Below are 55,991 nucleotides of genomic sequence, written 5' to 3' on the forward strand. Positions count from 1 at the left end.
ACACCGCATCTTCCTGGCTGATGCCACGCGCGCGGCAATAGAACAGCTGGTCGTCGCTGATCTTGGAGGTGGTGGCCTCGTGCTCGACGGTGGCGCCAGGATTCTTCACCTCGATATAGGGGAAGGTGTGCGCGCCGCATTGCTTGCCGATCAACAGCGAATCGCACTGGGTGTAATTGCGCGCGCCATCGGCGTTGCGGTCCACCTTGACCAGGCCGCGATAGGTGTTCTGCCCACGCCCGGCGCTGATGCCCTTGCTGACGATCTTGCTCTTGGTGCGTTTGCCGATGTGGATCATCTTGGTGCCGGTGTCGGCCTGCTGACGATGGTGGGTGAGTGCCACCGAGTGGAACTCGCCCACCGAATCGTCGCCGAGCAGCACGCACGACGGATACTTCCAGGTGATCGCCGAGCCGGTTTCGACCTGGGTCCAGGTCACCTTGCTGCGGTCGCCACGGCATTCGGCACGCTTGGTGACGAAGTTGTAGATGCCGCCAACGCCGTTTTCATCGCCCGGGTACCAGTTCTGCACCGTCGAGTACTTGATCTCTGCGTCTTCCAGGGTCACCAGTTCCACCACCGCGGCGTGCAGCTGGTTTTCATCGCGCATCGGCGCGGTGCAGCCTTCCAGATACGACACGTAGGACTTGTCTTCGCACACGATCAAGGTGCGCTCGAACTGGCCGGTATGACCGGCATTGATGCGGAAATAGGTGCTCAGTTCCATCGGGCAACGCACGCCCTTGGGGATGAACACGAAGCTGCCGTCGGAGAACACCGCCGAGTTGAGCGCGGCGAAGTAGTTGTCGCCCACCGGCACCACGCTGCCCAGGTATTGCTTGACGATCTCCGGATGCTCTTTGATCGCCTCGGACATCGAGCAGAAGATCACGCCCTTTTCGGCCAGTTCCTTGCGGAAGGTGGTACCGACCGAGACCGAATCGAACACCGCATCCACCGCAACGCCGGCCAGCCGGGCGCGCTCGTGCAACGGCACGCCGAGCTTGTCGTAGGTGTCGAGCAGTTCCTTGGGCACATCGTCCAGCGTGGCGTACTTGGGGCCTTTGGGCGCGGAGTAGTAGCTCAATGCCTGGAAATCGATCGGCGCGATCTTGAGCTTGGCCCATTCGGGCATCGGCATTTTCAGCCAATGGCGGTAGGCCTCAAGACGCCAGTCGGTCATCCATTGCGGCTCGTCTTTCTTGGCCGACAACGCACGGATGGTGTCTTCGTCCAGACCGGGTGGGAGCGAATCGGATTCGATCTCGGTGATGAAGCCGGCGTCGTAGCGTCGGCCCAGCCGTTCGAGGATCTGCGCATTCTGCGGGGGAGCAAGTTCGGTGGCCATCGGGCTGCCTACAGGTCAGGTGGTCGCGACGCGTGCGGCGATGGAACGCCGACGGCTGTCGCCAGGGAGAGAGAGGGGCTGCAACATCTGCGCAAGCGTGACCCGACGCAATGCATCGCCGACCACGTCGTTGATCAGGCGCCAGTTGGAGCGCACGCCGCATGTCTGCGCGATGCCGCACTGGCTGTGGTCCTGGCTGCATTCGGTGATCGCCAACGGGCCTTCCATTGCCTCGACGATCTCCACCAGGGTGATCTGGCCGGCATCGCGCGCGAGCCGGTAACCGCCGTGCACACCGCGCAGGCCTTCCACCAGCCCGGCTTGCGACAACGGCTTGAGGATCTTGCTCACGGTCGGCGCTTCCAGGCCCGCCTGTTCGGCCAGTTCGCTGGCGCTGAGCACTTCACCGCTGCGCGCGGCAAGCACGGTCAGCACGACGGTGGCGTAATCGGTGAGTTTGGTGACGCGCAACATGAGCGAGCAGGAAACCTTAAAGCGGACCGAAATTGTACTCTTTCCGGACGGACAGGGCCAACCGCCCGGTTCAGCCGCCGGCAAGCGCAGGCCGTTGCGAGTGGCGCAGCGCTTGTGCTTGGCGCATGGGCGCGCTGCGGTCACAATGAGCGGCCCCATCACTGGACCCTTACATGTCGCGCAAAGTTGCCGCCCGCAAGTCACGTATCCACGGCAATGGCATGTTCGCCCTCGCCCCGCTCCGCAAGGGCGAGCGCATCATCCAGTACAAGGGGCGCCTGCGCACGCACGCCGAAGTGGATGCCGACGACACCGGTGACGTGGAAAGCGGCCATACCTTCCTGTTTACGCTCAGCGACGATTACGTGCTGGATGCCAACTACGAAGGCAATGTCGCGCGCTGGATCAACCACAGCTGCAATCCCAATTGCGAAGCGGTGATCGAGGAAGCCGAAGGCGACGACCGCAGCAAGGACAAGATCTTCATCGAGGCCAAACGCGCCATCAAGGCCGGCGAAGAGCTGACCTATAACTACGGCATCACCCTGAGCGAGCGCCACACGCCGCGTCTGAAGAAGATCTGGGAATGCCGTTGCGGCTCCAAGAACTGCACCGGTACGATGCTGCAGCCCAAACGCTAAGCATGTGCAAGCGCGTTGTGCGCTGACGCGACGCACACATCGGTTCACGGCTGCGCAACAGCGCGCTGCCTAGGGTGCGGGCTTCTTTCATCGAGGAGCCCTCACATGCCGTATTCGCTTTCCGGCAAGACCATCGCGGTTCTGGCCACCGATGGCTTCGAGCAATCCGAACTGACAGAACCCAAGCGCCTGCTGGAATCGTGGGGTGCCAAGGTCGATGTGATCGCGCCTGGCGATAGCGCAAAAATCCGCGCCTGGAATCACACCGATTGGGGCGATTCGGTTGCGGTCGACCAGCATCTTGAGCAGGCAACGCCTGAGGGCTACGACGCACTGGTGTTGCCCGGTGGCGTGCTCAATCCCGATACGCTGCGCACGGACAAACAGGCGATCGCCTTCATCCGCGCGTTCGCCACAGCGCAGAAGCCGGTGGCTGCCATCTGCCACGGGCCATGGTTGTTGCTGGAAAGCGACTTGGTGCGCGACCGTAACGTCACCTCGTGGCCGTCGGTCAAAACCGATCTGACCAATGCCGGCGCGCGCTGGCGAGATGCCGAAGTGGTGGTCGATGGTCAGTTGATCACCAGCCGCAAGCCGGATGATATTCCAGCGTTCAGTGCGGCGGTGGCCAAGGCGTTGGCTGCATAAGCGCACCGGTTCCACCCAGCACCAATCAAAAAGGCCCGGCGCTATTGCGTCGGGCCTTTTTATTCTGGCGTTGTGCGTGGTGTGCAGAGGATGAGGACTGCAGTTGCGCAGGCTGCCGACAAGCGTGCAGGACCTACTTCCCCGACAGCGCCGCCGCCGGCACCATCTGCTCGATGTTTTGATTGAAGTTGACCGCCACGCGACCGTTCTGGATGCCGACCGACTCCACCTGCACGGCGCCCATCACTGCGGCAATCGACGGGTCGATGCGATAGATGGGTTCCTTGCGCGCGTAGTCGGCCAGCCAGGTATTGAGCAGCTGCCGGGTGCTGTGGTCGAGCTTTGCGCCGGAATTGGCCGGGCGGAAATCGTCGATGCTGGGCTGGTCGAGATAGAAGCCTTGCTTGGCGACGTCGTAACGCAGCGCGCTGGTCAGCGTCACATTGCCCACCGGAGCGGGCGCACCACCGGCAGTTGCCACCGCCAGATCGAAGGCCATCTTGATCCGGTCGCCGGGCGGCAGCGACAACGCCGGGTTGCTGACCGTCATTGCGATCAAGCCACCGAGCGTGTTGTGCGTTTGCGGGAAGCGGCCTCCCAAAAACTGCTGCAGGTCGCTGGCTTGCACGCTGATCTGATGGCCCTGGATCTGCGGCGCCGCCCAGGCGCTGGTCATGGGGAGCGCCAAGGCGAGGGCAAGCACGGATCCGGCAAGCGAACGCAGTTTCATCGGGTGACTCCGGCAACAGGTGACACAACCTTAGTCAGTGCCGGTGAACCACGGGTTAGCGCAGCACTGGTTGCAGGGTGGCCGAGTAGATTTCCCAGCGGCTGCTGCCGGCGCGCGGTTGCAGACGATAGGCGCCGACCAGTTGCTGCGTGCCCGAGCCCGTTCGCACGGTGATACGTACCGGTACCTCGATGCGCCGCGGCGGATGTTCCTGATCCAGCGACACCGGCGGGTCGTTGTTGATGCGCATCGAGCGGATATCGCCGATGCCTCGCAGTACCGCATCGTCCGGCACCGGCGATGGCCGACCGCCGGTCCACATCGCATCGGCATCGGCGCGTGCGCCGCCGGGCAGTGCACCCAGATACCGCTGCACGGTTGCGCTTGCTTCGGCAAAGCTGGCGCGCGCTTGCGCATCGCTGGGGTCGTCGGCGACAGGCAGCGTGGATGCTTGGTTGGCAGTTGCTGCAGCGGATGCTGCCGGCGCCGGTGCTGTGGGCAAGCGGGTTGTCGCAGCCGTGTCTTGATCTGCACTGCGATGACAGCTGCAGCCTGCGAGTGCGGCTAGCGATATGGCAATTGCGATCCAGCGCATGGCGCGTCTCCGTCCCCCGAGGCGCGCAGTGTAGCCGGCGGGTGCGCCGCGAGGTGGCTCAGGCGGCAGGGTGTACGCGTTGCAGGCGGTCGAGCAGCAACTGCAGCTTTGGCCGTAATGCATCCAGCGCATCGCTGGGTTGCGCGCGTGGACGGGCGGCCAGGTCTTCCAGCAATTGCGAGCCGACGGTGAGTGCGGCGCATTCGTCGCTGCTCAGATCGCGGCGCAGATGCAACTCTTCGAGCAGGCGCATCCAGTCGGCGCGGGAGCGCTGTTCGAACTCGATGGTGCAGCGGTTGTCGCATGGGCGCCCGTCGTTCTCGATGGGGGTGACCGTAATGCGATAGCGTTTTCGGGACATGGTGGTCGCGTCACTCCTGGACTGCATCCACCATAGGCGCAGGCTGCCGCGCGCTCGATAGCGCAGGCCATGACGCAGTGTTCCAACGTGCTCAGTCGGGTTGCTTTGGCGTGGTTTTACGCAGGAGCGGCAGCGGATCGTACGCACCGTTGCGCCCATAGACACCGTAATGCAGGTGCGGCGGCGTGCCGCGCGCGTTGCCGGTGGTCCCCACCATGCCCAGCGCGGTGCCTGGTTCGACAACATCGCCAACGGCCAGCCCGGGTGCCCAGTCGTCCAGGTGCGCATAGTAATGCCGCTCCATCGCTGGTCCGAGCACCCAGACCTGTTTCCCACCCAGCCCGGCATCGCGAATGGCGCTGACCACGCCGCGGGTGGTGGCGATCACAGGGGTGCCGCGCGGCGCGAAAATATCCACGCCGGCATGGCTGCGGTCGCGTCCGCGTGGCGCACCGAAGGTGTCGGCGATCTGGCGGGCGCGGACGTTTTTCACCGGAATCTGCAGGGTCTGCGGCGGCGGCATCCGCGACAGCTCCCAGGTTGTGCGCAGGCGTTCGGCCATCGGCGACTGCCAGGCCCAGCGCGCGGCCACGCCCAACGCGCACAGCAGGGCAATCGAAACCAGCAGGCGACGCACACGTCGGGCGGGGCTGCGGGTTGATGGCGCGGTCATGGGCACACTCAGTTGCGAACTCACCACCAGGGTAGGCTGGCGGCGATGAGTACGACGTGGTGTGTCGACACGCATCGCCCACAAGACGCGGGAAAAGCGTAAAAAAAGACGGCCCGCAGGCCGTCTCGATAACACAGGATGCAGGCGAGATTACAGCGCTGCGTCTTTCAGCCGCTTCATCGCGCGCACCTTGATCTTGCAGGTTGCCGGCTTGGCGGCAAACATCTGCTCTTCCTTGGTGAAGGGATTGATGCCCTTACGCTTCGGCTTGGCCGGAACGTTGACCGAGGTGATCTTCAGCATGCCCGGCAGGGTGAAGGTGCCGGCGCCCTTCTTGCTCAGCGAGGCGTGTGCGGTGGCTTCCAGCGACGCCAGCACGGCGCGGACGTCCTTCGGAGCCAGCTGGGTGGATTCGGCGATGTGCGCGACCAGGCCGGTCTTGCTCAGGGCTTCCTTGATCGGCTTCGGTGCGGCGGTCTTGGTGGCGGCCTTGGCCGGCTTCGCGGTCTTGGTAGCGGCGACTTTTTTCACTGCCTTCTTGGGGGCAGCCTTCTTAGCGGCGGTTTTTGCCATGAGGTATTCGTTCCGTATTCGTTGGTGGTGTTGGGTCTGCCGACCCAGTCGGCAACGCGAAATGTAGGGCAACTGCTGCGCGCCGCCAATAGGCAAACGATGAAACAACACAAAAAAGCGTCTTTCGACGGGGATTCGTTCACCAGCAGCGCAAAACGCGCGTAAAAACCAGTGCGGAACGCGTGCAGCGCGCAGACATGTGCCGTATCTGACGCAGAGCAGCAGGTCGTTGCGCAAGGCTGCGGTCGGAATGCGCATGCCAAAAGACTCTGCATTACGCAATCCGCTCTGCTGCCAACGGCGCATGCATCGCCGCGCGATGTCGAAGAAGTCGCGCGCGATCGTCCGATTGGCGCGTATTGGCATCGATTGCAACGCGCGCGACGTTGCGCGGAAGGTCGCTTGACGTCTGAAACTGGATGCCGTGCGGCGAGCGGCAACTGCTTGCGAGGCGGGTCATCGATCATCGCTACACGTCGCTGATTGCCCCACGCAGCCAGCAACGCGTTTGGGCGAGCCGCGGCGCGCTAATCGTTGGCCGCCGACAAACTGCGGCCGCGCTCGGTCGCCGCAGCGATTGCTTGCGCTGTCAGCGCTTCGAATCCGCCCGCCTGGAATGTTTCGATGGCCGCTTGCGTTGTGCCATTGGGCGAGGTTACGCGACCGCGCAGGACCTGCGGTGCTTCGCCCGATTCGGTGAGCATGCGGGATGCGCCCAGCAGGGTTTGCAGGACCAGCGTGCGCGCGGTATCGGCCGGCAGTCCCTGGGCCTGTGCCGCCGCTTCCATCGCTTCGGCCAGTAAAAACAGGTACGCCGGCCCGCTACCGGAAACGGCAGTCACCGCGTCCATCTGCGCTTCGTCGTCGATCCACACCGTCACCCCGGCGCTTTCCAGCAATTGGGTTGCCTGAATGCGCTGTGCATCGGAGACGCGTGCAGTGGCATACAGCCCGGTGACGCCGGCGCCGAGCAGCGCGGGGGTGTTGGGCATTGCGCGGACCACCGCCATGTCGCCACCGCACCAACGCTGTAACTGTGTGGCAGTGATGCCGGCTGCAATCGACAGCACTAGCGGCTGCTGCACGTGTGCGAGCCCGGTCAGTTGCGCGCACACGCTTGGCATGACCTGCGGTTTGACCGCCAGCACCCAGGTGGCCGCGCCATCGGCCGCGTCACGTGCGCCTTCGACCACATGCACGCCAAAGTCGCGCGACAATCCGCTGCGCAACTCGGCCACCGGCTCGGCGACGCGCAGGCTGGCAGCCGGCACGCCTTGCCGGATCAGCCCGGCGATCAGGCTGCGCGCCATGTTGCCCCCACCAATAAAGGCGATCAGCCCGGTATGGGCGGACGATGGCGCAGGCGGCGTGGGCAGGGTCATTGCGGCACCTCTAGTAACTAAGTAGGAGTGGTTCGGAGCGATGCGCCAGGCAGATCAGGCGGAAGCGGCAGGCGAGGGCGCACGCGCACCGAACAGCGCCGTGCCCACGCGCACCATGGTGGCACCGGCCGCGATCGCTTCGGCAAAGTCCGCGCTCATGCCCATCGACAAGGTGTCCACCTGCCGATGGCGCTGCTGCAGCTGCGCGAACAGGTCCTGCATGCGCGCGAACGCCGCAGCCCGACGCGCCTGGTCCGGGAACGGCGCCGGGATCGCCATCAGCCCGCGCAATTGCAGCCGCGGTTGCAGTGCGATGGCGTCGGCCAGGCGGTCGATGGCGTCGGGCGCGCAACCGTACTTGCTGTCCTCATCATCGATATTGACCTGGATCAGCACATTCAACGGCGCGCGGTCGTCCGGGCGGTGGCGCGCCAGCAGCGGAATCAACTTGGCGCGGTCCACCGTCTGCACCCAGTCGAAGCATTGGCTGGCGATATCGGCCTTGTTGGACTGCAGGTGGCCGATCAGGTGCCATTCCAGCCCCAGCTCGTGCAGCGCGGCAATCTTGGCCTGCGCCTCTTGTACGTAGTTTTCGCCGAAGGCACGCTGGCCCTGCGCCGCCAATGCGGCGACGGCATCGGCCGGTTTGGTCTTGGACACCGCCAGTAACCGGACGTCGGTACGCGCATGCTCGGCTGCTGCGGCATGGATGGCATCGAGAATCTGCTGCAGCGACGAAGCCGGCACGTGGCGATCCAGAAAGAGACAGGAGCGCTAGTGTGCCGCCGCCGCTGGCTTCCTTCCAGCGCGCCGTGACCGCGCTGACGGCGGTAGCGCTTGAAGGCAGTAGCGCTGCGGTGAGGTGGAAGGGGCAGCTGCTGCATGCGCAAGCCAGCCTGGCTGTAGCCGAGACAGGCAAGCGCCGTGCCCGGCCACGCCCGAAAACAACGCCTTCAGCCCCGCGCGGCGCTGCCGACCTGAACCGGCGCAACGCCGCTTCCCGCCAGCAGCCAGAACGCTATACTGCCGGTCGGGGAGTACCTTCCAATCGCAGCCTAGGGGAAAAGCAGCGCATGGATATCGCTGAACTATTGGCGTTTTCTGTCAAGAACAAGGCATCGGACCTGCACCTGTCTGCAGGGCTGCCGCCGATGATCCGTGTCGATGGCGATGTCCGTCGCATCAATATTCCGGCGTTGGACCATAAGCAGGTGCACGCGCTGGTGTACGACATCATGTCGGACAAGCAGCGGCGCGATTACGAAGAATTCCTCGAGGTCGACTTCTCGTTCGAGATTCCCTCGCTGGCGCGCTTCCGCGTCAACGCATTCAACCAGAACCGTGGCGCCGGTGCGGTGTTCCGCACCATTCCCTCCGAAGTGCTGACGCTGGAAGACCTGGGCTGCCCGCCGATCTTCCGCCAGCTGATCGACCAGCCGCAGGGTCTGATCCTGGTCACCGGCCCGACCGGTTCGGGCAAGTCGACCACGCTGGCCGGCATGATCGACTACATCAACAAGAACGAATACGGCCACATTCTCACCGTCGAGGATCCGATCGAATTCGTGCACACCTCGCAGAAGTGCCTGATCAATCAGCGCGAAGTGCACCGCGATACGCACGGTTTCAACGAAGCGCTGCGCTCGGCCTTGCGCGAAGACCCGGACATCATCCTGGTCGGCGAGTTGCGCGACCTGGAAACCATCCGCCTGGCGCTCACCGCCGCAGAAACCGGCCACCTGGTGTTCGGCACCCTGCACACCAGCTCGGCGGCCAAGACCATCGACCGCATCATCGACGTGTTCCCGGCTGGCGAAAAGCCCATGGTGCGCTCGATGCTGTCCGAATCCCTGCGCGCGGTGATTTCGCAGGCATTGCTCAAGAAAGTGGGCGGCGGGCGCACCGCGGCCTGGGAAATCATGGTCGGCACCCCGGCGATCCGTAACCTGATCCGCGAAGACAAGGTGGCGCAGATGTATTCGTCGATCCAGACCGGCCAGCAGTACGGCATGCAGACGCTGGATCAGCATCTGCAGGACCTGGTCAAGCGCAGCCTGATCACGCGCAATCAGGCCCGCGATTACGCCAAGGACAAGCGGGTATTTGAGTGATTCGGGAATCGGGAATCGGGAATGGGGAATCGCAAGAGCGCGCCCCTGACTGGTTCCGGCTCCTGGCTTGCAGATTTTCCAATTCCCGATTCTCGATTCCCAATTCCCGGCTCCAAGGGAGCACGCCATGAGCACCATCGACTTCACCTCCTTCCTCAAGCTGATGGCGCATCAGAAGGCGTCGGATCTGTTCATCACCTCCGGCATGCCGCCGGCGATCAAGGTAAACGGCAAGATCAGCCCGATCACGCAGACGCCGTTGACCGCGCAGCAGAGCCGCGATCTGGTGTTGAACGTGATGACGCCGTCGCAGCGCGAAGAGTTCGAAAAGACCCACGAGTGCAACTTCGCCATCGGCGTGTCCGGGGTCGGGCGTTTCCGTGTGAGCTGCTTCTATCAGCGCAATCAGGTGGGCATGGTGCTGCGTCGGATCGAGACGCGCATTCCCACCGTGGAAGAGCTGAGCCTGCCGCCGGTGATCAAGACGCTGGCGATGACCAAGCGCGGCATCATCATTTTCGTGGGCGCCACCGGTACCGGTAAGTCGACCTCGCTGGCGGCGATGATCGGTTACCGCAACCAGAATTCCACCGGGCACATCATCACCATCGAAGACCCGATCGAATTCGTGCACAAGCACGAAGGCTGCATCATCACCCAGCGCGAAGTCGGCATCGATACCGATAGCTGGGAAAACGCGCTGAAAAACACCCTGCGCCAGGCGCCGGACGTGATCATGATTGGCGAGGTGCGCACCCGCGAGGGCATGGACCACGCGATCGCCTTCGCCGAAACCGGCCACCTGGTGCTGTGCACGCTGCACGCCAACAATGCCAACCAGGCGATGGACCGCATCATCAACTTCTTCCCGGAAGACCGCCGCAATCAGCTGCTGATGGATCTGTCGCTGAACCTCAAGGGTGTGGTGGCGCAGCAACTGATTCCGACCCCGGATGGGCGCAGCCGCCGCGTGGCGATGGAGATCATGCTCGGCACACCGCTGGTGCAGGACTACATCCGCGACGGCGAGATCCACAAGCTCAAGGAGATCATGAAGGAGTCCACCAACCTGGGCATGCGCACCTTCGACCAGAGCCTGTTCGAGCTGTATCAGGCCGGCGAAATCAGCTACGAAGACGCGCTGCGCTATGCCGACTCGCAGAACGAAGTGCGCCTGCGCATCAAGCTCTCGCAGGGCGGCGATGCCAAGACCCTGTCGCAGGGGATGGATGGCGTGGAGATTGCCGAAGTTCGGTAATGCGTCGTCTGTTGCCGCAGCGCTTGCACCGGCTGCGGCCAGCGCCTGGCGCGGTGGTCTGCAGTGCTTGATCAAAACGGCGCCCCGCATCGGGCGCTTTTTTTGTAGACGCGATTCCCCTGTGGTAACGCACGCGTCCCGCACTGGAGAGGCGGTATCGCTGCTGTTTCAGATGTAACCAGGGTGGCCGATAGTGTCTAATATCGCACCTCATTGCACCCCCAAACCCGTGAGCCTTCCCGATTCCGATCTCCGTCCGGAGCAAGAACCGTTGCCCGACGACGGCACCGTGGTCACCTCCGGGCCGTTGACGCCACCGCCGGATTCGGCGGGAACCACGGCCGACGACCACGCGCATCATCATTCGGTGGCCGAGGACGTGCAGGGCATGGTGCTCGCCACGCTGGTGGCCTCGCTCGGCCTGGCGATCTTCGCCAAGGGCGGGCTGATGATCGGCGGCATGGCCGGTGTCGCCTTCCTGCTGCACTACGCGTTGCATTGGAATTTTGGCCTGGTGTTCGTGCTGGTCAACCTGCCGTTCTACTGGTTGAGCGTGCGCCGCATGGGCTGGGAATTCACCCTGAAGACCTTCGCCGCGGTCGGTGCCTGCGGCGCCTTGACCGACCTGCTGCCGCGCTGGGCCGAATACGCGCACATGCGCACCGCGTTTGCGGCCATTGTCGGCGGCGCGCTGGCCGGGCTGGGTATCCTGTTCTTCATTCGCCACCGCGGCAGCCTGGGCGGAATCGGCATCCTGGCGGTGTATTTGCAGCGCGAACGCGGCTGGAGCGCAGGCAAGGTGCAGATGAGCTTCGATGCCATGCTGATGCTGGTCGCCTTCTTCGTGCTGACACCGGACAAGGTGCTGTATTCGGCGCTAGGCGCGCTGATGCTGAGCCTGGTGCTGATGTTCAACCACCGCCCGCACCGTTACATGGGCGTGTGATCTGCCAGGCGACGTCGTCGTTCCCCATGTAGGAGCGCACCTGGGCGCGATGCAGCTTTACCGATAACCCGTGGTGCCCGGGTTCCACCGGCAATCGGTGTGCAAGTTCAAGCGTTGCATCAGCCTGCGTGCGCCGAAGAGCGCATGCACGTCATGCCGTTGTCGACGTAGCACTGCGCACTGCGTGTTTGGGTGCGCATGCGCCCATGCGGGCCAGATCGTCCGGTTCCTCGCCACGTGCCAGGCCTCGATGCAGGTTGCCTCGCGACCCAGCGCGGCGTCGCTATCACTGCTGGCGTAGCGTTGCGCATCGCCATGCAGGCCTGGAGAGACGAAGTCAGCGCTGACATTGGACGCATCGCCATCGCGTGGCAGCTGGCCTGGACAGCATCAAGCAGCGCTCGCAGTCTCCACGGCCACGTTCGGTGGCTACTCTGGCTGCGTAGTCGCGGTTACCACCGCCACGCTGGCTCGCTCGCGTCTTGAACCCAGCGGCAGGGTCGCGACTTGAGTGCCGGGAGCGTCGTACAACCACAGCGCACAACACCCTTCGGGGGAGGTCAGATAGCTGCTGCGAAAGGCCACAATGCTGGCGCTGTAGCACGCCTGGCCGCGCCGCACACGAAAGTCGGCGACATAGTCGAAGGTGTAGTGGCCCGCATCGTGCCAGGGCCATTGATCGGCTTCGTCGGGATCGCCGCTGGTCTGCGCCGGGCAGCGTGCAGCAGGGTCCGGTGCACGCTGCGTGCCGTCCGGTGCGAACGCAAGCTGCTGCAGCTGCGCGTTGACGGCTGCCTGTAGTTGCGGGTGTTGCGCCAGCCAGTGCGATGCCTGTTGTTCTTCGGCGGTGGCACTGGCTGCTTGGCGCGATGGTGTCGCCAGCGTGTGCCGGTAGCGATAGCGCACCTGCAGTACTTGCGTCTCCACGCGTTCGCCGGGCAAGGACAACGGGCGCGATACCGTCACCGTATCCTGAAAATAATCGCCATCGCGGTAGGCCGCGTAGCTTTTGCCATCGATGCGCAGCCAGTACAAGGCCTGATCGCTGCCGCGGCCGTTGATGCTGAAGCTGCCGGGCGTGCCATCTGCGTCAACTGCAGTGGCGACTGCCGGGCGGAAGCCCTGCGCGCGGTCGTAGCGCAGCACGGAGATGTCGTTGAAGAGTCCGGTGCCGCCGACATATGCATCGTCTATCAGATCGCGCTGACCGTCTTCGTCCAGGTCGGCCAATGTGTAGTGGTGATTGCCATTTTCAGCGATGTCGTTCTCTGCACTGGCACTGGTGCTGCGGTAAGCCTGCACTGCCAGCCACTCCGCATCTGTCACACCCACTGGCTGCACGGCTGGGGGTGCTTCGGCATCGTCGCTGTCGTCCGGCCTGCCGAGATCGAAGCTGAGCCCGGTGGTGTCGGCATGGCGCTGCAGCACGGTATCGATCGGGATGGGGTTGCCGATTGGCTCGGCGACGATTTCGCGCCGCAATTGTTCCAGTACCTGCGAGACCGTCGCGGTGGTTGGCGGGGCCGCATGTGCCTGGAAAACCAGCCCGGCATGGGCGACGAGCACGAGCAGGCAGCCGTTGCGTGTCCTTGCCGACACAGGCGATGGCAGCATGCCGAAAGCGTGTCTGCCTCCGTGCTTGAACATCCGCGCGCTCATGCTGCCTGCATCCAGGCCGGTTTGAGTTTGGCGATGCGTTTGAACGCCGGGCATTGCGCGTGATGTGCGCCGGGCAGGTAGCCCAGACTCATCAGGAATTCGCCGGTGATTTCGCCGCCGGTGAAGCGGAACGTCTTCTTGAACAGTTTCACCCAGGCCGGCTTGTCGAGCGGATGCTGCGCATCCAGCCATTGCGCAAAACTGCCATGCGAACGGCGCAAGGTCTGGATGACCTGCGCGTTGTGGATGGCCGCCAGGATTTTCAGACGGTTGCGGATGATGCCGGCGTCGCTCATCAAGCGCGCAATCTCGGTGTCGCCATAGGCCGCGACGGTATCCACATCGAACCGGTTGTACGCCTGCTGAAAATTGCCGCGTTTGCGCAGGATGGTTTCCCAACTCAGGCCGGCCTGATTGATTTCCAGCACCAGGCGTTCGAACAGTTCGCGTTCTTCGCGCTGCGGAAATCCATATTCGTGGTCGTGGTAATGCCCGTGCACCGGGTGGCCGGGCGCGATGCTGCAGTAGCCGCTCATGGGTGAGGTTCCGGCCGGATGCCTACTTCGTTGGGTGTGATGTGGATGCGTCGGCCTCCAGGCAGCGCCAGGTCCGGCCAGCGATTGGGCCGCGTCTGTAGCTGACCATTGCGCAGCGCTTGGCTCACTTCGCTCATGGCCGCGCCGTCCAGGGAGTAGAGCTTTGCCGTACCGGCTTGATACCAACCACCGCCGTTGCGGGTCTGCAGCTCGCAAGCAACCACATAGTCGGCGCCGAGATTGCACAACAGCACATCGAGCTCGCCGTCGCCATCGAGGTCGCTGCTGCTGACAACGCAGTTGCTGTTGCCCTGCGTGCAGGCGCCCCAGAGCATCTTGGACCGCACCAGGTAGTGCCACCAGTCCGCTGGCGGCTCTGCCTGGCCGGCGGCTACGGTGACGTGCTTGCGGATTTGGGTCAGGTCGGTCAGCTGTTTGTCCTTCTGGTCTTCTACTGTCTCACTGCCTGCCCAGCGGCTGGTGCGTGCCAGTAACTGCTCCAGCTTTTGCTTGCGCTCCGGGCTGCCAGCAAAGGGGGGCGTCGCGCGCAGCGACTGCACGGCCAGATAGCCGCGGCGGCCATTGTCGAAACGCAGAAATTCCAGATTCTGTTGCAGGGTCTCGGGCGTGTCGTTGGCAAGGCGCTGCATCTGGCTCTGCACGGTGATGCGATACGGGTCGAGCAGCGGTGTATTGACCAGCACTGCCAGCCCGATCACCACCCACGATAGCGCCATGTTGCCGCCGGCCAGCTGCGGTAGCCAACGATCGGCGCGCGGCCGCAGCACCGCGAACGCATAGGCCATGGCATATGCCAGCGCCAGCGCGGCCAGCAACGCCGCGCAGATGCGTTCGCTGGTCCAGCCGTGCTGCGCAATGCGCAGACCCACCGCGTAGGCGGCCAGCGCCGCATGCAGCGGCAGGCTGAGCAAGCCGGCCTCGATCATCCGACGCAACCAGCGCGGATACGGCGGCAGCCCGCTGCCATCCTGGTACACGGCGTTGGTGAACAACACTAGCCCGAACACCAGGCTCAGCAGGATCGACGCCGCCGAACGGGTCTGCCAGAGCGCCTGCAGCCCGGTAAACGGCAGCACCAGCAGGAACAGCAGCGCGATGCCGGCCAGCAGCGGGAGCAGCCCGGTGCAGAGGGCGAACAGGATCTGCCGCATCACCTGCACCGCGCGGTGCTGGGTCCGCCCGATCAGGATGCCCAGCCCGGTGATGGCGCCGGTCGCCAGGTAGGCGAACGCCTGTTCGCGGAACAGTTCGGCAAAGAACCTGATCTTGACCAGCGCGAACAGGCTGGCCCATAGCCCCAGCACCATCCAGCACACGCCCACGAACAACAGCGCCAGTGCCAGGGTCAGGCCGTTCTGCCAGGCGTATTCGAACAGGTCGTGGTAGCCCGCCCGCCAATGGCCGTGCAGCTGCCGATGTTGCATCCAGGGCAGCGCGACGAACCAGCCGACCGTGATGGTGAAGCCGAACGGACCAAGCACCCGCGCGACCTGCAGGGCCGGCGCGCCAGTACTGCTCCACGCCGCCCAGCTGCCCAGGGCAGCCAACACCAGCGTACTTGCTGCCACGTGCTGCCACAGGCGCCAGTCGCGAAGATCCTGCACGCTCAGCAGTACCAGGCTGGGTACGATCGCCACCACGGTGTACCAGCAGATTCGGGCGCCCAGTTCGGTGAAGGGCCACACGCCCTGTTGTTGTCCCGCTGCGGCCAGATACAGCAGGCCGCCCTGCAAGAGCGCCACCAGTACGATCAAGACGCGGGTCTGGCGGGGCAGTGGCGTGTCGGAGCGCGCGGGTACGGTTCCAGGTGTAGGCAGCATCGTCGGTCCTTGGCATGCAATAGGCGGCAAGTATGGCAGCGGCCCTGCGCGCGGCGGAACGAACGGCTAGAATGCGGCCATGTCTGTTTTGCCCACGCCTCTGGCCAACCAACTGCTGATCGCGCTCCCGGCGCTGTCCGATCCCACCTTTTCGCGCAGCGTCGCGCTGATTTGTCAGCACGACGAAAACGGCGCGATGGGCGTGCTGGTCAACCGGCCGTCCGAGTACACATTGGGCGAAGTGCTGTCGCAAATGGGCATCGACACCGACGATGCGCAGCTGCGCGAGCAGATCGTGCTCAGCGGCGGGCCGGTGCACCCGGAGCGCGGTTTTGTGATCCACGACGATGCGCGCGAATGGGATTCCAGCCTGGAAGTGGGGCAGGGTGTGTTCCTGACCACGTCGCGCGACATTCTCGAAGCCATGGCCGCCGGCGAAGGCCCGCGCAATGCGCTGGTGGCGCTGGGCTGCGCGGGCTGGGGCGCGGGCCAACTGGAGTTCGAACTTGGCGAGAACAGCTGGCTGACCGCGCCATCGGATGCCAACGTGCTGTTTGCCACCGCGCTGGAAGATCGCTGGCAGACCGCTGCCGGGCGCATCGGCGTGGACCTGTTCCGGCTCACGGATTATTCCGGGCATGCCTGAGGCGGGCGCACTCCGCCCCGATGGCACGGTGCTGGGCTTCGACGTGGGGTCGCGCCGGATCGGTGTGGCGGTCGGTACCCCGCTCGGCGCCGGTGCGCGTGCGGTCGCGGTCATCAATGTGCATGACAACGGCCCGGACTGGGTCGCGCTGGATCGCGTGCACAAGGAATGGCAGCCGAACGGCCTGGTGGTCGGCGACCCGCTCACCCTGGACGACAAGGACCAACCTGCACGCAAACGCGCGCATGCCTTCGCCCGGCAATTGCGCGCGCGCTATGCGCTGCCGGTCGTGCTGATCGACGAGCGCTCCAGTTCGGTCGAAGCCGCGCAGCGGTTTGCGCGCGAACGCGCCGATGGGCGCAAGCGCCGCCGCGACGCCGACGCGCTGGACGCCATGGCGGCGGCCGTGATCGTCGAACGCTGGTTGGCCGCGCCCGACCAAGCCACTCTTCTCCCTTGATTCCCGACCTGCGATGACCACCATGCAACTCGATTCGGACGGACGCCTGCGTCACCTGCTCACCCTGGAAGGACTGCCGCGCACCACGCTGCTGCAACTGCTCGACCGTGCCGGCCAGATCCGCGATGCCGCGGTCGGCCGGGTCGGCAAGCGCAGCGTGCTGGCCGGCACTGCGGTGTGCACGCTGTTTTTTGAACCGTCCACGCGCACGCGCAGTTCATTCCATCTCGCCGCGCAGCGCTTGGGCGCGGACGTGCTCAATTTCGATGCGTCCACCTCCTCCACTCGCAAGGGCGAGACCGCGCGCGACACCTTGAAGAATCTCGAAGCGATGGGCGTGCGTGGCTTTGTCGTGCGCCACCCGGATGACGGTGCGGTGGAAGCGCTGGCCGCTGCCGCAGGCGAGGGCACCGCGTTGATCAACGCCGGCGACGGCCGCAGTTCGCATCCCACCCAGGGCTTGCTCGACATGCTGACCCTGCGCCAGGCCAAGGGCACCGATTTTTCCAAGCTCAAGGTCGTGATCGTCGGCGACGTGAAGCACTCGCGTGTGGCGCGCTCGGACCTGCATGCACTGCGCACGCTGGGCGCTGGCGAGATCCGCGTGTGCGGCCCGGCCAGCCTGCTGCCCGATGACGACATGCTGGACGGCTGCGTGGTCGGCCAGGATTTCGACGCCATGCTGGAAGGCGCCGACGCCCTGATGATGCTGCGCCTGCAACGCGAGCGCATGGAAGAAGGCCTGGTGCCGTCGCTGGAGCACTACCACAGCGACTACGGGCTGACCCGCGAGCGTCTGGCGCGCGCCGGCCGCGATGCCGCGGTGCTGCATCCGGGTCCGATCAACCGCGGGGTGGAAATCACCGACGAGGTCGCCGACGGCGCGCAATCGTGCGTGCTGCGCCAGGTGGCCAACGGCGTCGCCGTGCGCATGGCGGTGCTGGAAACCCTGCTGGGCTGATTGCCCGCACTGCGCTCGCAGGCACCGCGCGCGCAGTGCCTGCGAAAGATCCACCGAACACCGAACACCGAACACCGAACACCGGGCGCAGCGACAGCCGTCGCAGCGCCCGCTCTTTTTCTGCACGCAGGCACGTATCCCGGCGCTGTCATGTCTTCGAGCATAGGAGCCCGCCAGCATCGCTGCGCAGCCACCAGCCGCACGTGGCCTATCGTCCAAATCGAGCTCCGCCGTACCGATGCAGCGCCTCCTTCGCGATGCATCCCGTTGCCGCTGCTCGTCGCTTGTCTTCAGTCGCCGCCAACCTGACGTTAGCCGCGCGACCAAATTCGTGTGGCAGTGCACGCTCTTGCGATTCCCGATTCCCCGCAACAAGCACCAAGCCCTAACACCCGCTGGCCTAAGGTGGCGGTCCCTTTCAATCGCAGGAGATCGCAATGGGTATTTCGCGTCACGCCACCGCTCACTGGGAAGGCGACCTCAAGACCGGCAAGGGTCAGCTCAGCACGCCGCAGAGCGGTTTGATGGACAACACCCGCTACGCCTTCAGCAGCCGTTTCGGCGACGAGAAGGGCACCAATCCGGAAGAACTCATCGCGGCCGCGCACGCGGGCTGCTTCACCATGGCGCTGTCGGCGCAGCTGACCGAAGCCGGCTTTCCGCCGACCTCGCTGGACACCCGCGCAGACGTCGACCTGTCGATGGAAGGCGGCCCGCAGCTGTCGCAGATCCGTCTGAAGCTCAAGGCGGTGGTGCCGGGGATCGACGAAGCCAAGTTCCGCGAGCTGGCCGATACCGCCAAGAAGAATTGCCCGGTGTCCAAGGCGCTGAGCGCGGTGCCGATCAGCCTGGAAAGCGAATTTTCCAACTGATGCGTGTCAAGGCTGCGGAGCGTCGGCGGGCATGCCGGCGCGCGCAGCTGGCGGCAACCTGAATAGGCCTTTGTACGGCCTGTTCGGTTCAGGGCGGTTTCACCGCAACAGGCCGAGCATCGGCTGCGTGTCCTCCCTGTGAAGCTGCCGCAATGAAAACTCTTGTGCTTGGTGCTCTGGTAATGGGTCTGGCCGTGGCGGGCAATGCAACGGCGCAGCGCTACGACAGCGGCTACCGCGACAACGCGCGTGGCAGCTACGAGGACGGTCGTTACGAATACGCACGCGTCGTACGCGTGGACCCGATCATCGTGTCCGACTCCTACAATGAACGTAGCAGCGAGCGCTGCTACAACCGCCCGTCCGACGGCTACTACACCAGCAATGATGGCTACTACCGCGATGGCGGCAGTTATGGATCGCCCAATGCGTCCAACCGCGGCGTTGCCAGCGTCATCGGCGGTATCGCCGGTGCGGTGCTCGGCAGCCAGGTCGGTGGCGGTAACGGACGTCTGGTCGGCACCGCCGTCGGCACCATGGCCGGCGTGGCGGCGGGCCGCTCGATCTACGAGGCCAACCACCGCACCTATCAAGGCAACGTCAGCGTCTGCGAGCCGGTGGCGTACCGCACCACGCGCGAGCGTGTGGATGGCTACGATGTGACGTACGAATACGCGGGCCGTACTTACCACACGCGCAGCGATTACAACCCGGGTGACCGGATCCGTGTGCGCGTGGATGTCCGCCCCGACTGATTGATTGCGTCTGGGCTGGTTTTAAAAGAAACGCTGCGGGAGACCGCAGCGTTTTTTGTGTTGTGCGCCATGCAGTAGGCGAATATTTTGCGGATCGTGCTTGATGGCACCTCGCATTCGACAGACTGCAAATACGTCTGGGTTGTGCCGCCAAACGCAGGTGCGCCGTGCGTTGGGTGGTGATCGGGGCGAGTTCGCAGCGCTAAAGAAGTTTCCCGGTTTTACCTTGGAATACCTGCATCAGGCTCCGCGTGGACCGTGATGCCCGCAACGCTTAGCCCCAGTCCAAGGTCCCGCGAATCACCGTCTGTACCTGGCCGCCCGACCACACGTCGCCGTTGCTGTCGATGCGCAGTTCCAGCAAGGCATCGAAGCCGATCTCGCGGCCCTGGCTGACCACGTAGCGCCGCTCCTTGCCGGGCAGCGCGTGGCGGCTGTCCAGCCAGGCCGCGAGCACGGCATTGGCCGCACCGGACGCGGCGTCTTCAAAACGTCGGCCATTGCCCACAAAGGCGCGCACCGCCAGATCGTAGCTGCCGGCGTTGGCAGCACGCGCGTAGGCGAATACGCCCATGCTGCCGGTGGATTCGGCCAGTGCTGCGATCGCGTCCCAGCTCGGCTGCAGGCTGCGCAATGCCGCTTCGCTGACCAGCTCCACGACCCACCAGGTGCGGCCGCCATCCATCAGCGCGGGCGGCAGGGTGCCGAGCGACCAGCCATGCAGTGCATCGCGCAGGCGCGAGTCGTCGGCGTCCACCTGTTCGGCAACGCGCGCGCACGGCGTGCGGATGGCGATGCTGCGGTGGCCATCGATCTGCTCCACGCGCAGCGGCAACTGGCCGGCAATGCCATCCTGCACCAGCAGGCCATCGTCTGGCGCGGCCAGCCCGGCGTCGAGCACCGCATGCGCTGTGCCCACGCTGGGGTGGCCGGCGAAGGGAACCTCTTTTTGCGGCGAAAACATCCGTAGCCGGTAGCTGCTGTGCGCATCGGCTGCGGGAAACACAAAAGTGGTTTCCGGCAACTTGGTCCAGCGGGCGATCGCCTGCATCGCCGCGTCGTCCAGACCCTGCGCATCCAGCACCACCGCCAGCGGATTGCCGCTGCCGGGGCGGGCGGAGAACACATCCAGTTGCAGGAAACGGCGGGTGGTCATGGTGGCGGATCCGCGAACAGGGCGCGGCAGCTTACCAATCGATGCGGCCGTCGATCACCTGCAGCGTCGTTCCGCCAATCCAGACCTCGCCTGTGTCGTCCACTTCCATCTGGATGCGGCCATCGCGGCCGACCTCGCGGCCCTGGCTGGCAATGTAACGCGAGGCCTCGCCGGGCAGGCGGTTCTCGCCATGCAGGCGCGCGGCGATGCAGGCATTGGCGCTACCGGTGACCGGATCTTCGGGGATGCCGTCGCCAGGGCAGAACGCGCGCACCACCAGATCTGCGTCGCCGTCCTGCACAGGGGCATAAATCGCCAGCCCGGTGGCGGCGCTGGCCTGGGTCAGGCGGGTAATCGCGGCAAGATCCGGCGCGGCCTGGCGCACCGCCGCCGCGTCGGCCAGCTCCAGTAGCCACCAGTTCGGGCCGTTGTTCCAGAGTTCTGGGGGATGCTGCGCTATCTGCAATCCGGCGCTAGCTGCCTGCACTGCCGCCGCGTGGGTGTCGCCGGTTGCGACGATGTGCGCGCGTGGCGCGCGCAGCCGCACCTGCAAGGCGCCGTGGCGGTCGAACACGTCCACCGGCAGCACGCCGGCCGCGCATTGCTGGTGCAGCCGGCCATCGGCCTTGTATGCGGTCAGCCCGTGCGTTGCGGCGGCCCACGCCGCGCCGACGCTGGGATGGCCGGCAAACGGCAGTTCCGCGCGCGGGGTGAAAATGCGGATGTGATAGTCGGCATCCGGCACGCTGACCGGCACGAAAAAGACCGTCTCCGACAGGTTCAGCCATGCGGCGATCTGCTGCATCTGCTCAGTTGACAGCGCGCCCGCGTCGAACACCACGCCCAGCGGGTTGCCGGAGCCGGTGCGGCTGGCGAAGACATCCAGTTGCAGGTAGCGGTGCTTGCTCATGCGCGGTGCGATCTCGGTGGTAGGAACATTGCGGATGGTTGCAGCGCAAACCGGTGCCGCGATGCAGAGCGGCGCTGCGGAGTGCGACCGCACGCGGGGCCAGAGGCGCGCCATTGGCAGTAGAATCGGAGGTTCCGCCCGGCATCCCGGCTTCTTTCCCCCATCATAAACGCCTACTCCATGTCAGCTCCCCACTCTACCGATCGTTGGATCGTCCTCAAGTTCGGCGGCACCTCGGTGTCGCGTCGTCATCGCTGGGACACGATTGGAAAACTGGCGAGCAAACGGGCGAACGAAACCGGCGGCCGCGTGCTGGTGGTGGTGTCCGCGCTCTCGGGCGTGACCAACGAACTCACCGCCATTGCCGATGGCGCCGCCGATAGCGCACAGCGCGTGGCAGCGCTGGAACACCGCCATCGCGAGTTTCTTGCCGAGCTTGAGCTCGATGCGGATGCGGTCCTCGGCGAGCGGCTGGCCGCCTTGCATGCCTTGGTTGCCGATGCGCGCGCTGCCACGCGCACGCTCGATTGGCAGGCCGAGGTGCTGGGGCAGGGCGAATTGCTGTCTTCCACCATCGGTGCGGCGTATCTGCATGCCAACGGCCTGGATATGGGCTGGCTGGACGCGCGGCAGTGGTTGTCGGCATTGCCGCCGCAGCCCAATCAGAGCGAATGGTCCAAGCGCTTGTCGGTGTCGTGCCAGTGGCAGTCCGATGCGGACTGGCGCACGCGCTTCGATGCGCAGCCCACGCGCTTGCTGATCACCCAAGGGTTCATTTCGCGGCACGCCGATGGCGGTACTGCGATTCTCGGTCGTGGCGGCTCGGATACGTCGGCGGCGTATTTCGGTGCGCTGCTCGGTGCCAGCCGCGTGGAAATCTGGACCGATGTGCCTGGCATGTTCAGCGCCAACCCGAAGGAAGTACCGGACGCGCGCTTGCTGACTCGCCTGGACTATTACGAAGCGCAGGAAATCGCCACCACCGGCGCCAAGGTGCTGCATCCGCGCTCGATCAAACCGTGCCGCGATTCCGGGGTGCCGATGGCGATCCTGGATACCGAGCGCCCGGAGTTGCCCGGCACCAGCATCGACGGCAATGCCGAACCGGTGCTCGGCGTCAAGGCGATCAGCCGCCGCAACGGCATCGTGCTGGTGTCGATGGAAGGCATCGGCATGTGGCAGCAGGTGGGCTTTCTGGCCGACGTGTTTACCTTGTTCAAGAAGCATGGGTTGTCGGTGGATTTGATCGGCTCGGCCGAAACCAACGTCACCGTGTCGCTGGACCCGTCCGAGAATCTGGTCAACACCGATGTGCTGGCGGCGTTGTCGGCGGACTTGTCGCAGATCTGCAAGGTCAAGATTATTGTTCCTTGCGCGGCGATCACCCTGGTCGGCCGCGGCATGCGCTCGTTGCTGCACAAACTGTCGGACGTGTGGGCCACGTTCGGGCAGGAACGCGTGCACATGATTTCGCAGTCGTCCAACGACTTGAACCTGACCTTCGTCATCGACGAAGCCGACGCCGATGGCCTGTTGCCGATTTTGCATGCCGAGTTGATCGACAGCGGCGCGATGCCGGTCAGCGAAGGCGAGGTGTTCGGCCCGCGCTGGCGCGAGATCATCGGCTCGGTGCGTCCGCGTCCGACGCCGTGGTGGCATGCCGAGCGTGCGCATCTGCTGTCGCTGGCCAAGGCCGGCACGCCGCGCTATGCGTATCACCTGCCCACCGTGCGTGCGCGCGCGCATGCGCTGGCGCAGATTTCGGCGGTGGATCAACGCTATTACGCAATCAAGGCCAATGCGCATCCGGCGATTCTGATCGCGCTGGAACAGGCCGGTTTCGGGCTGGAATGCGTGTCTCACGGCGAATTGCGCCGTGTGTTCCAGACCTTGCCGGAGCTGTCGCCGCGCCGCGTGCTGTTCACCCCGAGCTTTGCGCCCAAGGCCGAATACGAGGCAGCGTTTGCATTGGGCGTGACCGTCACCGTGGACAACGTCGAAGCGTTGCGCAATTGGCCGGAGGTATTCCGCGGCCGCAATGTCTGGCTGCGTATCGACCTGGGGCATGGCGATGGCCATCACGAGAAGGTCAACACCGGCGGCAAGGCGTCCAAGTTCGGCCTGTCGTCCACGCGTGTGGACGAGTTCGTCGAGGTCGCGCGCACGCTGGAAGTCACCATCACCGGTGTGCATGCGCATCTGGGCAGTGGCGTGGAGACCGGCGAGCACTGGCGCATGATGTACGACGAACTGGCCGGTTTCGCGCGCCGCATCGGCACGGTGGACACCATCGATATCGGCGGCGGTCTGCCGATTCCGTACAGCGCCGAAGACGAGCCGTTCGATCTGGACGTATGGGCCAAGGGGCTGGCCGAGGTCAAGGCGGTGCATCCGGGCTACCGCCTGGCGATCGAGCCGGGCCGGTATCTGGTGGCCGAAGCCGGCGTGTTGCTGGCCAGCGTCACCCAGGTGATCGAAAAGGATGGCGTGCAGCGCGTAGGGCTGGATGCGGGCATGAACACCTTGATCCGCCCGGCGCTGTACGACGCCTGGCACGACATCGAAAACCTCAGCCGGCTCGATGCCGTGGCCGATGGCGGTTTCGATATCGTCGGCCCGATCTGCGAGTCGTCGGACGTGTTCGGCAAGCGCCGCCGTCTGCCGGCTGCCACTGCTCCGGGCGATGTGGTGCTGGTGGCCGATGCCGGTGCGTACGGCTATTCGATGGCCAGCACCTACAACCAGCGCGAACTGCCGCGCGAAGAGGTGATCGATGCGCCCGCTGGCTGAGTTCGTCTTGCTCAGCACGCTGGCCGGTGGCGTGTCGATGGTGTTTTCCACTGTCATCGACATGGCCGGCCAGCGGGTGCAGTGGGCCGACAGCCTGAAGTGGGTGCTGCCGGCGCTGGTAGCGGCCGGCGTTGGCGCATGGAGCGCGGCGTTCTGGCAGCGTCGGCGCGATAGGCGAGCTTCCGCGCCCGCGCAGCATGCCGGCGGCATGGCAGTGCGTACGGTGGTGTTGAGCGCGCTCAGCTATCTGCCGGCGTTGCTGCTGTATCTGCTGGTGGCGTTGGCGGTCACTGGCGATGCGCGGGTGATCGGCTCGCAAGTGATGCTGCTGTTGTTCGTCATCGGCTGCCTGCCGCTGCTGTGGGCTGCGGTGCCGTTTTCCATGATTGAATATGCCCTGTGCCGACGCTATCTGCGTCGGCAACGGGTTCTTGCAGGTAGTCCATGAGCGCTTTCGACAAACACCAGATTTCCACCTTCCGTTTCGTGCGCTGCGCACTCGACGCGCAGACCGGCGTGGCGACGCTGGTGTATGCCTTCGACCAGGGTCCGGAACTGGTGGAAACCGTTGCCGTTCCCGGTGCGCCGTTCGTGCTGGATGGCGCGCGTGCCGCTGCCGTGCAACAGGCTTTGCAGCTGCTACATCTCATTGCGGGCGTGAGTTACTACAAGGCCGCGGTGCCGCCGACCATCGCCATCGACAGCTACAGCATCGATGCCGACACCGCCGCGCTGGTGGAAAGCGTGTATCTGCACGGCTTGGGCGAATTCGCCTACCGCAATGGCTTGAATCTGCACGGCAAGATCACCTTTCCGGTGACTGCGCAGGCTGCTGCGCAGGCGCCTGTGTTGGACCTGCGCGAGCATGCATTGGTGGCCATCGGTGGCGGCAAGGATTCGCTGGTCAGCATCGAAGCATTACGGCATGCCGGCATCGCGCAGACCGTCAGCTGGATCGGCGGCTCGCAACTGATCCGCTCCTGTGCCGAGCGCACCGGCCTGCCGGTGCTCAACATCGGCCGCGTGCTGGCGCCGGAGTTGTTCGAGCTCAACCGCCAGGGTGCGTGGAACGGGCATATCCCGGTGACGGCAGTGAACTCGGCCATTCTGGTGCTGTCGGCGTTGCTGACCGGCGTGGATCAGGTGGTGTTCTCCAACGAACGCTCGGCCAGCTACGGCAGCCAGATTCCCGGCACCGGGGAGGTCAATCACCAGTGGTCCAAGGGCTGGGCATTCGAGCAGGCCTTCGGTGCGTATGTGCAGCGGCATGTGGCGGCCGATCTGCGTTATTACTCGTTGCTGCGGCCGCTGTCGGAGCTGGCGGTGGCGCGGCAGTTCGCCAAGACCGATCACTACGACGCGCATTTCTCCAGCTGTAATCGCAACTTCCACATCATGGGCGAGCGCCCGGTGCACCGCTGGTGCGGCGTGTGCCCCAAATGCCATTTCGTGTTCCTGGCGCTGGCGCCGTTCATGCCCAAGACGCGTCTGGTCAGAATCTTCGGGCGCAATCTGCTCGACGATGCCAGCCAGGCCGGCGGCTACGATGCGCTGCTGGAATTTCAGGACCACAAGCCATTCGAATGCGTGGGCGAAGGCCGCGAATCGCGTGCGGCGATGGCGCTGCTGGCAACGCGCGCGGAGTGGAAAGAAGACGCGTTGGTGACGCGTTTCATCCGTGAGATCCAGCCGCAGCTGGATGCGCAGGACCTGCAACTTGATCCGCTGATGGCCATCGATGGCGAGCACCGCATTCCTTCGGCGCTGTGGGAGCGCGTGCGTGCGAATTTCGCAGCTTGAGGGCAGGGCGGTTGCGTTGTGGGGGTGGGGGCGTGAGGGACGCGCTGCCTATCGCGCGCTGCGCAGTGCCTTGCCCACGCAACCGCTGACGGTCTTTTGCAACGCCGAAGAAGCGCGTGAGCTGGATGCATTGGCCGATGCGGCGTTGCAGGTGGAAACCGATGCCAGCGCGCAGGCGCTGGGCCGCTTCGAGGTCGTGGTGAAGTCGCCGGGCATCAGTCCGTATCGCGCCGAAGCACTCACGGCCGCTGCTGCGCACGGCACGCAGTTCATCGGCGGCACCGCGTTGTGGTTTGCCGAACACGCGCAGGCCGACGGCGATGTGACCGGCACCATCTGCGTGACCGGCACCAAGGGCAAGAGCACCACCACCGCATTGCTGGCGCACCTGTTGCGCAGCGCCGGGCATCGCACCGCCCTGGTCGGCAATATCGGCCAACCGTTGCTGGAAGTGCTGGCACCGCAACCGCCGCCGGCGTACTGGGCGATCGAGTTGTCCAGCTACCAGACCGGCGAGGTCGGGCGCAGCGGCGCGCGACCACAACTGGCCGTGGTCTTGAACCTGTTTCCCGAACATCTGGACTGGCATGGCGATGAGGCGCGCTATGTGCGCGACAAGCTGTCGCTGGTGACCGAAGGGCGGCCGCGGATCGCCTTGCTCAACGCCGCTGATCCGCTGTTGCGCGGGTTGCAGCTGCCGGACAGCGAAGTGCGCTGGTTCAATCATGCCGATGGCTGGCATCTGCGCGGCGAGGTGGTGTATCGCGGCGAGCAGGCCATCTTCGATACCGCCAACGTGCCGCTGCCTGGCGAACACAATCGCCGCAATCTGTGCGCGGTGCTGGCTGCAATCGAAGCGTTGGGCCTGGATGCCGCAGCGCTGGCACCGGCAGCGCTAAGCTTTCGTCCGTTGCCCAATCGCCTGCAGCTACTCGGCAGCGTGGACGGCATCAGCTACGTCAACGATTCGATCAGCACGACACCGCATGCCTCGTTGGCCGCGCTTGCCTGTTTTGCGCAGCGGCGCGTCGCCTTGCTGGTCGGCGGGCATGACCGCGGGCTGGATTGGCAGGAGTTTGCCGCGCAGATGGCGCAGCAGGCGCCGCTGGAAATCGTCACCATGGGCGCCAACGGCCCGCGTATCCATGCACTGCTGGATCCACTGGCCGTCACCGGCCGTTTCGGGCTGCACGCCGCCACTGATCTGGAACACGCCATGCAACTGGCACGTGATGCGCTGGGTGCACAGGGCGGTGTGGTGCTGCTGTCGCCGGGCGCGCCCAGCTTCGGTGCCTACCGCGATTACGTTGCACGCGGCCGGCATTTCGCGCAATTGGCCGGATTCGACCCGGTGGCGATCAGTGCCATCCCCGGGCTGGGCGTGCAGTAAGACCTCTGGCTGTCACGCCATCGCGTGCGCGCCTCGACGCACGAGCAAGGCCACGAGAGCGTACGGACACGCGATCGCCTCGACGGCGGACACAAGCGACATCGGTGGGCGGTCCATCCGCTGGTGCGGATCTTCCGTGCGCCGCGACCACTCCTGCACGCCGGCTAGGCCTACACTCGCGCAAATCCCGGGAGCAAGCGCATGCACAAGCAATGGTCGTGGAGCGGTGTGGGTCTGGTCGGCGTGTTGGCGTCGTTGGCATTTCCGGCGATGGCCGCGATGCAGGCCAAGCCGCTGGAATGGAAGGTCGGCAAGGACACCTATAGCGGCGTGCTGGTCTACGACGATGCCGGCGATGCCAAGCGCCCCGGCCTGGTGATGGTGCCGAACTGGCGCGGCGTCAACGACTCGGCGGTGGCCAAGGCCAAGCAATTGGCCGGCGACGATTACGTGGTGCTGGTGGCCGATGTGTACGGCAAGGGCAAGCGTCCGGCCAACGACAGCGAGGCCGGGCAGTTCGCCGGCGCGTTGAAGAAAGACCCGCCGACCCTGCGCGCACGCGCGCTGAAAGCGGTCGACGTGCTCAAGGCGCAAGCCGGCAAGGCGCCGCTGGATGCCACGCGCATCGGTGCGGTGGGTTTCTGCTTCGGCGGGACGACGGTGCTGGAACTGGTGCGTGCCGGTGCGCAGCTGGCCGGCGTGGTCAGCCTGCACGGCGGCATCTCCACGCCTAGCCCGGCCGCTGCCGGCTCGGCCAAAACTCCGCTGCTGGTGCTCAATGGCGCCGACGACAAGAGCGTGACCAAGGCGGACATCGCCGCGTTCGAAACCGAGATGAATGCTGCAGGCGCCGACTGGCAGTTCGTCAACTTCAGTGGCGCGGTGCATTGCTTTGCCGAAGCCGATGCCAACAGCCCGCCCGGTTGCCTGTACAACCCGCGCGCGGCCAAGCGTGCGTACCGCATGCTGGGCGACTTCTTCGATGAGCGGTTTGGGCGATAGCCGGGATGGGGAATTGGGGATTCGGGATTTGCAAAGCGCGGTCCCGTTCTTCAACGAATCAATCTACTGAGTTTGTGCTCAGGGATGTACGCCGACCAGTCGTTCGGCGATCGCATGCCGGGATGGGTAAAAGCGCGAGCAACGCTGCTTTTGCGCATCCCCAACCCCAACTGCCCAATCCCGTCCGGAGCGCCCAGCGCTTCGGATCAGTGCGTGCGTTCGACCGCGTAACGCGCCAGGCCGCGCAATGCGGCCACCGCCGGGCTGGCGGGCAGGGTGTCCAGCGCCTGTTCGGCAGCGGTGGCGTATTCGGCGGCGCGCTGACGGCTGTAGTCCAGCCCGCCGGTGGCGTGGATGGCGGCCAACACTTCCGGCATCGCTGCGGCATCGCCTTGTTCGACGATCTGCCGCAGGCGCTGCTGCGTGGCCGCGTCCGAGTGCGCCATCGCATGGATCAGCGGCAGCGTGGCCTTGCCTTCGGCCAGGTCGTCGCCCAGGTTCTTGCCCAGGTCGGTGGCGTCTGCGGCGTAATCGAGCACGTCGTCGGCAATCTGGAACGCAAAACCCAGCTGCATGCCGTAGTCGTACAGGTGCTGCTGCACATCGGCATCTGCGCCCGAGGCCAGCGCGCCCAGACGGGTGCCGGCGGCGAACAGCACCGCGGTCTTGCGCTCGATCACGCGCAGGTAGGCGGCCTCGTCGGTGTCGGGGTTATGCACGTGCAACAGCTGCAGCACTTCGCCCTCAGCGATGCGGTTGGTGGTGTCGGCCAGGATCTGCATGACTTCCATGCGGTCCAGCTCGACCATCAACTGGAAGCTGCGCGAATACAGAAAGTCGCCCACCAGCACGCTGGGTGCATTGCCCCACAACGCGTTGGCGGTGCTGCGACCGCGGCGCAGATCCGACTCGTCCACCACGTCGTCGTGCAGCAAGGTGGAGGTGTGGATGAATTCGATGATCGCCGCCAGCTGGTGGTGCTCCGGGCCGGAGCCGCCGGCGGCGTGGCCGGCCAGCATCACCAGCATCGGGCGCAGGCGTTTGCCGCCGGCGGAGATGATGTGATCGGCAATCTGATTGATCAGCACGACGTCCGAGGCCAGGCGGCGGCGGATCAGCGCATCCACCGCGGCCATGTCGGGCGCGGCGAGGGACTGGATCTGGGGCAGGCCCAGGACGGTGGGGAGGTCTTCGGCGATGGTCATGCGCAGGCGTTCGTGATGTACGCCGATTATAGGTGCCTGGGCCGGATCCGTCCCGCCGGGCGCAATCGGTGCCTTCACATTCGCCGCCGCATGCGGCCGGTAAGGGCCGCAAAGGCGCGCGCGGGCTGGATTTCCGACCCCGGGCAGGGCGCTTGCCCGGCAGCCGGGCGCGGTAACCCGCCGGACCGCTGACGGGCAGGTGCGGTAACATTGCCGCACAGACATTCATCGCTGCGCGCCTCCGGCGCCAGCGCATCATCTCGGAAGCACCTATGGCCCGCGGCATCAACAAAGTCATCCTCGTCGGCAACCTCGGCAACGATCCCGACACCAAGTACACCCAGGCCGGCATGGCGATCACCCGCGTGAGCCTGGCAACCACCAGCATGCGCAAGGATCGCGAAGGCAATAACCAGGAGCGCACCGAGTGGCATCGCGTGGTGTTCTTCGGAAAGCTGGGCGAAATTGCCGGTGAGTACCTGCGCAAGGGTTCGCAGGTGTATGTCGAAGGCGAACTGCGCTACGACAAGTACACCGGTCAGGACGGCGTGGAAAAGTACAGCACCGACATCGTCGCCAACGAGATGCAGATGCTTGGCGGTCGTGGTGAAGGCGGCGGCGGTGGCATGGGCGGCGATCGCCCGCAGCGCGCACAGGCCTCGCGCCAGCAGCAGGGCGGTGGTGGTGGCGGACAGGGCGGCGGCCAGGACTACGCCCCGCGTCGCCAGCAGCCGGCCCAGCAGCAATCGGCGCCGCCGATGGACGATTTTGCGGACGACGATATTCCGTTCTGATCGACGTCCCAGCGCTCGTGTCATCCAGGAAGGCCCGCAGATGCGGGCCTTCTGCGTTTTGCGTTGCTGGACCTTACGCAGGGCTGGTGACGGCGTGCGTTGGCTCCCGATCAGTCAATGTGGAGTGAGGCCGGCCAACGCGGCGGAGCCGGAATCTGGATCACGCCGACGTGCGATCCCGCCCGCTCTGCTTGGCGCGATACAGCGCCGAATCGGCGTCGTGCACGATGGCGTCGGCTGTCAGCGGGGCTTCGCCCGGCTCGAAGGTGGCGGCCCCGACGCTGACGGTGACGTGTGCGCTGGTCGGGCTGGGCAGATGCATCAGGCCGAGCTCAGCCACGGCGCTGCGCACGGTGTCGGCCAGGCGCAGCGCTCCGGCGGCATCGGTGTGCGGCAGGATCATGCCGAACTCTTCGCCGCCGTAGCGCGCCGCCACGTCGCTGCTGCGCCGCGAGCAGCCGGCGATGGCGCCGGCAATCAGCCGCAGGCAGGCATCGCCATTCACATGCCCATAGGTGTCGTTGTAGAGCTTGAAGTGATCGACATCGATCATCAGTACCGATAACGGCGATTGCAGACGGACCGCGTCCTGCAAGGCTTGCGATAAGCGGTAGTCGAACGCGCGCCGGTTGGCGATGCCGGTCAATGCATCCACCCAGGCCTCGGAACTGAGCTTGGCTTCGTTGCGCTGCATGCGGCGCAGCTGCAGGTCCAGCCAGGTACCCACGCCCAGCAGCAGGGTGCAGCCAAGCGTGGCGATCACGATGCGCTGTCCCGCTGCCTGCCGCCAATTGGCCAGCGGGTCGTCCACCGACACGCCGGTGAGCACGGTCAGCGGATACGACCGTGCCGGGGCGAAGCTGGAGATACGCTCCATGCCATCGATCGGCGAGCGATAGGTCGCCGTGCCATGTCGGCGTGCACGCATGTTGATGTAGATCGAGGTGCCGGCAATCGAGCTGCCGATCACGCCCTGCGTGTCGGGCCTGCGTACCAGCACGATGCCGTCGTCGTTGATCATGCCGATGGTGCCGTGCGGGCCGACGTCGAAGGTGCTGTAGTAATGCTGGAAATACTTCAGCTGCAGCGTCACCAGCACCACGCCGGCAAAATCGCCGTCCGGACCGTTGAGCCGGCGGCTCAGCGTCACCACCCAGCTGCCATCGGAGCGGCTTTTGACCGGTGGGCCGACCAGCGACAACGCATCGCGATGGTCGCGGTGATATTTGAAGTAGGCGCGGTCGGCGTTGTTATGCGTTCTGGGCGCGCTGTCCAGCGACGAGCTGACCCAACTGCCATCTGCCGCGTAAATGAAGATGCCATGCAGCCGGTCCGAGCGCCTTGCCTCACGCACCAGAAATTCGTGCATTGCCGCCCGCGCGCTGGTGTTGCCCTGGTCGTGCTCGACGCGCGCAACCAGGCCGGACAGCACCGCATCGGCGATCGACATGGTGTCGCTGGCATGCTGCGCCAACGAGTTGGCAAGGTTCAACGACTGCGCTTCGGCGCTGCGCAGCGCCGAAGCACGTTCTTCGTGGATGGACCAATATTCCGAACCGAGCAGTAGCATGCAGGCCACAGCCAGCACGAAGTGCAGTGCAATACGTTGTGCACGTTGCCGCCGCCGCTTGGTGGGTGATGTCACTGTGGCTACCTGTCCAGACACCAGGGCGATGCAACCGATGTGCCAAGCCTATGCATCGCTGCGGTCGCAGTCGCGTGCAAACGCGGTGTCGCACGACGGTTCTGTGATTGCCAGCTCACTGCAGCGCGGCGAGCCGATGCACTACAACGCAGCGCAGCATCCCGATAACGCTGCTGGTCGCGTCAGTGCGCTGCCGACAGCGTGCCACCCGGCACCTGCCTCACGCCGCGTTTTCAAGCCAGCTCGGCTGCATTTGCCTAACGTCGCGCATGCTATCCCTGAGCCCAAATCATCACCTGAGGAACTCACTCCATGCGCGCTATTCGTCTCTCGCATCCTGCCGGTCTGAACGCACTGACGTCGGTCGAATTGCCCGATCCGGGCCAGCCTGCACGCGGTCAGATCCGTGTGCGTCTGCATGCGAGCTCGCTCAATTTCCATGATCTGGGCGTTGTGCTCGGGCAGATGCCGACGGCCGATGGACGCATCCCGATGTCCGATGGTGCCGGTGTGGTCGAAGCGATCGGTGCGGAGGTCAGCGAGTTCGCCGTCGGCGACCACGTGGTGTCTACTTTCTTCCCGCAGTGGCTGGACGGCGAACCGCTGCATGCCGGCTTTGCGACCACCCCAGGCGATGGCATCGATGGGTATGCACGTACTGCGGTTGTGGCCGCTGCGCAGGCATTTACGCACGCGCCGGCCGGTTACAGCCACGCAGAGGCTGCCACCTTGACCACTGCCGGCGTCACTGCCTGGCGCGCGCTGGTTGCCAATGGCGGCTTGAAGGCGGGCGATACCGTGCTGGTGCTGGGCACCGGCGGTGTGTCGATCTTTGCGCTGCAGTTCGCCAAGGCGATGGGCGCGAGCGTGATCGCCACGTCCTCGTCCGACGAGAAGTTGGAAAAGGCGCGCGCGCTCGGTGCCGATCACCTCATCAATTATCGGCAGCACGCCGAGTGGTCGCGGCAGGTACTGGAGATCACCAACGGGCGCGGTGTTGACCATGTGGTCGAGGTCGGTGGACCCGGCACGTTGGTGCAATCGATCCGTTCTGCGCGGGTAGGCGGGCACATTGCCTTGATCGGCGTGTTGACCGGTGCGGCCGGCCCGGTGCCGACCGCCGAGATGATGGGGCGCCAGCAGCGTCTGCAAGGCCTGGTGGTCGGCAGTCGTCGGCATCAACAGGAACTGGTGCGCGCCTTGGACGGGCTGTCGCTGCGCCCGGTCATCGACCGCAGCTATGCGCTGGAACAGATCGGCGAGGCGTTCGCATTGCAGAAGGCCGGTGGGCATCTGGGCAAGATCGTGCTGGAGTTCTGATACCCGTGTGGCTGAGCGCGCTGGCCTCGCGTCGGTGGCCGGCGCGCTTCGCTGCGCAGGTTTGCACAGGTAATTGCCGCTGCACTCGCAACATGCGGCTGATCTGCGATGTTGCGTTGCAGCGGCGTGGTGATTTGCGCGTCGCAGTCGGCATGTGAGCGCGCCCGCAGTCGGCGCTGCATAGTCCGCCGTATCGCAATGGCGCTCTCCAATGACGCCGCACAGTAATGAGCATGTTTCATAGACGCATGCCACCTCCAACGCCAATGCATCTGCAGGCGACAACTAGAATCGGGTGACCACCGATTGCCTCGTGCTCACCGCCGCACTCACGCGCTTGTGACTGCCGGCCCTGCACATTGATAAAAAACTGTATTAGCCAGCATTGTTGGAGATGCCAGCCATGAGAGACATCAAGATGACCCGTCGCGAAGTACTGATCGCTGGCACGGCGTCGGCAGCGAGCGTTGCCGCAACCCAATCGATGGCGGCCACTGCCGTGATGCAACGGCAGGCGGTGGAGCCGGCCAATGCGTCCAGCCAGGTCGCGTTCGAGGTCAACGGCAAGCCGGTGACGCTGACACTGGATAATCGCACCACCTTGCTCGACGCGTTGCGCGAGCACTTGCAGTTGACCGGCACCAAAAAGGGCTGCGATCACGGCCAATGCGGCGCGTGTACGGTCATCGTCGACGGGCAGCGCATGAATTCCTGCCTGTCGCTGGCAGTGATGCATCAGGGCGCAAAGGTCACCACCATCGAAGGCCTGGGTACACCGGACAAACTGCATCCGATGCAGGCGGCCTTCGTCAAACACGATGGCTATCAGTGCGGCTATTGCACGCCGGGGCAGATTTGTTCGGCAGTGGCCGTGCTGGATGAAGTCAAACGCGGCATTCCCAGCCATGTGACCGAGGATCTGACGGCAAAGACCCGGCTCACCACGCCGGAACTGCAGGAGCGCATGAGCGGCAACATCTGCCGCTGCGGTGCGTATTCCAACATCGTCGAAGCGATCAACGAAGTTGCCGGAGAACGCGCATGAAGGCTTTCAGCTACGAGCGCGCCACCTCGCCAGCGGATGCCGCGGCCAAAGCCGCGCGTCAGCCGGGTGTCAAGTTCATTGCCGGCGGCACCAATCTGCTGGATCTGATGAAGTTGCAGATCGAAACGCCGTCGCATCTGATCGACGTCAACGGATTGAGTCTGGACACCATCGACGCAACGCCGGACGGCGGCTTGCGAATCGGCGCGCTGGTGCGCAATACCGATCTTGCGGCCGATGCGCGTGTTCGTCGCGAGTACGCGGTGCTGTCGCGCGCACTGCTGGCGGGTGCGTCCGGTCAGCTGCGCAATCGCGCGACTACGGCGGGCAATCTGCTGCAGCGCACGCGTTGCCCGTATTTTTACGACACCAATCAGCCGTGCAACAAGCGCTTGCCTGGCAGTGGCTGTGCGGCGATTGGCGGCTTCAACCGTCAGCTAGCCGTCATCGGCACCAGCGAAGCCTGCATCGCCACCCATCCCAGCGACATGGCCATCGCCATGCGCGTGCTGGACGCCACGGTGGAAACCGTGCGGCCGGATGGACAGACGCGCGCTGTGCCACTGGCCGACTTTTATCGTGCGCCCGGGACCACGCCGCATCTGGAAACCGTGCTGGAGCGTGGCGAGCTGATCACCGCCGTCACCTTGCCCAAGCCGCTTGGCGGAACGCATGTCTATCGCAAGGTGCGCGACCGTGCGTCTTACGCGTTTGCGTTGGTCTCGGTTGCGGCTGTCGTGCAGCGTGACGGCACCGCGCGCATCGGCGTCGGTGGCGTGGCGCACAAGCCGTGGCGCAGCGAAGCTGCCGAAGCGCAATCGCGCCAGGGCGCACGCGCCATCGCTTCTGTGCTGCTGGACGGCGCACAGCCCACCGAACACAACGCATTCAAAGTGCCGCTGGTGGAACGCACCTTGACTGCGATCCTGGCCGACGCGAGGGCCTGATATGAAATTCGACACTCCTGCCGGTACCAATCCCATCGATCAAGGCAAGGTCGTCGGCAAGCCCGTCGATCGCATCGACGGGCCGCTCAAGACCACCGGCAAAGCGCCGTATGCCTACGAACATCACGATCTGCCAGGCCGCGCTGCCTACGGCCACGTCGTGGGGGCGGGGATCGCCAAGGGCACGATTCGCAGCATCGACCTGAGCGCCGCACGCAATGCGCCCGGCGTGCTCGGGATCGTTTCTGCGCAGAACGCCGGCAAGCTGCACAAGGGCAAGCTCAATACCGCCAAGTTGCTGGGCGGCCCGGAGATCCAGCACTACCATCAGGCGATTGCGGTGGTGGTTGCCGAGACCTTCGAGCAGGCACGCGCGGCGGGTCAGTTGATCAAGGTCGATTACGGCCGCCAGGTCGGCGCATACGATCTGAAGAAAGCGCGCGATGGCGCCAAGGTCACCAAGGAGGGCGGTGCCCCCAACAGTGCCGTCGGCGACTTCAATGGTGCCTTCGCCGCAGCGCCGGTGCAGCTGGACGCCGAATACACCACGCCCGATCACTCGCACGCCATGATGGAACCGCACGCATCGACCGCGATGTGGGACGGCGACAAGCTCAGCGTGTGGACGTCCAACCAGATGATCAACTGGGGCGCGCGCGACCTTGCGGTGACGTTGGGCATCCCGCGCGAAAACGTGCGGATCATGTCGCCCTACGTCGGTGGCGGTTTTGGCAGCAAGCTGTTTTTGCGTGCCGATGCGGTGCTGGCCGCGCTGGCTGCGCGCGAAGTCAAACGGCCCGTCAAGGTGATGCTGCCGCGCCCGCTGATCGCCAACAACACCACCCATCGCCCGGCCACCGTGCAACGCATCCGCATCGGTGCGCAGCGCGATGGCAAGATCACCGCGATCGCACATGAGAGCTGGTCGGGCGATCTCGCTGGCGGCGCGCCGGAGATTGCTGCCTCGCAAACGCAATTGTTGTATGCCGGGGCCAATCGCCTGATCGCAACGCGTCTGGCGGTGATGGATCTGCCCGAGGGTAACGCCATGCGTGCGCCTGGCGAAGCACCTGGATTGATGGCGCTGGAAGTGGCGATGGACGAAATGGCCGAGAAGCTGGAGATGGACCCGGTCAAATTCCGCATCGTCAACGACACCCAGGTGGACCCGGAAAATCCGCAGCGGCCGTTTTCGCAGCGGCAGCTGGTCAAGTGTCTGGAAGATGGGGCAAAGCAGTTTGGTTGGTCCAAGCGCAAGCCCACGCCTGCCAGTACCCGCGATGGACGTTGGCTGGTCGGCATGGGCGTGGCCGCTGCATTCCGCAATGCCATCGCCATGACCTCCGGTGCGCGCATGCGCCTGGAGCAGGGTGGCCGCGTGGTGGTGGAAACCGACATGACCGACATCGGGACCGGCTCCTACACCATCATTGCGCAGACCGCGGCCGAGATGCTCGGCGTGCCGCTGAACTGGGTCGACGTGCGGTTGGGCGATTCGAGCTTCCCCGCATCTGCCGGTTCCGGTGGACAGTGGGGCGCCAATAGTTCCACCGCCGGCGTATACGCGGCCGCACTCAAACTGCGCGAAGCGATCGCCAGCCGGCTGGGGCTGGACCCGGCGCAGGCCGAGTTTGCCGACGGCCATGTACGTGCCGGCGGCAAGCGCATCCCGCTCGGCGATGCCGCAGCGAACGGTGCCTTGGTGGTGGAGGACAAGATCGAATTCGGTGACCTGTCCAAGACCCATCAGCTGTCGACCTTCGGCGCGCACTTTGTCGAAGTCGGCGTGGATACCACCACGGGCGAGGTGCGCGTCCGCCGCATGCTCGCGGTGTGCGCGGCCGGACGCATTCTCAACCCCAAATCGGCACGCAGTCAGGTGATCGGCGGCATGACCATGGGCGCGGGCGCAGCGTTGATGGAAGAACTGGCGGTGGACAAGCGCTTCGGGTTCTTCGTCAATCACGACCTGGCCGGCTACGAAGTGCCGGTGCATGCGGACATCCCGCACCAGGAAGTGCTGTTTCTGGAAGAAAGCGACCCGATGTCCTCGCCGATGAAAGCCAAGGGCGTGGGCGAGTTGGGCATTTGCGGCGTTGCTGCGGCGATTGCCAACGCGGTCTACAACGCCACCGGCGTGCGCGTGCGCGACTACCCGGTGACATTGGAAAAACTGCTGCCGCATCTGCCCGAGCAGCTGCGCGCGTGAGTGCAGTCGTCGCTCCGGCCACGCATGCAGCGCCGGCCGAGCCGGCATGGCCGGCATGGCCAGGCTATGCATTGCATGAGGATCTGCTGCCGGTGCTGACCGCCTGGCACCGCGCCGGCCAACGGGTTGCGATTGCGACATTGATCGACGTGCAGGGCTCCTCGCCGCGCCCTGTGGGCAGCGAAATGGCGATCGGGGCCGACGGCCGTGTTGCCGGTTACGTATCCGGCGGCTGCGTCGAGGCGGCGGTGGCGCATGAGGCCATGGCCGCGTTGCGCGATGGGCAGCCGCGGTGGCTGGACTATGGCGAAGGCAGCGAGGTGCTGGTCTGGCCGGTGCCGGACCTGGCCGAATATCTGGCGCGCTGGCGCAATGCGCGTCAGCACCGCCGCGCGTTTCATGTGGCGCTGGATCGCAGTACCGGAAGCGTGCGCTACCCATCTACCGTCCACGACGCACGTCCAGGCGAATTTGTGCGCGTCCATCGTCCGCCATTGCGACTGGTCCTGGTCGGCGCAGACCCGGCATTGCTAGTGCTGGTTGCGTTAGCCAATCAAATGGGCATCGAAACGCGCGTGCTCCGCCCACACGGCCCCAGCGAGCCACCGCCCGGTCTTGCGCCGGAACACTACGATCGTCGCGGTTTGCACGATGCGTTGCGCGATCTGCAGCTGGACGCTGGCACAGCCCTGTATAGCCTGGCGCACGACAGCGAGATCGATCTGCAGGTCGCCTGTCGCGGCCTGGCATCCGATGCGGCATGCATCGGCATCCTGGGCAGCCGGAACAAGCGCGACACCCGTCTGCAGGCATTGCGCGCGCTGGGGCACGACGATGTCGCGCTTGCGCGTCTGCGCTTGCCTGCAGGTTGGCGGATGGGTCGCTCATCGCCGCACACCATCGCGCTGGGCATCATCGCCGAAGCCACGCAGGCTGTGGCGGATCTGCAGATCGGTGCGGCTACGGCTTAGAGCAGCTAACAAAACTACTGTGCAGCCACTAGCGGGCGCCGCCGGTGCTCGGAATCGGTATGTAGCACTTGTACGCTCCGGTTTCTTCGCGCCGTCCACACTCACCTGCCGACGGCTCGCTATGTTTTTTTAGCCGCTCTTAGGCCGTTGTGTGTCTGCTGTCTGGTTTGTTGCGTCGCGCTGTGTGCGTCTTTGGTTTTCGCCAGCAGTTGTGCTTCGTGCAAGCGATGCTTCTGGAAAGAGCCATGCGCGGGCGCGCGATTCATACGAATTTGCACTACGCATAGCGCGTCGGTCATCTCGACAAGGTCGATGCGATCTCGCTGATGCATCTATCGCGCGTTACTACCTGCTCTGCATGAAGGCATGGCGCGAGCGCTGTACGCAGTCGATGCGTCGCGTAGTCACTCCGCACGCACAGCGCGGCCTCTACGCTGAGGCGGTCTCCATTACGCACGACGTCGCCATGTCTCCTGATCTCTTCTTTGATGACGCCGCGTTTTGCGACATGCCCCTTGTCGAATCGCCACGGATTGCTCGCTGTCTGCGCGCAGTGATTAGCGATATACGCAGGTTGCATCCGGCCTGTAGTCACGGCGGTACCTGCGGCAGGTGTCACGCGCTGACCAGGCCCTGCGGATGAGCAGCGACCATGCCGCATTGGTGTTGGCAGCAGGCGCGGGGAGCCGGCTCGGCCGTTCTAAGCAATTGTTGACGCGCGACGGCGAGCCATTGCTGCGGCGTGCCGCACGCATCGCATTGCAGACCGCACCACGTCGCTGCGTCGTCGTACTCGGCGCCGATGCCGACAGGCTGGCCGATGTGCTGCACGGGCTGGACGTGGAAGTGCTGCGGCACGCCGACTGGTTTGCCGGGATGGGCTCCAGCCTGTCCGCGCTGCGCCGGCATGTGCAGGACGATGCGACGTTGCGACGTAGCCTGATTCTGGGGTGCGACCAACCGGCACTGGAGGCGCCGCACTTGCGTGCCTTGCTGGACGAAGCCGACCGTGCCACCTCGCGGTGTGCCACCAGTGGCTACGCTGGCGTGCGCGGCATTCCCGCGGTGGTGACGCACACCGCCTGGGCGGACGTCGCGCTGCAGGGCGATAGCGGTCTGCGCGCGCTGTTCGCCAGTCTTGATGTGCAGACGCTGGGCTGCGTCAGCGCACCGGCGCTGGCGCTGGACGTGGACACGCCCGCCGATCTGGCGGCAGCGCAGCAACGCGGGTGGGTGGACCAGGATTGAGACGCGATGACGGGTATCGGCCAGCGATCCCCTACAGCCTGTCAGGCAAATCGCCGACGCCGATCAGGACCAGAGCACCAAGGCTTCCCTGACCACCAGAACGTAGCCCACCACCATCGCGGTCTTGACCGGAAACTGGAACTTTCTGAGCAGATACATGCCAACCCTCCCCAAGGTCTCGTGCGAGCGCGCCCTGATCCCCTGCGAGCCGTCTGCGCTCTGGTGGCGGCTGCTTGTGAAGATTTCTTCACCCCTGGTACCGGAATGTAGCGCTCGGCGTGAACTGTGTCACGTGAGAATTTTCCTACTCGGATGCCAGTGTCCGCCCGACAGCATCGCCATGCGTAAAACGCATGCTCGCTATGCCAAACGCGGGGCCATCGGCCACTCTCCCGCGGCTCCTTGAGTAAGGGCATGTTGGCTCCCCGACGCGGCATGGCTTGCTTCAATTCTTCGCGTGATGCGCCTGTTCGGCGCGCTCGCACCTGTGTTTGACCGCTGTACTCACCGGCCGGAGGCCACATGGACCAATCCCGCTATGTCGTACGCATTCATCCCGAGCAAGGCGGCTGGTGGGTGACCCGTCCGGAATGGTCGCCGCTGCGCTACCTGCGCGAGCAGGGCGCGCTGGAAAATGCCGAACTCATGGCCAAACTGCACTGCCTGATCACTGGCCAGCCCAGCGGTGTGGTGCTGGATACCGCCGACGGCGAACGCGTGGTGCGGCGCTACGGCTGAGGGTTGGGTTCATGCCCGGCGTCGATCGCGATGCCAGGGCAGCCTGATCGGTGTGGATGAAGCGAAGCGATTGCAACGTTGTGTTGGCTTTTAATTGTTGATTTTTCGCGGAGTGAATCCGCTGGCTGTAACAGCCGCGCGCTCGATTGAACGCGCAATGTAACCAGATCCGTCACGCCTGGCGATGCAGCGCGCTAGCGCTCAGGCCTGCCGCGGAGGCCATGGCTGCCACACTCGCAACTGTCAGCAGGGTTTGCGCCACCGACGCGGTCGGCTAGATTCGTTGTTATCGGCCGCTCTTGGTTCGATCCGCGTTGGCGGCCCTCTGTCCGGATGACCGCCTGCGGTGAATGCGCCTGCGTCTGCATTGATTCAAAACGATATCGTCGTCTTCGGCCTGATCGCCGCCACGCTTGGTGCGGTGTTCTGGACCTCATCGCGCGAGCAAGGCCCGTGGCGGCGTTTCTATGCCGTGGTGCCGGCCCTGTTGCTGTGCTACCTGCTGCCCGGCATCTACAACACCGTCGGGTTGATCGACGGTGCCAACACGCGCTTGTACAACCCTATCGCCCGCGACGTGCTGTTGCCGGCCGCATTGATCCTGCTCACCCTGAGCATCGATCTGCGCGCGATCCTTGGGCTGGGGCCCAAACTGGTCGCCATGTATCTGGGCGCATCGGCGAGCATCATGCTGGGCGCGGTGGTCGCCTTCTGGGTCATGCGATGGCTGCACCCGGCCACCGTTGCGGGCGACACCTGGGCGGGCATGGCGGCATTGGCCGGCAGCTGGATCGGCGGCGGCGCCAACATGCTGGCAATGCGCGAAGTGTTCAATGTCGATGCGACCACGTTCGGGCAGTTTGCCGTGGTCGATGTCGGCGTCGGCTACGTGTGGATGGCGGCGCTGATCTTCCTGGCCGGACGCGCGCGCAAGATCGATGCGCGCAGCGGTGCAGACACCCGTGCGCTGGACGCCTTGCAGGAGCGCATGGCGCGCTTCCAGGCCGAACATGCGCGCATCCCCAGCCTGGCCGATCTGATGGTGATCGTGGCAGTGGCATTCGGCGGCGTCGGCCTGGCCCACGCGCTGGCTAACCCATTGGCGGCCTGGTGCAAGGCGCACCTGAGTTGGGCCGGCCAGTTCAGTCTGGATGCGCCGTTCGTGTGGGTGGTGGTGCTGGCGACCAGCCTGGGATTGCTGTTGAGCTTTAGCCGTGCACGGACCCTGGAAGGCGCAGGCGCGTCCAAGATCGGCTCGTTGCTGCTGTATTTCCTGATCGCCTGCATCGGCATGCAGATGGACCTGCTGGCGCTGCTGGACCGGCCGTGGCTATTCCTGCTCGGGCTGATCTGGATCGCCGTGCACATCGCCTTGCTGTGGGCGCTGGGGCGCTGGTTGCGGGTGCCGTTCTTCTATTTCGCGATCGGCTCGCAGTCCAACATCGGCGGCCCGGCGTCCGCGCCGGTCGTCGCTGCGGCGTTCCACCCGGCGTTGGCCCCGGTGGGCGTGTTGCTGGGCACGATGGGCTACGCCACCGGCACCTATCTGGCGTATCTGGTCGGCATCACCTTGCGGGCGATGGCCGGGGCTGGCTAGTGCCGCGTTGTACCGTGGTGGCCGACGTCATGGAGCTGCTGTTTGGAACAGCTCCACGGCCTCTCCGGTCGGTTTACTGCAACAACGAGATTGTCACTTGCGCGACCCTCCCGCACCGCACGCGTCCACCTGACGAAGACGGCGTGTGGGCACGGGTTGCCGCGTGCGTTATTGCTGGATCACGCGGCGCTGCTCTTCCTGCTGCTGGGCAGGCTGATGCGCGTGCTGCTGGTTCTGCTGCTGCAGCTGACTGACATTGCCTTGCGCCGGCTCATTGGCAGCGGACGCGGTCTGCACATGGCTGCGCAGATGCGCCGGGTCGTCCATGCGGCCTTGCACCGCAATCAGGCTGTCGCCATCGCGGTTAGGGACCAAGTGATCGATCCGCTGCAGGCCGTCGTTGCCTGCACGCGCGGCCACGCTGGCGGCGGTGTTGATAAACGCCGTGTCATCGTGCAACCCCAGCCGCTCGCGTTGGCCGTCCAGCTGCATTACCGCGTCGTTGAACAACCGGCTGCCCGGCTGTAGCGCCGCGCCGCGTGCCTGATCGGGCGATTGCATGTCCTGTGCCTTGATCACCGAGTCCATCCCGTGCAGGTCCAGACGATGCTTCAGCATCATGCCGGGCACCAGGCGTTGCCCGAACGACAGCGGGTCCGGCTCTGGCAATTCGATCTGATGGCCGGCCGCGTTGGGCATCGTCCACTTCAGCGGAATGCTGTCTTCCTGCAGGTGGGTGAGGATTTCGTTCTTGACGTGGTAGCCGCGAATCAGCTCCTCGCTGGCGTACTGCTTGGCTGCCGACGCGTCCAGGCCCTGGCGTTCGAGTGTGCGGTCGTTGACGCCGGCGGCGTTGTACGTCACTGCGGGAATGTCGTTGATCATCGCCGACGCCGACGCCAGACCACCGCCCAACGAGTGACCGGAGATCACCACCTGGTCGCCGAACGCCTGCTTGGCCTGGCTGCCGAGCTGGATGGCCGATGCATATTGCGCATCGTCGAAGCCCAGGCCCTGGCCGATATTGTGCTTCCAGTCCTTGCCTTCGTCGGTGCCGCAAAAACCGAGCACCACCTGGCCTTGATCGTTGCGATAAAACGCGGCATCGAAGCCGCTTTTGGCGTCGTGCAGCAGTGCCGGATCGATACCGGCCTGCTGCAGCGCGCTGTCGTCCATGCGCGACCAGCCGTTGGACAGCGGCGCAAAGGTTTCGGCGCCGCCTTCGCGGCGTTGATTGGCAGTGGCGTAGAGATCTTGCAGCAGCTCCGGAAACTGCCGGTCCTGTGGTTGCGGTTGTTGTCCGCGCATCGACTCTGCGAACGGAGTGGATGCAGCAGTGGATGAAGTGGATTCTGACGGGGGCATGCGCGGCTCCTTGCGTGCGTCGTATGGAAAGCGCGCTTAGCGGCTGCTTTCCACGGGAATGGTGTGGGCGCTCAACCACGCGCGCACATCCGATCTGACCTGCTGTCCGGTGGCGTTGAGCAGCCGATCCGGCGTGGTGAAGAAATACGCCTGGAAGGTTTTCTGCTGCGCATTGCGCACCGTGGGGTCCACGCCGGCCTCGAGCAATTGCAGCACTGCAGGACTGGCGGCGCCGCTCTGCGCGGCCAGATGCAGCAGGCTGTTGCCGGTCTGGTCGACCCGCTGAACGTCGGCGCCTGCATCGAGCAACAGGCCGATCTGCGCATCGCGCTTGCTCTGTACGGCGCGAAACAGCGGCGTCCAGCCGGCACGCGTGCTGATCACATCGATCGGCGCCTTGTGCTGCAGCAGAATCTTCAGGTACTCCGGGTCCTGCGCCATGGCGGCCATGTGCACGACCGTTTCCTGGTCCATGCCCGGCAACGATGGGTCCGCGCCTGCGTCGAGCAGGGCGTCCAATGCGCGTGGTTGTTCGTTCCAGATTGCCCATTCCAGCAAGGTCACGTTCTGATCGCCATGTGCGGCCAGATCGACGGTGGGGGCGAGTGTTTTGATCCGTGCAACGTCGCCGTGCGCGATGGCGTTGGCGATGTCGGTCAGACCGGGGTCGCGGAAAGCGACGGTGTGGTCCTGCAGCGTAGCTGACATGGTGGTTTGCTCCTTGGCACCGGGCGATGCGGTGCATGAGACCGCGAAAAACGAGGTCGCAAGAACGAGCAGGGTGGGGAATCGCGTCTGCATCGAAATCTCCTTCTCCTGATCGCATTCCTGGTGGCGCTGCGGCAAGTCCGGCCGCAGCGGGGCCGATCCTACCAGCTGTAAAAATCGCAAGCGGTAAGATTTCGTGACATGGCGCGGACCATGGTTAGGCGGTCGGGCCTGCTTGATGACGGCCGGTTTGGTGTAAACGTACGGGCGTATTCGTCACCTGCAGGCGCAGTGCGCCACAGCCGACGGTCACGACACGGCCGGCATAATGGCGCTTTGCGAGCAGATGGGTGCAATGGCGTACGAGCTACTGATCAGTGACTGCGATGGGGTTCTTGTCGACAGCGAAATACTGGCCGACCGGGTGATGCGCGAGGCGCTGGCGGCGTTTGTGCCGGCCGAACCGTTGGAACATCTACTGGAAACCACCTTTGGGCAGACCACGCGCGAGGTGTTGCGGCGGGTGGAAGAGCACTTTGCGCTGCAGTTGCCCGAGGCCTTGCTGGCGCAGATCCAGGCACGCAGCGAGGCCTTGATCAGCGCCGAGGTGCAGCCGATTCCCGGCGTGCGCGAGGCGCTGGAGCAGATTCCGCTGCCGCTGGCAGTGGCCTCCAACAGCCGCCGCCACAACGTGATCGCATCGGTGGAGCGGGCCGGACTCACGGCGCGTGCGGCAGGGCGAGTCTTCAGTGCCGACATGGTGGAGCGGCCCAAGCCGGCGCCGGATGTGTATTTGCTGGCCGCCCGCACGGCCGGTGTGGCGCCGGAGCGGTGCCTGGTGATCGAAGACAGCCCCACCGGTGCGACCGCTGCGCTGGCGGCAGGCATGCAGGTGCTGGGTTTTACCGGTGCCAGCCATATTCCGCAGGGGCACGGCGACACCTTGCGTCGGATCGGCGTGCGCGAGGTGTTCGACGATATGCGCGATTTGCCCGCGTTGTTCGAGCGGCTCGCGCAAACGCGCGCTGGTTGAGGATGTCGGGTCGCAGCATCGTTTGGCTGCGGTCACATGCTTGGATCGAAAGCCTAGTTGGTCGAGCTTGCGATGCCCTCACCGCTTGCGAGACACGCCGTGAACCCGTCCCTGGGGGCTCGGTGGCGGCATCCATGCCGCCACACGGTCCCGCAATCGGTGAGGACACCGCACCAGAGAGTTGGTCGGTCGCTAGGTGAAAAGCGGGCCATCTGGCTAGTTGCATTGGCTTGCTGCTGCGGGGTCGTAACGACATGAGCGTTAGCGAATTAGAAGTACCGCATGCATTGATTGCATCTTGCACACCGACAATCTCGACCGGTCCTTGCCCGCTCACCGTCGCGGGACCTTACGCGGCATGGATGCCGCGTAAGAGCTTACAAGGACGTACTTGCAGCGTGTCCCGCGATGGTGAGCGGGCAAGGGGCCTTGCAGCCAAGCCGCATATCAGCCGCTTTACCTTGCTGCCTGTCCCGCGACGGTGGGCGGGCAGGGACCCTGCAGCCAAGCCGTAGATGCGCCGATCGAAAACTCAAGCCATCAACGCAACAGGGCGCGATTCGCATCGCGCCCTGTTGCATTTGCATCGGTCGATCCACCGGTCAGCAGCAGCGAAACCCGCTCTTGCCGCCGTAGCGTGCGTCCTGCCGCTCGCGGAAGAACGCGGGGTAATCCATCACCGGTTTGTCGGGGTGTTTTTCCAGCATGTGCCGCACGTAGTTGTCGTAGTCGGGAATGCCGCAGCACAGGCGCGCGGTTTGGATGAGCCGCCGCCAAATGCGGCGATGCACCTGATATTGGCTGGCAAGAACGAGTTGGGTGCCCATTACAGATCCGCCATCTGATGTGGCTGCAAGGACACGTAAGGGGTTTCGCGGTCGCTGCGCTGCGGGTTGCGGCGCGCAATCACGATCGTCTTGACCGCATAGATCAGGACCGAGCCGACCACGAACAGAAACAGCACGGTCAGCCCGGTGTTGACGTAGGCATTGGTGACGATCTGCTGCATCTGCGGCACGGTCTTGGCCGGTGCGGTGATGGTGTTGCTGGCGATGGCGGCCTGGTACTTGTGCGCCTGCGCCAGGAAGCCCTGCGCCGGGTTGCTGTCGAAGATCTTGATCAGCCCGGCGTAGGTCGTGCACAGCAACAGCCACAGCGCCGGCACGATGGTGACCCACGCATAGCGGTCGCGCTTCATCTTGAACAGCACCACGGTGCCGAGCATCAACGCGATACCCGCCAGCATCTGGTTGGAGATTCCGAACAACGGCCACAGCGTCTGGATGCCGCCGAACGGATCGATCACGCCGGTGTAGAGCAGATAGCCCCACAGCGCCACGCAGCCAGCGGTGGCGATGATGTTGGCGGTCCACGATTCGGTTTTCTTCAGCGCCGGGATGAAGTTGCCCAGCAGGTCCTGCAGCATGAAGCGGCCCGCACGCGTGCCGGCATCCACCGCGGTCAGGATGAACAGGGCTTCGAACAGGATGGCGAAGTGGTACCAGAACGCCATGGTGTCCTCGCCCGGCAATAGCTGGTGCAGGATCTGCGCGATGCCCACCGCCAACGTGGGTGCGCCGCCGGCGCGGGCCAGGATGCTGTGCTCGCCGATGTCCCTGGCGGTGGCTTCCAGCACGTCCGGGGTGATCGCAAAGCCCCATTCGGAGACCTTGGCCGCAACCGCAATGGTGTCGGTACCGACCAGCGAAGCGGGGCTGTTCATGGCGAAGTAGATACCGGGCTCGATGATCGAGGCCGCCACCAGCGCCATCACTGCCACGAACGATTCCATCAGCATGCCGCCGTAGCCGATGTAGCGCATGTGGCCTTCGTTGGCGAGCAGCTTGGGCGTGGTGCCGGAGGCGATCAGCGCGTGGAAGCCGGAGACCGCACCGCAGGCGATGGTGATGAACAGGAACGGGAAGATGCCGCCTTTCCATACCGGGCCGTCGCCGGTGGAGGCGAACTGGGTCAGGGCCGGCATCTTGAGATCGGGCATGACCACCAGGATGCCGATGGCCAGCGCCAGAATCGTGCCGATCTTGAGGAAGGTGGACAGGTAATCGCGCGGTGCCAGCAGCAGCCATACCGGCAGCACCGAGGCGACGAAACCGTAGCCGATCAGCATCCAGGTGATCTGCTTGGCGGTAAAGGTGAAGGCCGGCCCCCAGGTCGGGTCGGCGGCGACCTTGCCGCCCAGCCAGATTGCGCCCAGCAACAGGATCAGCCCGACCACCGAAATCTCGCCGATCTTGCCGACGCGGATGTAGCGCATGTACACGCCCATCATGATCGCGATGGGCATGGTGGCGATCACCGTGAACATTCCCCACGGGCTCTCGGCCAACGCCTTGACCACCACCATCGCCAGCACCGCCAGGATGATGATCATGATCAGGAAGGCGCCGAACAGCGCGATGGTGCCGGGCACCTGGCCCATCTCTTCGCGCACCAGATCGCCCAGCGAGCGGCCGTTGCGGCGCGAGGACAGGAACAGCACCACAAAGTCCTGCACCGCGCCGGCAAACACCACGCCGACTACCAGCCACAGCAGGCCGGGCAGGTAGCCCATCTGCGCGGCGAGCACCGGGCCGACCAACGGCCCGGCGCCGGCAATGGCGGCAAAGTGGTGGCCGAACAGCACGTGCTTGTTGGTGGGCACGTAGTCCAGACCGTCGTTGTTGGACACCGCCGGCGTGGCGCGGGTGGGGTCGAGCTGCATCACCTTGTCGGCGATGAACAGGCTGTAGAACCGGTAGGCGATCAGATAGATCGACACCGCCGCCACCACGATCCATAGCGCATTGATGTGCTCGCCACGCCGCAGCGCCACGGTACCCAGACAGAACGCAGCCAGCAGCGCGAGTGCGCCCCAGGCCAGCTTCGAGAACCCTTTCATGCATGCCCCTCAGGAACGATTCGCTCAAGGGTCCCCCCGTGCCCGGCTGCGGTCAATGGCAGCGTTTCGCGGCAGGGTAAAACTTTGGTCGTAGAGTGTTCGGGCAGATGGTGCGCTAGCGCCCGCCGCACGGGGCCGACGTTTGGAACGATCGGTTGCAACGGCCGTGGTTGGGCGCTGCAGCATGCGCACCCATCATTGGCGCACCGACACACTGCACAGGGACAACGCAATGAGCACCACCACCACGACCGCGGCGCATGTGCTGCGCACCATCCGCGGCATGCCGACCTCCGACGGCGCCGGCGTCAAGCTGACCCGCGTCATCGGCACCCAGCAGCTGCCGGATCTGGACCCGTTTCTGATGCTCGACGAGTTCGGCACCGAAAAGGCCGAGGACTACATCGGCGGTTTTCCGAGCCACCCGCATCGCGGCTTCGAGACGGTGACCTACATGCTCGACGGGCGCATGCGCCACAAGGACAACCACGGCAACGAAGGCCTGCTGACACCGGGCAGCGTGCAGTGGATGACCGCCGGCCGCGGCCTGATCCATTCGGAAATGCCGGAGCAGGAATCCGGGCGCATGCGCGGCTTTCAGCTATGGGTGAACCTGCCTGCGCGCGACAAGATGACCGAGCCCAAGTACCAGGAATACGCGCCCGACCATATCCCGGTGGCGCAGCCTGCGCCCGGCGTGACGGTCAAGGTGATTGCCGGCGCCGTGGGCGAGGTGATCGGCCCGATCGTGCAACCTGCGACCAGCCCGGTGTATCTGGATATCGCCCTGGCACCGGATACGGCGTGGGATTACCTGCTGCCCGGCGGACACAACGCGTTTGCGTATGCGTTTGAAGGCGACGTTGCAGTGGGCGAAGGCGATGCTTCGCGCACGCTGCCTGCGCAGGAACTGGCAGTGCTGGGCGGTGGCGAGCGGTTGACGCTGCGCGCTGGTGGGCAGGGCGCGCAGCTGATTCTGGTGGCCGGCCGCCCGCTCAACGAACCGGTGATGCGGCATGGCCCGTTCGTGATGAACACCAAGCAGGAATTGATGCAGGCGTTCGTCGATTTCCAGGAAGGGCGGTTCTAACCGTGTCCACGTCATACAGCGCAGGAGAGTGTCATGAGTGACCGCCCCGTCCATGTCAGTACCGAAGCGGTGCCGTACACCGTCACCATTCACGACGGGCAGCACCGCTGGGTGGGCGATACCCAGCCGGCAAACGGCGGCACCGATGCCGGGCCGGATCCGGAGTCGCAAGTGCTCGGGGCGTTGGGCGCGTGCACCGCCATCACGGTGTCGATGGTGGCGGCACGCAAACAGTGGCCGTTGACGGCGGTGCACGTGCATCTGCATTACACCCAACGTGGTGCAGCAGGCACCGACATCAGCCGTGAGATCGTGCTCGAAGGCGCACTGGATGACGCGCAACGCGCGCGCTTGATGGAAGTGGCCGATAAATGCCCGATCCATCGGCTCTTGACTGGCGAGGTGCGTATTTCCAGTCGCTTGCAGGCGGCGGAAGCTGCCGGCAACCCCGCGGCCTGAGTGTGTCGAGCGTCACCGCATCTCGTCTGGATGCGGTGACTCGCGGCCATTAGTCAGGCCATCAGCACGGCAGGCGCTAAACTGCCGCGCAGCTACTGCGCGATGCACGCGCGGCATCACGCCACGCAGCGACCCGCGTTGCCTCAGCGCTGCAACGCAAGACTGGCCGGCTGCAGGTCCATCGCCTGCACCAGCGATTGCATCGAGGCGAGTTCTTCGCTGCTGGCGCCGTCGATCCACAGTTGTGCGTAGCGCTTCTTGCCCAGCTCCACCACGGTGACGCGGCGCGATTCCATGCCCGGCATCTCACGGCCGCCCAGATCGAGCTTGTACCAGTAGAAGTCTTCCTGCTGGAGCTGGCCTTTTTCGGCACGGCGGTCGCGGGCCAGGGTCATGGCCGGGTCGCGGGTGGTGAGCATCACGCCCACCACCTGGCGGCCGTCGGCGGTGACCGCCTTGCAGACCAGATAGTCGGCACCGGCCAGCTCGTTCCATTGCAGTCCCGATGCGGGCGGCAAGGGCGGGCAGACCGGCGAGGTCTGGGCGTGGGCGGTTGCGGCGGCCAGCAGCAATGACAGGCCGAACAGGCAGGATGCGGACTTCATTCAAGTGTTCCCCGGCGATGGATGACAATGCGGGGCGACGTCGTCTTTCGTGCCGCTGCACCGTCCCAAGCTCCCCGCTCGAGCGTGCCGTCCACGCGACGTGCTCCGACTACGCGGTATCACTACCACAGATGTGTGGGCGTGCTCAAGATGGGTCGCATCGATGCCTGGCATCGCTTGTGTGACGCGGCACTCCCGTTGCGAGACCTGGTGCGGTTGTGTTCGCCATGCCGAATTCGCGCATGGTTTCAGGGGTAATTGACCGGATGGGGTGCCGGCGTTTCCGGCAGCGGGATGAATTCCTTGTCGTCGCCGGGAATGCTGCCGAAGCGCCCGGCCTGCCAGTCTTCCTTGGCCTGTTCGATACGCTCCTTGGAGCTGGACACGAAGTTCCACCACAGATGACGCGGGCCATCCAGCGGCTCGCCGCCGAGCAGCATGGCCTTGAGGGGGGTCTTGGCGCGCAGGCGCCCGCGCGCGCCGGGCGAGGGCACGATCAGGTGGCGCGCCGGCACGTCGGCGCCATCCAGCTGCGCCTCGCCTTCCAGGATGTACAACGCGCGTTCGGCGTGGCCGGTGTCCAGATCGATTTCGGCATCCGGGGCCAGATCCAGCGCCACATTGAGGGTGCCGCTGAACACCTGCACCGGCGATTCTTCGCCATAGGCGCGGCCGGCGATCACCCGCAGCCACACGCCATCGCGGCGCTGCTGCGGCAGGCTGGCGGCGGCATGGTGGTGGAAGGCCGGCGCGGTTTCTTCGGCCGAGCGCGGCAGCGCGATCCAGGTCTGCATGCCATGCAGTGCATGTTCGCGTGCGCGCTCGGGGCCGGGCGTGCGTTCGGAATGGGCAATGCCGCGGCCGGCAGTCATCCAGTTGACGTCGCCGGGGCGGATTACCTGATCGGAGCCGAGCGTGTCGCGGTGGCCGATCTCGCCCGCCCACAGGAAGGTCACGGTGGCCAGGCCGATATGCGGATGCGGGCGCACGTCGATGCCATGGTCCGGCTCCAGCACCGCCGGGCCCATATGATCGACGAACACGAACGGGCCCACGCTGCGCGCCTGCAAGGTGGGCACCGCGCGACGCACTTGCAGCCCGCCGATGTCGTGGACGCGTGGAGCGATCAGAGTGGTCATGGCGGTGGCTCGTGACGAATGGGAGCCAAAGCTTCGCATGCACGCCACGCCGTCGCAGCGCCGTCGATCAAGATGGAATGTTCTGCGTGCGCCGCGGCGATAGTGCGGCGGTGCCGAGGTCGACCGCATGGCGCTGGCGCGCTGGATCGGTGTTACAGCAGGCTCGCCTGTACAGGCAGATCGATCTCGCCACGCCGCGACGCCAGCCGATCGGCCAGACGCGTGGGTTCGGGCAGGCGATAGCCACGCAGCGTGCGCAGGGTCCAGTCGAGCGCGCCTTGCATCGAGACGCGATGCCCGGGCGAGACGATCAGCGGATTGCAGCGCGGCTTGCTGCGCAATGCCCAGCCGATCTGCATGCCGCCTAGCAGGATGCGGCTATGCGCGCCGCGCTCCGGGCCGGGGTCGACAAAGCTGCCGGCCAGCCGTTGCTTGGCCACGCCGATGCTCGGCAAGCCCGTGACCACGCCGAAGTGCGCAGCAATGCCCAACTTGCGCGGATGCGCGATGCCCTGACCATCGACGAACACCAGATCCGGCGTGCGCGACAGCAGTGCCAGCGCCTGCAGTAATGCCGGCAATTCGCGGAAGCTGAGCAGGCCCGGCACATACGGCATCGAGGTGGGCGCGCGCGCCACATGCGTTTCCAACGGAAGCAGGGTCTGCGCATCCAGCAGCACGGCGGCGGCACGCGTGGTCTGCCCGTCGTCTTCGAAGCCGACATCGAAGCCGGCCAGCAACTGCGGCGTTGCGACGACTTCGTCCTGCAACACCACGCGCTGTGCCAGTTGCTGCTGCAACTGTCGCGCCTGTGCGGCGCTGCCGTCCCAATCGGCGAATACGGGAGCGATGTTCGACATGGCCGCAGCATCGCGCGCCGCACGTGGGCGGCTCGTGCACGCCAGCGATGCGCTGGCTGCCGCTACAATCCCAGGCTGATCGGCCCCCAATCGGAGAACCGTAGTGACCCGCAAACTCGTACTGCTGCGCCATGGCCAGAGCCAATGGAACCTGGACAACCGTTTCACCGGCTGGGTGGATGTGGACCTCACCGAGCAGGGCCGCCAGGAAGCTACCGCGGCCGGCAAGCTGATGAAGGACGAAGGGCTGCAGTTCGATGTCGCCCACACCTCGGTGCTCAAGCGCGCCATCCACACGTTGCAGGGCGCGTTGAAGGAGCTCGATCAGGACTGGCTGCCGATGTCCAAGAGTTGGCGCCTCAACGAGCGCCATTATGGCGGCCTGCAGGGGCTGGACAAGGCCGAAACCGCGGCCAAGCACGGCGAAGAGCAGGTCAAGATCTGGCGCCGTTCGTATGACATCCCGCCGCCGGCAATGGACGTCAACGATCCGGGGCACCCGTGCCACGACCGTCGCTACGCCACGCTGGATCGCAATGCATTGCCGGGCACCGAGTCGCTGGCGACCACGCTGGTGCGCGTGTTGCCGTACTGGCACGACGCGATCGCGCCGCAGTTGAAGGCCGGGCAGACCGTACTGGTGACCGCGCACGGCAACTCGCTGCGCGCGCTGTACAAATACCTCAACGCTGTCTCCAACGAGCAGATCCTGGAGCTCAACATCCCCACCGGCATTCCGTTGCTGTTCGAGCTGGACGACGAGCTGCAGGTGCAGAGTTTCCGTTACCTGGGCGACCCTGAAGCGGCCAAGCGCGCTGCCGAAGCAGTGGCCAATCAGGGCAAGGCGAAGTAGGCCTGTTCCTAATGTCGCGCATTCATGCGCGGCGTGGAGTGTCCACAGCGCGGCGAGCGCGCTGCGGCGATTCGACTCGGTACGCCGGGTGCTGCGTGGTTCAGCGCCCGGCGTGCCATGCATGCAGGGACGACAGGATGTCCGCCAGACGACGACACCAAAAAATGAGCTCCACCTACTGCCGCGCCTATCTGGTCACGGTGGGGATAGTGCTGGCAGGCGCCAGCGCTGCATTCGGGACGTTGGCCGCTGGCAGCGTCTCCAGCGAGGCCTTGCTGGTGGCGCTGCTGATCTGTGTGATTGGTGTGGCGGTGCTGGCGTTCGGGTTGTTCGGGCCATCGTCGCAGATGGAGGCATGGGCCAATGCCGCATCCGGGCACGAGGTTGCGCTGGTGCTCATGCTGCTGGCGTATCCGGTGTACCTGTTGATGGCGCCGTTCTACGCGCGGCGTTGACGGCATGCGATGGCGCTCGATGCTTGAAGCAGCGTGTTGCGGCGTTGGTGACGGACGCGCACGCAGTGTGTGGTTGCAATGACTTTCGATCAGGCGCGGCAGCGGACGTTAAGGCGTTGCGGTGCCGCTGCAGTGAGCTGGTGCGGCCGGTTACGGAGTGACTGACGATGATGCGAGCGCCGTTTGATGCGCCGCGCTTCGCCAGCGATTCCTGGCGGGCTGTCGACTTTTTTCGACCGCGCATGCGCGGTCATGCCTTGGAGAATTGAATGAAGTTGAGCAAGTTCGCACCGCTGTCGCTTGCGGTGGCCATTGCGGTCACGCTGTCGGCCTGTGGTGCCTCCGAGGACACCGCCAAGGCAGCGCCGGAGACCAACCGGGCCGCGCCGGCGCGTGTGGATGTCTCCAAACTGGACGCGCCGATCGTGGCGTTCGGCAGCAACGATCTGGATTCGTCCATCAATGCGTGCCAGGACCTCAACGGCTTCGTCAACGCCAAGTGGCTCAAGGCGAACCCGGTGCCGTCCGATCGCAGCAGCTGGGGCAGCTTCGAAGTGCTTGCCGAGCGCTCGTTGACCATCCAGCACGCGCTGGTGGAGCAGTTGGCGCGCGGCAATCTGTCGGCCGGCTCGGTGGATGCCAAGATCGCCGACCTGTGGCGGACCGGATCGGACGAGGCGGCCATCGATAAGGCCGGCATTACGCCGTTGCAGCCGCAATTGAAGGCCATCGATGCGCTGACCGATGCGCCTGCCGTCGCAGCGTGGCTACGCGACAGCTACGCGCAGGGCCAGGGCTTCATGTTCTCGTTCGGTGCCAACGCCGACTACAAGAATTCCGAACAGATGATCGCCTATGCAGGGCAGGGCGGTCTGGGCCTGCCGGAGAAGGGCTATTACACCGATCCGGCGCAGGCCAAGATCCGCGAGCAGTACGTGGCCTACATCGCGCGCGTGCTGGAGCTGTCCGGCATTCCCGCCGCGCAGGCGGCCACGCAGGCCAAGGCGGTGATGGCATTCGAGACCCGGCTGGCTGCCGCCTCGCTGTCGCGTATCGAGTTGCGCGACCCGGCCAAGCGCTACAACCCGGTCGATGTCGCCGGTGCCAACGCAGTGACGCCGCACTTCGACTGGCAGGCGTTCTTCAAAGCGCTCAAGGTGCCGGCCGGCACCTTCTCGCTGAGCCAGCCGGGCTACTTCGCCGAGCTCGATGCGATGCTTGCCGACACGCCGGTGGAGACCTGGAAGGCGTACCTGCGTTTCCACAGCATCGACGAGGCGGCGCCGTATCTGGCCAAGCCGTTCGAGCAGGCCAACTTCGATTTCTATGCGAAGACGCTGCGTGGCCAGCAGGACATGCTGCCGCGCTGGAAGCGCACCTTGAATGCGGTCAACGACGCGATGGGCGAGGCGCTGGGCCAGCTGTATGTGCAGTCCGCATTCCCCGCCGAATCGAAGGAGCAGATGCAGCAGCTGGTGCAGAACCTGTCGGCCGCCTTGAAGGCACGGCTGGAAAAGCTCGACTGGATGAGCGCGGACACCAAACAACGCGCGCTGGAAAAATGGGCCAGCTTTACGCCCAAGATCGGCTATCCGGATCAATGGCGCGACTGGTCGGGCCTGGAGACGCGTGGCGATGGATTCCTGGCAAATATGCAGGCCGCGCAGGCATTCAACTATCGCTACATGCTGGACAAGATCGGCAAGCCGGTCGACAAGCGCGAGTGGCATATGACCCCGCAGACGGTCAACGCGTACTACAACGCCACCCGCAACGAGATCGTGTTCCCCGCAGCGATCCTGCAGCCGCCGTTCTTCGATCCCAAGGCCGACCCGGCGCTCAATTACGGCGGTATCGGCGCGGTGATCGGCCACGAGATGATGCATGGCTACGACGACTCCGGCAGCCAGTTCGATGCCAAGGGCAACTTGGACACATGGTGGACCGACGCGGACCGCAAGCTGTTTACCCAGCGCACCGATCAGTTGGTGGCGCAGTTCGATGGCTATGAAGCGATTCCCGGTGAGCACGTCAAAGGCAAGCTGACGCTTGGCGAAAACATCGGCGACCTGGGCGGCCTGACCGTCGCCTACGATGCCTTGCAGATGGCGCTGAAGGCGCAGCCGGAAGCCAACAAGGACGTCGATGGCCATACCCAGGATCAGCGCTTTTTCATGAACTGGGCAACGGTGTGGCGTCGCAACTTCACCGATGGCGAACTGCGTGTGCGCTTGAACACCGATCCGCATGCGCCGGCGAATTTCCGCGCCAATGGCGCGCCGTCCAAC

53 protein-coding genes and 1 other RNA gene (2 of these 54 cut by a window edge) are annotated in these 55,991 nt (G+C 65.1%); 31 read left to right on the plus strand and 23 right to left on the minus strand.

Features of this window, described 5'->3' with window-relative positions; translation table 11 throughout:
• Together sufB and XdyCFBP7245_RS04290 are read right to left on the minus strand one after the other, a co-directional pair.
• Positions 1-1,348 carry the 5' portion of a Fe-S cluster assembly protein SufB gene (gene sufB / locus XdyCFBP7245_RS04285; protein WP_104614543.1) on the minus strand. Its footprint begins 110 nt before the window's first position, so only the first 1,348 of its 1,458 coding nucleotides appear in the window; its start codon is at positions 1,346-1,348; its stop codon lies beyond the left edge, outside the window.
• A 15-nt stretch (positions 1,349-1,363) separates the two neighbouring features.
• Positions 1,364-1,822 (minus strand): SUF system Fe-S cluster assembly regulator, encoded by a 459-nt coding sequence (locus XdyCFBP7245_RS04290; RefSeq protein WP_005990420.1) that lies wholly within the window; start codon positions 1,820-1,822, stop codon positions 1,364-1,366.
• A gap of 173 nt (positions 1,823-1,995) precedes the next feature.
• Here XdyCFBP7245_RS04290 and XdyCFBP7245_RS04295 point away from each other — a divergent pair, with 173 nt between their 5' ends.
• Entirely contained in the window at positions 1,996-2,463 is a 468-nt protein-coding gene (locus XdyCFBP7245_RS04295) for an SET domain-containing protein (protein WP_039420039.1), read from the plus strand.
• A gap of 105 nt (positions 2,464-2,568) precedes the next feature.
• The gene (locus XdyCFBP7245_RS04300; RefSeq protein ID WP_104614544.1) at positions 2,569-3,111 is read left to right on the plus strand and encodes a type 1 glutamine amidotransferase domain-containing protein; all 543 of its coding nucleotides are present in this window, start codon (positions 2,569-2,571) and stop codon (positions 3,109-3,111) included.
• Positions 3,112-3,244: 133 nt separating this feature from the next.
• Here the strand turns inward: XdyCFBP7245_RS04300 and XdyCFBP7245_RS04305 are convergent, their stop codons facing one another.
• From XdyCFBP7245_RS04305 to XdyCFBP7245_RS04335, 7 genes are all read right to left on the minus strand, one after another.
• A complete protein-coding gene (locus tag XdyCFBP7245_RS04305) occupies positions 3,245-3,841 on the minus strand; it encodes a YceB family lipoprotein (RefSeq protein WP_104614545.1) in 597 nt (198 codons plus the stop codon).
• A 55-nt stretch (positions 3,842-3,896) separates the two neighbouring features.
• The gene (locus XdyCFBP7245_RS04310) at positions 3,897-4,283 is read right to left on the minus strand and encodes a hypothetical protein (RefSeq protein WP_104614600.1); all 387 of its coding nucleotides are present in this window, start codon (positions 4,281-4,283) and stop codon (positions 3,897-3,899) included.
• 211 nt (positions 4,284-4,494) lie between these two features.
• Positions 4,495-4,797: a DUF3861 family protein gene (locus tag XdyCFBP7245_RS04315; RefSeq protein WP_170068505.1), complete on the minus strand. Its 303-nt coding sequence runs from the start codon at positions 4,795-4,797 to the stop codon at positions 4,495-4,497.
• A 91-nt stretch (positions 4,798-4,888) separates the two neighbouring features.
• Positions 4,889-5,497, minus strand: a complete 609-nt coding sequence (locus XdyCFBP7245_RS04320) for a M23 family metallopeptidase (RefSeq protein WP_386261238.1) — start codon at positions 5,495-5,497, stop codon at positions 4,889-4,891.
• Positions 5,498-5,620: 123 nt separating this feature from the next.
• Complete coding sequence (locus tag XdyCFBP7245_RS04325; RefSeq protein WP_104614547.1) at positions 5,621-6,043, minus strand: HU family DNA-binding protein; 423 nt, start codon at positions 6,041-6,043, stop codon at positions 5,621-5,623.
• Between the two features lie 527 nt (positions 6,044-6,570).
• The gene (gene proC / locus XdyCFBP7245_RS04330; RefSeq protein WP_170068506.1) at positions 6,571-7,425 is read right to left on the minus strand and encodes a pyrroline-5-carboxylate reductase; all 855 of its coding nucleotides are present in this window, start codon (positions 7,423-7,425) and stop codon (positions 6,571-6,573) included.
• A 54-nt stretch (positions 7,426-7,479) separates the two neighbouring features.
• Positions 7,480-8,172 (minus strand): YggS family pyridoxal phosphate-dependent enzyme, encoded by a 693-nt coding sequence (locus XdyCFBP7245_RS04335; RefSeq protein ID WP_104614549.1) that lies wholly within the window; start codon positions 8,170-8,172, stop codon positions 7,480-7,482.
• A 326-nt stretch (positions 8,173-8,498) separates the two neighbouring features.
• Here XdyCFBP7245_RS04335 and XdyCFBP7245_RS04340 point away from each other — a divergent pair, with 326 nt between their 5' ends.
• The 3 genes from XdyCFBP7245_RS04340 to XdyCFBP7245_RS04350 all read left to right on the plus strand — a co-directional run bounded on the left by XdyCFBP7245_RS04340 (position 8,499) and on the right by XdyCFBP7245_RS04350 (position 11,740).
• Positions 8,499-9,536: a type IV pilus twitching motility protein PilT gene (locus tag XdyCFBP7245_RS04340; protein WP_104614550.1), complete on the plus strand. Its 1,038-nt coding sequence runs from the start codon at positions 8,499-8,501 to the stop codon at positions 9,534-9,536.
• A 127-nt stretch (positions 9,537-9,663) separates the two neighbouring features.
• On the plus strand, positions 9,664-10,794 hold the full coding sequence (locus XdyCFBP7245_RS04345; protein WP_104614551.1) for a PilT/PilU family type 4a pilus ATPase: 1,131 nt from the start codon (positions 9,664-9,666) through the stop codon (positions 10,792-10,794).
• 271 nt (positions 10,795-11,065) lie between these two features.
• Positions 11,066-11,740 (plus strand): YitT family protein, encoded by a 675-nt coding sequence (locus XdyCFBP7245_RS04350; protein ID WP_170068513.1) that lies wholly within the window; start codon positions 11,066-11,068, stop codon positions 11,738-11,740.
• Positions 11,741-12,169: 429 nt separating this feature from the next.
• On the opposite strand, the gene XdyCFBP7245_RS04355 is transcribed toward XdyCFBP7245_RS04350, so the two are convergent.
• From XdyCFBP7245_RS04355 to XdyCFBP7245_RS04365, 3 genes are read right to left on the minus strand one after another with little or no spacing between them, the layout of a single operon-like run.
• On the minus strand, positions 12,170-13,354 hold the full coding sequence (locus tag XdyCFBP7245_RS04355) for a hypothetical protein (RefSeq protein ID WP_244907762.1): 1,185 nt from the start codon (positions 13,352-13,354) through the stop codon (positions 12,170-12,172).
• 41 nt (positions 13,355-13,395) lie between these two features.
• A complete protein-coding gene (locus tag XdyCFBP7245_RS04360) occupies positions 13,396-13,935 on the minus strand; it encodes a DNA-3-methyladenine glycosylase I (protein WP_104614553.1) in 540 nt (179 codons plus the stop codon).
• Entirely contained in the window at positions 13,932-15,776 is a 1,845-nt protein-coding gene (locus tag XdyCFBP7245_RS04365) for a DUF4153 domain-containing protein (RefSeq protein ID WP_104614554.1), read from the minus strand. The genes XdyCFBP7245_RS04360 and XdyCFBP7245_RS04365 overlap by 4 nt, the downstream gene beginning before the upstream one ends.
• A 79-nt stretch (positions 15,777-15,855) precedes the next feature.
• Between XdyCFBP7245_RS04365 and XdyCFBP7245_RS04370 the strand changes: the two genes are divergently transcribed.
• From XdyCFBP7245_RS04370 to XdyCFBP7245_RS04390, 5 genes are all read left to right on the plus strand, one after another.
• A complete protein-coding gene (locus XdyCFBP7245_RS04370; RefSeq protein ID WP_046962721.1) occupies positions 15,856-16,422 on the plus strand; it encodes a YqgE/AlgH family protein in 567 nt (188 codons plus the stop codon).
• Positions 16,415-16,882, plus strand: coding sequence for a Holliday junction resolvase RuvX (gene ruvX / locus XdyCFBP7245_RS04375; RefSeq protein WP_104614555.1), 468 nt, complete (start codon positions 16,415-16,417; stop codon positions 16,880-16,882). Before XdyCFBP7245_RS04370 ends, ruvX begins: the two co-directional genes overlap by 8 nt.
• Positions 16,883-16,895: 13 nt before the next feature.
• Positions 16,896-17,843, plus strand: a complete 948-nt coding sequence (locus tag XdyCFBP7245_RS04380; protein ID WP_104614556.1) for an aspartate carbamoyltransferase catalytic subunit — start codon at positions 16,896-16,898, stop codon at positions 17,841-17,843.
• Positions 17,844-18,280: 437 nt separating this feature from the next.
• A complete protein-coding gene (locus XdyCFBP7245_RS04385) occupies positions 18,281-18,715 on the plus strand; it encodes an OsmC family protein (RefSeq protein WP_005992502.1) in 435 nt (144 codons plus the stop codon).
• A gap of 152 nt (positions 18,716-18,867) precedes the next feature.
• Positions 18,868-19,470 (plus strand): glycine zipper 2TM domain-containing protein, encoded by a 603-nt coding sequence (locus XdyCFBP7245_RS04390; RefSeq protein ID WP_170068507.1) that lies wholly within the window; start codon positions 18,868-18,870, stop codon positions 19,468-19,470.
• A gap of 274 nt (positions 19,471-19,744) precedes the next feature.
• On the opposite strand, the gene XdyCFBP7245_RS04395 is transcribed toward XdyCFBP7245_RS04390, so the two are convergent.
• Together XdyCFBP7245_RS04395 and XdyCFBP7245_RS04400 are read right to left on the minus strand one after the other, a co-directional pair.
• Positions 19,745-20,626 carry a PhzF family phenazine biosynthesis protein gene (locus tag XdyCFBP7245_RS04395; RefSeq protein WP_104614558.1) on the minus strand — a complete coding sequence of 294 codons (882 nt, stop codon included), beginning with the start codon at positions 20,624-20,626 and terminating at the stop codon, positions 19,745-19,747.
• Between the two features lie 31 nt (positions 20,627-20,657).
• The gene (locus XdyCFBP7245_RS04400) at positions 20,658-21,536 is read right to left on the minus strand and encodes a PhzF family phenazine biosynthesis protein (RefSeq protein ID WP_104614603.1); all 879 of its coding nucleotides are present in this window, start codon (positions 21,534-21,536) and stop codon (positions 20,658-20,660) included.
• A 180-nt stretch (positions 21,537-21,716) separates the two neighbouring features.
• Here XdyCFBP7245_RS04400 and XdyCFBP7245_RS04405 point away from each other — a divergent pair, with 180 nt between their 5' ends.
• The 5 genes from XdyCFBP7245_RS04405 to XdyCFBP7245_RS04430 all read left to right on the plus strand — a co-directional run bounded on the left by XdyCFBP7245_RS04405 (position 21,717) and on the right by XdyCFBP7245_RS04430 (position 28,518).
• Positions 21,717-24,326: a bifunctional aspartate kinase/diaminopimelate decarboxylase gene (locus XdyCFBP7245_RS04405; protein WP_104614559.1), complete on the plus strand. Its 2,610-nt coding sequence runs from the start codon at positions 21,717-21,719 to the stop codon at positions 24,324-24,326.
• Positions 24,310-24,774 (plus strand): hypothetical protein, encoded by a 465-nt coding sequence (locus XdyCFBP7245_RS04410; RefSeq protein ID WP_104614560.1) that lies wholly within the window; start codon positions 24,310-24,312, stop codon positions 24,772-24,774. Before XdyCFBP7245_RS04405 ends, XdyCFBP7245_RS04410 begins: the two co-directional genes overlap by 17 nt.
• A complete protein-coding gene (gene murL, locus XdyCFBP7245_RS04415) occupies positions 24,771-26,126 on the plus strand; it encodes a UDP-N-acetyl-alpha-D-muramoyl-L-alanyl-L-glutamate epimerase (protein WP_104614561.1) in 1,356 nt (451 codons plus the stop codon). The genes XdyCFBP7245_RS04410 and murL overlap by 4 nt, the downstream gene beginning before the upstream one ends.
• The gene (gene murD / locus XdyCFBP7245_RS04420) at positions 26,107-27,516 is read left to right on the plus strand and encodes a UDP-N-acetylmuramoyl-L-alanine--D-glutamate ligase (protein WP_104614562.1); all 1,410 of its coding nucleotides are present in this window, start codon (positions 26,107-26,109) and stop codon (positions 27,514-27,516) included. Before murL ends, murD begins: the two co-directional genes overlap by 20 nt.
• A gap of 201 nt (positions 27,517-27,717) precedes the next feature.
• Positions 27,718-28,518: a dienelactone hydrolase family protein gene (locus XdyCFBP7245_RS04430; protein ID WP_104614564.1), complete on the plus strand. Its 801-nt coding sequence runs from the start codon at positions 27,718-27,720 to the stop codon at positions 28,516-28,518.
• A 206-nt stretch (positions 28,519-28,724) separates the two neighbouring features.
• On the opposite strand, the gene XdyCFBP7245_RS04435 is transcribed toward XdyCFBP7245_RS04430, so the two are convergent.
• Positions 28,725-29,723: a polyprenyl synthetase family protein gene (locus XdyCFBP7245_RS04435; protein WP_104614565.1), complete on the minus strand. Its 999-nt coding sequence runs from the start codon at positions 29,721-29,723 to the stop codon at positions 28,725-28,727.
• A 272-nt stretch (positions 29,724-29,995) separates the two neighbouring features.
• Between XdyCFBP7245_RS04435 and ssb the strand changes: the two genes are divergently transcribed.
• A complete protein-coding gene (gene ssb / locus XdyCFBP7245_RS04440; RefSeq protein WP_104614566.1) occupies positions 29,996-30,517 on the plus strand; it encodes a single-stranded DNA-binding protein in 522 nt (173 codons plus the stop codon).
• Positions 30,518-30,677: 160 nt separating this feature from the next.
• Here ssb and XdyCFBP7245_RS04445 read toward each other — a convergent pair whose 3' ends face one another.
• On the minus strand, positions 30,678-32,162 hold the full coding sequence (locus tag XdyCFBP7245_RS04445) for a sensor domain-containing diguanylate cyclase (RefSeq protein WP_104614567.1): 1,485 nt from the start codon (positions 32,160-32,162) through the stop codon (positions 30,678-30,680).
• 312 nt (positions 32,163-32,474) lie between these two features.
• On the opposite strand from XdyCFBP7245_RS04445, the gene XdyCFBP7245_RS04450 reads away from it, so the two are divergent.
• From XdyCFBP7245_RS04450 to XdyCFBP7245_RS04490, 9 genes are all read left to right on the plus strand, one after another.
• Complete coding sequence (locus tag XdyCFBP7245_RS04450; protein ID WP_104614568.1) at positions 32,475-33,482, plus strand: zinc-dependent alcohol dehydrogenase family protein; 1,008 nt, start codon at positions 32,475-32,477, stop codon at positions 33,480-33,482.
• A 394-nt stretch (positions 33,483-33,876) separates the two neighbouring features.
• The gene (gene paoA, locus XdyCFBP7245_RS04455) at positions 33,877-34,527 is read left to right on the plus strand and encodes an aldehyde dehydrogenase iron-sulfur subunit PaoA (protein ID WP_267190956.1); all 651 of its coding nucleotides are present in this window, start codon (positions 33,877-33,879) and stop codon (positions 34,525-34,527) included.
• Positions 34,524-35,474 carry an FAD binding domain-containing protein gene (locus XdyCFBP7245_RS04460; RefSeq protein ID WP_104614570.1) on the plus strand — a complete coding sequence of 317 codons (951 nt, stop codon included), beginning with the start codon at positions 34,524-34,526 and terminating at the stop codon, positions 35,472-35,474. Before paoA ends, XdyCFBP7245_RS04460 begins: the two co-directional genes overlap by 4 nt.
• A 1-nt stretch (position 35,475) precedes the next feature.
• Entirely contained in the window at positions 35,476-37,683 is a 2,208-nt protein-coding gene (paoC, locus tag XdyCFBP7245_RS04465; RefSeq protein WP_104614571.1) for an aldehyde oxidoreductase molybdenum-binding subunit PaoC, read from the plus strand.
• Complete coding sequence (locus XdyCFBP7245_RS04470) at positions 37,680-38,654, plus strand: XdhC family protein (protein ID WP_104614572.1); 975 nt, start codon at positions 37,680-37,682, stop codon at positions 38,652-38,654. Before paoC ends, XdyCFBP7245_RS04470 begins: the two co-directional genes overlap by 4 nt.
• A gap of 59 nt (positions 38,655-38,713) precedes the next feature.
• A non-coding RNA gene (locus tag XdyCFBP7245_RS04475) (sX9 sRNA) lies at positions 38,714-38,789 on the plus strand.
• Positions 38,790-39,293: 504 nt separating this feature from the next.
• Positions 39,294-39,902, plus strand: a complete 609-nt coding sequence (locus XdyCFBP7245_RS04480; protein WP_104614573.1) for a nucleotidyltransferase family protein — start codon at positions 39,294-39,296, stop codon at positions 39,900-39,902.
• A gap of 522 nt (positions 39,903-40,424) precedes the next feature.
• Positions 40,425-40,640 carry a hypothetical protein gene (locus XdyCFBP7245_RS04485; protein WP_104614574.1) on the plus strand — a complete coding sequence of 72 codons (216 nt, stop codon included), beginning with the start codon at positions 40,425-40,427 and terminating at the stop codon, positions 40,638-40,640.
• 346 nt (positions 40,641-40,986) lie between these two features.
• A complete protein-coding gene (locus XdyCFBP7245_RS04490) occupies positions 40,987-42,237 on the plus strand; it encodes a DUF819 family protein (protein ID WP_104614575.1) in 1,251 nt (416 codons plus the stop codon).
• A 168-nt stretch (positions 42,238-42,405) separates the two neighbouring features.
• On the opposite strand, the gene XdyCFBP7245_RS04495 is transcribed toward XdyCFBP7245_RS04490, so the two are convergent.
• Complete coding sequence (locus tag XdyCFBP7245_RS04495) at positions 42,406-43,602, minus strand: Tle-like phospholipase domain-containing protein (protein WP_104614576.1); 1,197 nt, start codon at positions 43,600-43,602, stop codon at positions 42,406-42,408.
• 36 nt (positions 43,603-43,638) lie between these two features.
• Positions 43,639-44,448 (minus strand): ankyrin repeat domain-containing protein, encoded by an 810-nt coding sequence (locus tag XdyCFBP7245_RS04500; protein ID WP_211287638.1) that lies wholly within the window; start codon positions 44,446-44,448, stop codon positions 43,639-43,641.
• 190 nt (positions 44,449-44,638) lie between these two features.
• Here XdyCFBP7245_RS04500 and XdyCFBP7245_RS04505 point away from each other — a divergent pair, with 190 nt between their 5' ends.
• A complete protein-coding gene (locus XdyCFBP7245_RS04505) occupies positions 44,639-45,343 on the plus strand; it encodes an HAD family hydrolase (RefSeq protein WP_170068510.1) in 705 nt (234 codons plus the stop codon).
• A 602-nt stretch (positions 45,344-45,945) separates the two neighbouring features.
• Here XdyCFBP7245_RS04505 and XdyCFBP7245_RS04510 read toward each other — a convergent pair.
• The gene (locus XdyCFBP7245_RS04510; protein ID WP_005926176.1) at positions 45,946-46,170 is read right to left on the minus strand and encodes a YbdD/YjiX family protein; all 225 of its coding nucleotides are present in this window, start codon (positions 46,168-46,170) and stop codon (positions 45,946-45,948) included.
• Positions 46,170-48,242: a carbon starvation CstA family protein gene (locus XdyCFBP7245_RS04515; protein WP_104614578.1), complete on the minus strand. Its 2,073-nt coding sequence runs from the start codon at positions 48,240-48,242 to the stop codon at positions 46,170-46,172. Before XdyCFBP7245_RS04515 ends, XdyCFBP7245_RS04510 begins: the two co-directional genes overlap by 1 nt.
• A 232-nt stretch (positions 48,243-48,474) precedes the next feature.
• Here XdyCFBP7245_RS04515 and XdyCFBP7245_RS04520 point away from each other — a divergent pair, with 232 nt between their 5' ends.
• The gene (locus tag XdyCFBP7245_RS04520) at positions 48,475-49,332 is read left to right on the plus strand and encodes a pirin family protein (protein ID WP_055849776.1); all 858 of its coding nucleotides are present in this window, start codon (positions 48,475-48,477) and stop codon (positions 49,330-49,332) included.
• Positions 49,333-49,365: 33 nt separating this feature from the next.
• On the plus strand, positions 49,366-49,791 hold the full coding sequence (locus XdyCFBP7245_RS04525; RefSeq protein ID WP_055849778.1) for an OsmC family protein: 426 nt from the start codon (positions 49,366-49,368) through the stop codon (positions 49,789-49,791).
• Positions 49,792-49,934: 143 nt separating this feature from the next.
• Here the strand turns inward: XdyCFBP7245_RS04525 and XdyCFBP7245_RS04530 are convergent, their stop codons facing one another.
• The 3 genes from XdyCFBP7245_RS04530 to nfi all read right to left on the minus strand — a co-directional run bounded on the left by XdyCFBP7245_RS04530 (position 49,935) and on the right by nfi (position 52,395).
• A complete protein-coding gene (locus tag XdyCFBP7245_RS04530) occupies positions 49,935-50,396 on the minus strand; it encodes a hypothetical protein (RefSeq protein ID WP_104614579.1) in 462 nt (153 codons plus the stop codon).
• A gap of 248 nt (positions 50,397-50,644) precedes the next feature.
• Positions 50,645-51,535 carry a pirin family protein gene (locus XdyCFBP7245_RS04535; RefSeq protein ID WP_104614580.1) on the minus strand — a complete coding sequence of 297 codons (891 nt, stop codon included), beginning with the start codon at positions 51,533-51,535 and terminating at the stop codon, positions 50,645-50,647.
• Between the two features lie 152 nt (positions 51,536-51,687).
• Positions 51,688-52,395, minus strand: coding sequence for a deoxyribonuclease V (nfi, locus tag XdyCFBP7245_RS04540; RefSeq protein WP_104614605.1), 708 nt, complete (start codon positions 52,393-52,395; stop codon positions 51,688-51,690).
• A 103-nt stretch (positions 52,396-52,498) separates the two neighbouring features.
• Here nfi and gpmA point away from each other — a divergent pair, with 103 nt between their 5' ends.
• The 3 genes from gpmA to XdyCFBP7245_RS04555 form a co-directional block, all read left to right on the plus strand.
• On the plus strand, positions 52,499-53,248 hold the full coding sequence (gene gpmA / locus XdyCFBP7245_RS04545; protein ID WP_104614581.1) for a 2,3-diphosphoglycerate-dependent phosphoglycerate mutase: 750 nt from the start codon (positions 52,499-52,501) through the stop codon (positions 53,246-53,248).
• 137 nt (positions 53,249-53,385) lie between these two features.
• On the plus strand, positions 53,386-53,703 hold the full coding sequence (locus XdyCFBP7245_RS04550; protein ID WP_104614582.1) for a hypothetical protein: 318 nt from the start codon (positions 53,386-53,388) through the stop codon (positions 53,701-53,703).
• 269 nt (positions 53,704-53,972) lie between these two features.
• A protein-coding gene (locus XdyCFBP7245_RS04555) for a M13 family metallopeptidase (RefSeq protein WP_104614583.1) crosses the window boundary here: on the plus strand, positions 53,973-55,991 show its 5' portion. The gene runs 84 nt beyond the window's last position; only the first 2,019 of its 2,103 coding nucleotides appear in the window; its start codon is at positions 53,973-53,975; its stop codon lies off the right edge, out of view.

This window comes from Xanthomonas dyei (assembly GCF_002939865.1).
Taxonomy (GTDB): Bacteria; Pseudomonadota; Gammaproteobacteria; order Xanthomonadales; family Xanthomonadaceae; genus Xanthomonas; species Xanthomonas dyei.

Coding starts and splice junctions, on each gene's coding strand:
- XdyCFBP7245_RS04290 (WP_005990420.1), bottom strand. CDS start 1,822: ATGTTGCGCGTCACCAAACTCACCGATTACGCCACCGTCGTGCTGACC.
- XdyCFBP7245_RS04295 (WP_039420039.1), top strand. CDS start 1,996: ATGTCGCGCAAAGTTGCCGCCCGCAAGTCACGTATCCACGGCAATGGC.
- XdyCFBP7245_RS04300 (WP_104614544.1), top strand. CDS start 2,569: ATGCCGTATTCGCTTTCCGGCAAGACCATCGCGGTTCTGGCCACCGAT.
- XdyCFBP7245_RS04305 (WP_104614545.1), bottom strand. CDS start 3,841: ATGAAACTGCGTTCGCTTGCCGGATCCGTGCTTGCCCTCGCCTTGGCG.
- XdyCFBP7245_RS04315 (WP_170068505.1), bottom strand. CDS start 4,797: ATGTCCCGAAAACGCTATCGCATTACGGTCACCCCCATCGAGAACGAC.
- XdyCFBP7245_RS04325 (WP_104614547.1), bottom strand. CDS start 6,043: ATGGCAAAAACCGCCGCTAAGAAGGCTGCCCCCAAGAAGGCAGTGAAA.
- proC (WP_170068506.1), bottom strand. CDS start 7,425: ATGACCCTGCCCACGCCGCCTGCGCCATCGTCCGCCCATACCGGGCTG.
- XdyCFBP7245_RS04340 (WP_104614550.1), top strand. CDS start 8,499: ATGGATATCGCTGAACTATTGGCGTTTTCTGTCAAGAACAAGGCATCG.
- XdyCFBP7245_RS04345 (WP_104614551.1), top strand. CDS start 9,664: ATGAGCACCATCGACTTCACCTCCTTCCTCAAGCTGATGGCGCATCAG.
- XdyCFBP7245_RS04355 (WP_244907762.1), bottom strand. CDS start 13,354: ATGCTGCCATCGCCTGTGTCGGCAAGGACACGCAACGGCTGCCTGCTC.
- XdyCFBP7245_RS04360 (WP_104614553.1), bottom strand. CDS start 13,935: ATGAGCGGCTACTGCAGCATCGCGCCCGGCCACCCGGTGCACGGGCAT.
- XdyCFBP7245_RS04365 (WP_104614554.1), bottom strand. CDS start 15,776: ATGCTGCCTACACCTGGAACCGTACCCGCGCGCTCCGACACGCCACTG.
- XdyCFBP7245_RS04370 (WP_046962721.1), top strand. CDS start 15,856: ATGTCTGTTTTGCCCACGCCTCTGGCCAACCAACTGCTGATCGCGCTC.
- ruvX (WP_104614555.1), top strand. CDS start 16,415: ATGCCTGAGGCGGGCGCACTCCGCCCCGATGGCACGGTGCTGGGCTTC.
- XdyCFBP7245_RS04380 (WP_104614556.1), top strand. CDS start 16,896: ATGACCACCATGCAACTCGATTCGGACGGACGCCTGCGTCACCTGCTC.
- XdyCFBP7245_RS04385 (WP_005992502.1), top strand. CDS start 18,281: ATGGGTATTTCGCGTCACGCCACCGCTCACTGGGAAGGCGACCTCAAG.
- XdyCFBP7245_RS04390 (WP_170068507.1), top strand. CDS start 18,868: ATGAAAACTCTTGTGCTTGGTGCTCTGGTAATGGGTCTGGCCGTGGCG.
- XdyCFBP7245_RS04395 (WP_104614558.1), bottom strand. CDS start 20,626: ATGACCACCCGCCGTTTCCTGCAACTGGATGTGTTCTCCGCCCGCCCC.
- XdyCFBP7245_RS04400 (WP_104614603.1), bottom strand. CDS start 21,536: ATGAGCAAGCACCGCTACCTGCAACTGGATGTCTTCGCCAGCCGCACC.
- XdyCFBP7245_RS04405 (WP_104614559.1), top strand. CDS start 21,717: ATGTCAGCTCCCCACTCTACCGATCGTTGGATCGTCCTCAAGTTCGGC.
- XdyCFBP7245_RS04410 (WP_104614560.1), top strand. CDS start 24,310: ATGCGCCCGCTGGCTGAGTTCGTCTTGCTCAGCACGCTGGCCGGTGGC.
- murL (WP_104614561.1), top strand. CDS start 24,771: ATGAGCGCTTTCGACAAACACCAGATTTCCACCTTCCGTTTCGTGCGC.
- XdyCFBP7245_RS04430 (WP_104614564.1), top strand. CDS start 27,718: ATGCACAAGCAATGGTCGTGGAGCGGTGTGGGTCTGGTCGGCGTGTTG.
- XdyCFBP7245_RS04435 (WP_104614565.1), bottom strand. CDS start 29,723: ATGACCATCGCCGAAGACCTCCCCACCGTCCTGGGCCTGCCCCAGATC.
- ssb (WP_104614566.1), top strand. CDS start 29,996: ATGGCCCGCGGCATCAACAAAGTCATCCTCGTCGGCAACCTCGGCAAC.
- XdyCFBP7245_RS04450 (WP_104614568.1), top strand. CDS start 32,475: ATGCGCGCTATTCGTCTCTCGCATCCTGCCGGTCTGAACGCACTGACG.
- paoA (WP_267190956.1), top strand. CDS start 33,877: ATGCCAGCCATGAGAGACATCAAGATGACCCGTCGCGAAGTACTGATC.
- XdyCFBP7245_RS04460 (WP_104614570.1), top strand. CDS start 34,524: ATGAAGGCTTTCAGCTACGAGCGCGCCACCTCGCCAGCGGATGCCGCG.
- paoC (WP_104614571.1), top strand. CDS start 35,476: ATGAAATTCGACACTCCTGCCGGTACCAATCCCATCGATCAAGGCAAG.
- XdyCFBP7245_RS04480 (WP_104614573.1), top strand. CDS start 39,294: ATGAGCAGCGACCATGCCGCATTGGTGTTGGCAGCAGGCGCGGGGAGC.
- XdyCFBP7245_RS04485 (WP_104614574.1), top strand. CDS start 40,425: ATGGACCAATCCCGCTATGTCGTACGCATTCATCCCGAGCAAGGCGGC.
- XdyCFBP7245_RS04495 (WP_104614576.1), bottom strand. CDS start 43,602: ATGCCCCCGTCAGAATCCACTTCATCCACTGCTGCATCCACTCCGTTC.
- XdyCFBP7245_RS04505 (WP_170068510.1), top strand. CDS start 44,639: ATGGCGCTTTGCGAGCAGATGGGTGCAATGGCGTACGAGCTACTGATC.
- XdyCFBP7245_RS04510 (WP_005926176.1), bottom strand. CDS start 46,170: ATGGGCACCCAACTCGTTCTTGCCAGCCAATATCAGGTGCATCGCCGC.
- XdyCFBP7245_RS04515 (WP_104614578.1), bottom strand. CDS start 48,242: ATGAAAGGGTTCTCGAAGCTGGCCTGGGGCGCACTCGCGCTGCTGGCT.
- XdyCFBP7245_RS04520 (WP_055849776.1), top strand. CDS start 48,475: ATGAGCACCACCACCACGACCGCGGCGCATGTGCTGCGCACCATCCGC.
- XdyCFBP7245_RS04525 (WP_055849778.1), top strand. CDS start 49,366: ATGAGTGACCGCCCCGTCCATGTCAGTACCGAAGCGGTGCCGTACACC.
- XdyCFBP7245_RS04530 (WP_104614579.1), bottom strand. CDS start 50,396: ATGAAGTCCGCATCCTGCCTGTTCGGCCTGTCATTGCTGCTGGCCGCC.
- XdyCFBP7245_RS04535 (WP_104614580.1), bottom strand. CDS start 51,535: ATGACCACTCTGATCGCTCCACGCGTCCACGACATCGGCGGGCTGCAA.
- nfi (WP_104614605.1), bottom strand. CDS start 52,395: ATGTCGAACATCGCTCCCGTATTCGCCGATTGGGACGGCAGCGCCGCA.
- XdyCFBP7245_RS04550 (WP_104614582.1), top strand. CDS start 53,386: ATGTCCGCCAGACGACGACACCAAAAAATGAGCTCCACCTACTGCCGC.